Source organism: Shewanella corallii, from assembly GCF_023349125.1.
Classification (GTDB): Bacteria; Pseudomonadota; Gammaproteobacteria; order Enterobacterales; family Shewanellaceae; genus Shewanella; species Shewanella corallii.
On the sequence record NZ_JAKIKT010000002.1, the window covers coordinates 576,715 to 634,385 of the forward strand.

General features: G+C 51.1%; 46 protein-coding genes and 2 tRNA genes (2 of these 48 only partly in view). 10 read left to right on the forward strand and 38 right to left on the reverse strand.

All coding sequences use genetic code 11. The features are described from left to right. From prfC to L2725_RS07840, 3 genes are all read right to left on the reverse strand, one after another. On the reverse strand, positions 1-518 hold the 5' portion of the coding sequence (gene prfC / locus L2725_RS07830; RefSeq protein ID WP_248935308.1) for a peptide chain release factor 3. The gene continues 1,069 nt to the left of window position 1, outside the view; the window shows 518 of its 1,587 coding nt (coding positions 1-518); the start codon lies at positions 516-518; the stop codon falls past the left edge of the window. 212 nt (positions 519-730) lie between these two features. Then, positions 731-2,164, reverse strand: coding sequence for a sulfatase (locus L2725_RS07835; protein ID WP_249248426.1), 1,434 nt, complete (start codon positions 2,162-2,164; stop codon positions 731-733). 3 nt (positions 2,165-2,167) lie between these two features. Then, positions 2,168-3,667: a sulfatase-like hydrolase/transferase gene (locus L2725_RS07840; protein ID WP_249248427.1), complete on the reverse strand. Its 1,500-nt coding sequence runs from the start codon at positions 3,665-3,667 to the stop codon at positions 2,168-2,170. A 369-nt stretch (positions 3,668-4,036) separates the two neighbouring features. Here L2725_RS07840 and L2725_RS07845 point away from each other — a divergent pair, with 369 nt between their 5' ends. Further along, positions 4,037-6,211: a tetratricopeptide repeat protein gene (locus L2725_RS07845; protein WP_249248428.1), complete on the forward strand. Its 2,175-nt coding sequence runs from the start codon at positions 4,037-4,039 to the stop codon at positions 6,209-6,211. A 344-nt stretch (positions 6,212-6,555) separates the two neighbouring features. Here L2725_RS07845 and L2725_RS07850 read toward each other — a convergent pair whose 3' ends face one another. The 5 genes from L2725_RS07850 to L2725_RS07870 form a co-directional block, all read right to left on the reverse strand. Next, the gene (locus L2725_RS07850) at positions 6,556-7,980 is read right to left on the reverse strand and encodes a sulfatase (RefSeq protein ID WP_249248429.1); all 1,425 of its coding nucleotides are present in this window, start codon (positions 7,978-7,980) and stop codon (positions 6,556-6,558) included. After that, positions 7,977-9,569: a sulfatase family protein gene (locus tag L2725_RS07855; RefSeq protein WP_249248430.1), complete on the reverse strand. Its 1,593-nt coding sequence runs from the start codon at positions 9,567-9,569 to the stop codon at positions 7,977-7,979. Before L2725_RS07855 ends, L2725_RS07850 begins: the two co-directional genes overlap by 4 nt. Beyond that, entirely contained in the window at positions 9,569-11,404 is a 1,836-nt protein-coding gene (locus tag L2725_RS07860) for an alpha-1,3-galactosidase-related protein (protein ID WP_249248431.1), read from the reverse strand. Before L2725_RS07860 ends, L2725_RS07855 begins: the two co-directional genes overlap by 1 nt. A 10-nt stretch (positions 11,405-11,414) precedes the next feature. Beyond that, positions 11,415-12,890, reverse strand: coding sequence for a sulfatase family protein (locus L2725_RS07865; RefSeq protein WP_249248432.1), 1,476 nt, complete (start codon positions 12,888-12,890; stop codon positions 11,415-11,417). A gap of 227 nt (positions 12,891-13,117) precedes the next feature. Then, positions 13,118-15,802, reverse strand: a complete 2,685-nt coding sequence (locus tag L2725_RS07870) for a TonB-dependent receptor (RefSeq protein WP_249248433.1) — start codon at positions 15,800-15,802, stop codon at positions 13,118-13,120. A 285-nt stretch (positions 15,803-16,087) separates the two neighbouring features. Here L2725_RS07870 and L2725_RS07875 point away from each other — a divergent pair, with 285 nt between their 5' ends. Further along, complete coding sequence (locus L2725_RS07875; RefSeq protein ID WP_249248435.1) at positions 16,088-17,578, forward strand: sulfatase; 1,491 nt, start codon at positions 16,088-16,090, stop codon at positions 17,576-17,578. 4 nt (positions 17,579-17,582) lie between these two features. Further along, positions 17,583-19,139, forward strand: a complete 1,557-nt coding sequence (locus L2725_RS07880; RefSeq protein ID WP_249248436.1) for a sulfatase family protein — start codon at positions 17,583-17,585, stop codon at positions 19,137-19,139. A gap of 111 nt (positions 19,140-19,250) precedes the next feature. Here L2725_RS07880 and L2725_RS07885 read toward each other — a convergent pair whose 3' ends face one another. The 9 genes from L2725_RS07885 to L2725_RS07925 form a co-directional block, all read right to left on the reverse strand. Continuing rightward, a complete protein-coding gene (locus tag L2725_RS07885; RefSeq protein ID WP_249248437.1) occupies positions 19,251-20,741 on the reverse strand; it encodes an arylsulfatase in 1,491 nt (496 codons plus the stop codon). Between the two features lie 10 nt (positions 20,742-20,751). Continuing rightward, the gene (gene galK / locus L2725_RS07890) at positions 20,752-21,924 is read right to left on the reverse strand and encodes a galactokinase (protein ID WP_249248438.1); all 1,173 of its coding nucleotides are present in this window, start codon (positions 21,922-21,924) and stop codon (positions 20,752-20,754) included. Then, positions 21,921-22,964: a UDP-glucose--hexose-1-phosphate uridylyltransferase gene (locus L2725_RS07895; protein WP_249248439.1), complete on the reverse strand. Its 1,044-nt coding sequence runs from the start codon at positions 22,962-22,964 to the stop codon at positions 21,921-21,923. The genes galK and L2725_RS07895 overlap by 4 nt, the downstream gene beginning before the upstream one ends. Positions 22,965-22,972: 8 nt before the next feature. Next, entirely contained in the window at positions 22,973-23,980 is a 1,008-nt protein-coding gene (gene galE, locus L2725_RS07900) for a UDP-glucose 4-epimerase GalE (RefSeq protein ID WP_249248440.1), read from the reverse strand. Between the two features lie 89 nt (positions 23,981-24,069). Then, a complete protein-coding gene (locus L2725_RS07905) occupies positions 24,070-24,960 on the reverse strand; it encodes an aldose 1-epimerase (protein ID WP_248935323.1) in 891 nt (296 codons plus the stop codon). A 131-nt stretch (positions 24,961-25,091) separates the two neighbouring features. After that, positions 25,092-26,000, reverse strand: coding sequence for an SMP-30/gluconolactonase/LRE family protein (locus tag L2725_RS07910; RefSeq protein ID WP_249248441.1), 909 nt, complete (start codon positions 25,998-26,000; stop codon positions 25,092-25,094). Next, positions 25,984-27,549, reverse strand: a complete 1,566-nt coding sequence (locus tag L2725_RS07915) for a sodium/sugar symporter (RefSeq protein WP_249248442.1) — start codon at positions 27,547-27,549, stop codon at positions 25,984-25,986. The genes L2725_RS07910 and L2725_RS07915 overlap by 17 nt, the downstream gene beginning before the upstream one ends. A 66-nt stretch (positions 27,550-27,615) precedes the next feature. Continuing rightward, on the reverse strand, positions 27,616-28,557 hold the full coding sequence (locus L2725_RS07920; RefSeq protein WP_249248443.1) for a 2-dehydro-3-deoxygalactonokinase: 942 nt from the start codon (positions 28,555-28,557) through the stop codon (positions 27,616-27,618). Then, a complete protein-coding gene (locus tag L2725_RS07925; protein WP_249248444.1) occupies positions 28,558-29,310 on the reverse strand; it encodes an SDR family NAD(P)-dependent oxidoreductase in 753 nt (250 codons plus the stop codon). Between the two features lie 398 nt (positions 29,311-29,708). On the opposite strand from L2725_RS07925, the gene L2725_RS07930 reads away from it, so the two are divergent. Further along, positions 29,709-30,437 (forward strand): FadR/GntR family transcriptional regulator, encoded by a 729-nt coding sequence (locus L2725_RS07930; RefSeq protein WP_115136099.1) that lies wholly within the window; start codon positions 29,709-29,711, stop codon positions 30,435-30,437. Positions 30,438-30,489: 52 nt separating this feature from the next. On the opposite strand, the gene nlpI is transcribed toward L2725_RS07930, so the two are convergent. The 16 genes from nlpI to rlmE form a co-directional block, all read right to left on the reverse strand. Beyond that, positions 30,490-31,395, reverse strand: coding sequence for a lipoprotein NlpI (gene nlpI / locus L2725_RS07935; protein WP_248935328.1), 906 nt, complete (start codon positions 31,393-31,395; stop codon positions 30,490-30,492). 206 nt (positions 31,396-31,601) lie between these two features. Beyond that, positions 31,602-33,701: a polyribonucleotide nucleotidyltransferase gene (gene pnp, locus L2725_RS07940; protein ID WP_249248445.1), complete on the reverse strand. Its 2,100-nt coding sequence runs from the start codon at positions 33,699-33,701 to the stop codon at positions 31,602-31,604. A gap of 296 nt (positions 33,702-33,997) precedes the next feature. Then, positions 33,998-34,267 (reverse strand): 30S ribosomal protein S15, encoded by a 270-nt coding sequence (gene rpsO, locus L2725_RS07945; protein ID WP_115136102.1) that lies wholly within the window; start codon positions 34,265-34,267, stop codon positions 33,998-34,000. Between the two features lie 129 nt (positions 34,268-34,396). Continuing rightward, positions 34,397-35,347: a tRNA pseudouridine(55) synthase TruB gene (gene truB / locus L2725_RS07950; RefSeq protein WP_249248446.1), complete on the reverse strand. Its 951-nt coding sequence runs from the start codon at positions 35,345-35,347 to the stop codon at positions 34,397-34,399. Beyond that, on the reverse strand, positions 35,347-35,760 hold the full coding sequence (rbfA, locus tag L2725_RS07955) for a 30S ribosome-binding factor RbfA (protein WP_248935331.1): 414 nt from the start codon (positions 35,758-35,760) through the stop codon (positions 35,347-35,349). Before rbfA ends, truB begins: the two co-directional genes overlap by 1 nt. Positions 35,761-35,859: 99 nt before the next feature. Beyond that, complete coding sequence (gene infB / locus L2725_RS07960) at positions 35,860-38,511, reverse strand: translation initiation factor IF-2 (RefSeq protein ID WP_248935332.1); 2,652 nt, start codon at positions 38,509-38,511, stop codon at positions 35,860-35,862. A 25-nt stretch (positions 38,512-38,536) separates the two neighbouring features. Then, positions 38,537-40,036, reverse strand: coding sequence for a transcription termination factor NusA (gene nusA / locus L2725_RS07965; protein WP_115136319.1), 1,500 nt, complete (start codon positions 40,034-40,036; stop codon positions 38,537-38,539). 26 nt (positions 40,037-40,062) lie between these two features. Continuing rightward, on the reverse strand, positions 40,063-40,518 hold the full coding sequence (rimP, locus tag L2725_RS07970) for a ribosome maturation factor RimP (RefSeq protein WP_115136320.1): 456 nt from the start codon (positions 40,516-40,518) through the stop codon (positions 40,063-40,065). A 165-nt stretch (positions 40,519-40,683) separates the two neighbouring features. Next, positions 40,684-40,760: transfer RNA gene (locus L2725_RS07975), tRNA-Met, on the reverse strand. Between the two features lie 84 nt (positions 40,761-40,844). Continuing rightward, a tRNA-Leu gene (locus L2725_RS07980) sits at positions 40,845-40,931 on the reverse strand. Positions 40,932-40,941: 10 nt separating this feature from the next. Then, complete coding sequence (gene secG, locus L2725_RS07985; protein ID WP_248935333.1) at positions 40,942-41,274, reverse strand: preprotein translocase subunit SecG; 333 nt, start codon at positions 41,272-41,274, stop codon at positions 40,942-40,944. A 1-nt stretch (position 41,275) separates the two neighbouring features. Continuing rightward, positions 41,276-42,058, reverse strand: a complete 783-nt coding sequence (tpiA, locus tag L2725_RS07990; protein ID WP_248935334.1) for a triose-phosphate isomerase — start codon at positions 42,056-42,058, stop codon at positions 41,276-41,278. A gap of 186 nt (positions 42,059-42,244) precedes the next feature. Continuing rightward, complete coding sequence (gene glmM / locus L2725_RS07995) at positions 42,245-43,579, reverse strand: phosphoglucosamine mutase (protein WP_249248447.1); 1,335 nt, start codon at positions 43,577-43,579, stop codon at positions 42,245-42,247. A gap of 52 nt (positions 43,580-43,631) precedes the next feature. Then, positions 43,632-44,468, reverse strand: coding sequence for a dihydropteroate synthase (gene folP / locus L2725_RS08000; protein WP_249248448.1), 837 nt, complete (start codon positions 44,466-44,468; stop codon positions 43,632-43,634). A gap of 63 nt (positions 44,469-44,531) precedes the next feature. After that, positions 44,532-46,505 (reverse strand): ATP-dependent zinc metalloprotease FtsH, encoded by a 1,974-nt coding sequence (gene ftsH / locus L2725_RS08005; RefSeq protein WP_249248449.1) that lies wholly within the window; start codon positions 46,503-46,505, stop codon positions 44,532-44,534. A gap of 30 nt (positions 46,506-46,535) precedes the next feature. Beyond that, entirely contained in the window at positions 46,536-47,165 is a 630-nt protein-coding gene (gene rlmE / locus L2725_RS08010) for a 23S rRNA (uridine(2552)-2'-O)-methyltransferase RlmE (protein ID WP_248935338.1), read from the reverse strand. A gap of 91 nt (positions 47,166-47,256) precedes the next feature. Between rlmE and yhbY the strand changes: the two genes are divergently transcribed. Next, a complete protein-coding gene (yhbY, locus tag L2725_RS08015; protein WP_115136111.1) occupies positions 47,257-47,556 on the forward strand; it encodes a ribosome assembly RNA-binding protein YhbY in 300 nt (99 codons plus the stop codon). An 81-nt stretch (positions 47,557-47,637) separates the two neighbouring features. Here the strand turns inward: yhbY and greA are convergent, their stop codons facing one another. Further along, the gene (gene greA / locus L2725_RS08020) at positions 47,638-48,114 is read right to left on the reverse strand and encodes a transcription elongation factor GreA (RefSeq protein WP_248935339.1); all 477 of its coding nucleotides are present in this window, start codon (positions 48,112-48,114) and stop codon (positions 47,638-47,640) included. 292 nt (positions 48,115-48,406) lie between these two features. Between greA and L2725_RS08025 the strand changes: the two genes are divergently transcribed. After that, entirely contained in the window at positions 48,407-49,276 is an 870-nt protein-coding gene (locus L2725_RS08025; RefSeq protein ID WP_249248450.1) for a DMT family transporter, read from the forward strand. 96 nt (positions 49,277-49,372) lie between these two features. On the opposite strand, the gene L2725_RS08030 is transcribed toward L2725_RS08025, so the two are convergent. Then, a complete protein-coding gene (locus L2725_RS08030) occupies positions 49,373-50,218 on the reverse strand; it encodes a LysR family transcriptional regulator (RefSeq protein ID WP_249248451.1) in 846 nt (281 codons plus the stop codon). Positions 50,219-50,401: 183 nt separating this feature from the next. Between L2725_RS08030 and L2725_RS08035 the strand changes: the two genes are divergently transcribed. Together L2725_RS08035 and L2725_RS08040 are read left to right on the forward strand one after the other, a co-directional pair. Continuing rightward, positions 50,402-51,124, forward strand: a complete 723-nt coding sequence (locus tag L2725_RS08035; RefSeq protein WP_249248452.1) for an SDR family oxidoreductase — start codon at positions 50,402-50,404, stop codon at positions 51,122-51,124. Positions 51,125-51,347: 223 nt separating this feature from the next. Continuing rightward, on the forward strand, positions 51,348-52,646 hold the full coding sequence (locus tag L2725_RS08040) for a coproporphyrinogen III oxidase family protein (protein WP_249248454.1): 1,299 nt from the start codon (positions 51,348-51,350) through the stop codon (positions 52,644-52,646). A gap of 37 nt (positions 52,647-52,683) precedes the next feature. On the opposite strand, the gene L2725_RS08045 is transcribed toward L2725_RS08040, so the two are convergent. Next, entirely contained in the window at positions 52,684-53,031 is a 348-nt protein-coding gene (locus L2725_RS08045; protein ID WP_249248455.1) for a hypothetical protein, read from the reverse strand. 543 nt (positions 53,032-53,574) lie between these two features. On the opposite strand from L2725_RS08045, the gene L2725_RS08050 reads away from it, so the two are divergent. Further along, positions 53,575-54,546 (forward strand): nucleoside hydrolase, encoded by a 972-nt coding sequence (locus L2725_RS08050; protein ID WP_249248456.1) that lies wholly within the window; start codon positions 53,575-53,577, stop codon positions 54,544-54,546. A gap of 132 nt (positions 54,547-54,678) precedes the next feature. Next, on the forward strand, positions 54,679-54,987 hold the full coding sequence (locus L2725_RS08055; protein ID WP_249248457.1) for a hypothetical protein: 309 nt from the start codon (positions 54,679-54,681) through the stop codon (positions 54,985-54,987). A 104-nt stretch (positions 54,988-55,091) separates the two neighbouring features. On the opposite strand, the gene L2725_RS08060 is transcribed toward L2725_RS08055, so the two are convergent. Together L2725_RS08060 and carB are read right to left on the reverse strand one after the other, a co-directional pair. After that, on the reverse strand, positions 55,092-55,739 hold the full coding sequence (locus L2725_RS08060; protein ID WP_249248458.1) for a LysE family translocator: 648 nt from the start codon (positions 55,737-55,739) through the stop codon (positions 55,092-55,094). A 223-nt stretch (positions 55,740-55,962) separates the two neighbouring features. After that, positions 55,963-57,671: the 3' portion of a carbamoyl-phosphate synthase large subunit gene (gene carB / locus L2725_RS08065; RefSeq protein ID WP_249248459.1), read on the reverse strand. 1,516 nt of this gene lie beyond the right edge of the window; 1,709 of the gene's 3,225 nt are visible here — the last part of the coding sequence; its start codon lies beyond the right edge, outside the window; the stop codon is at positions 55,963-55,965.

Sequence of the window (57,671 nt, forward strand, 5' to 3'; positions counted from 1 at the left end):
CCGATAGGCCAGCTGATTGGCGCGCACATCATGTTTAGCTCAGTCTCGACCTCATCCAGAAGCTCCATCGGGTCGCGGATATCACGATCAAGCTTGTTCATAAAGGTCACGATTGGCGTATCGCGCAGCCGGGTAACTTCCATCAGCTTGCGGGTACGGTCTTCCACACCCTTGGCCGCATCGATCACCATCAGGCAGGAGTCAACAGCGGTCAGCGTACGGTAGGTATCTTCCGAGAAGTCTTCGTGACCCGGAGTATCCAGCAGGTTCACCAGACAATCGTTGTAAGGAAACTGCATAACAGAGGTAGTAACCGAAATACCACGCTCTTTCTCCATCTCCATCCAGTCAGACTTGGCATGCTGGTTGGAACCACGGCCCTTTACGGTACCCGCAGTCTGGATTTGACGACCGTGCAACAGCACCTTTTCAGTGATGGTGGTTTTACCGGCGTCCGGGTGCGAAATAATAGCGAAAGTTCGGCGTTTGCCGACTTCTTGCTGCAGTGAATTAGACATCTGTGAATATCTTCTATAAATCTGCCGGAGTATGCGTCTTGCTAAAGCATCCGGAGCGGTTTCCCGCTGGCTTGCATCGCGAAACCGGGAGGTGAATCGAATTTGGCGGGTATTTTCCCCGATCCGGGGCGGAGAAACAATCATAAGGGGAGATTTTATCCCTCAGGCAAAATCTCCCAATAGATTTAAAGACAGGCTGCGTTACTGAAAGCCTATTCAGCCAAAGGTTTCACCGGCTCAATCTCATTGTCCCGGTACCAGTTTCGCAAGCTTTGTCGCAGGCTGTCGCGCACCTCAGGGTTGGAAGATGCCTGGTTATTTTGCTCAGCAATGTCCCGGGCCAGGTTATACAGCTCAAACCTGCCGTCTTCATAAAACTCCAGCAGCTTCCAGTCACCACGTCGAATCGCGGCGCTGGGAGTGTTGCCACTGCCATGGTAGTGAGGGTGATGCCAAACCAGAGTTCTTTGTTGCGCCTGCCTAGCATCTTTGTCCAGAGTAAACAGATTGGTGCCGTCTACCCCCTCAGGTATCTGTGCACCGGCAAGGGAAGCCAGGGTTGGATAAAGATCCGTTGATGAAGTGACAGTATCAAATACCTGTTGCTCAGCTTGAGCAGGCATTCTTATCATTAATGGGATACGAATACCGCCCTCATAAACCCAGCCTTTACCCAGTCGCAACGGCAAATTTGCCGTGGCTGTGACTCTCGAGTCTCCTTGCTTGCGGGTGGAAAAACCACCATTGTCAGATGTCAGTACAATCACAGTGTTATCGGCCAGGCCCAGCTCATTCAGCTTATTCAGTAGCCGCCCCACAGAGCGGTCAACCGCCCAAATCATGGAAGCATATTTGGCATCCACCTGATTCATCTGAGTACGGCTTTGATTAAGTTCATCCAACAAATAGGCTTTACCATTACCCACTTTGCCGGACTTATCGAGAAAGTCCTGATATCGCTGTGGTCCGGGCTCCAAAGGCGTGTGCACCGCATAGTAGGAGAGCATAGCAAAGAAAGGCTTTTCTCTGGGCGCTTCAATGAAGGCCAGCGTCTCCTCGGTCAGGCGCTCAGTTAAATGCTGACCGGGTTTAAGGTTGGGCAGATTGGGATTTTTATAGGGGTCATAATATCCCCCTCTGGGAGAGCCCTTGTTAAAGCCACCTATATTGATATCGAACCCCTGGTCCGTCGGCAGTTTCCCCTCACCCCCAAGGTGCCACTTACCGGCAAAAAAGGTGTGATACCCCTGCTCCTTCAGGGATTCAGCCAGAGTAAACTCCTCGAGCGCAAGGTGATCCGTTTTCCAGGGCTCCTGCAGTCTTGGGCTTTCAGCCCTGTGTCCGGGAAAGTGGGTGGTGATTTTGAGTTTGCTGGGGTGCTTGCCCGTCACCAAAGCTGCCCGGGTTGGTGAACACACAGGTGACGACGCATATGCCTGGGTATAGAAACGACTTTGCTGTGCCAGTGCATCTATATTGGGCGTCTCATAATACTGACTGCCATAAACGCCAAGGTCCATCCACCCCAGGTCATCCACCAGCAGAAACAGAATATTGGGCGGGCGCTGCTCATCTGCCGACACGGACATCAACAGTGGCATGAGCAGTAGCAGGAACCCTAGCAGACATATGCGTACACAAATCATCCCCTACTCCTCTACCGCCAACTTTCGCCAATACTGCTGATCCCACCCTGCAGGTTTAGCCAAGGTATTGAACCAGGCAGCATAGTCCCGGGATAGTGACTTCACCACTCGCGGATGTTTGGCGGCCAGGTCCTTGCGCTCGGCATGGTCAGTACTCATATCAAACAGCTCGAGCTTGTCACTGTCGGCCCAGTACCTCAGCATCCAGTTATCACTGCGCACCGCCCAGGCTGGTTCTGCAGTGGCTTTATCATCAATCTTCTTGCCCTTCTTACCCCGGATGAATCCCCAGTGATGGGATACCTGACTGGCCCAATACAGGTTTCGCCCCTCAAGGTTACCCGCCTGCAGCCCCGGCAGCAGATTTTGTCCATCCAGATTATCAGGGAGTTGGCTGCCCGTTGCGGCCAGTCCGGTAGGCAGGAGATCCATAGAAGAGATAACCGCCTCTTCAACCCGACCTCCCTTTATTAAAGAGTCAGGTCCCCAAATCACAACCGGCACCCGTGTTCCTCCCTGCCATACCTGGCCTTTATAACCGGTAAAAGGCGCATTGGCAGGTAATGGGAAAGGCTTACCACCTGGGGCACCATTGTCACTGAGGAACATAATGATGGTGTTATCCAGCTGCCCCTTGTCCTCGAGGGTCTGCATCACCCGGGCAACGCCCTGATCCAGTGCATACAGATAGGCATAAAAGATATCCAGATGCTTGTCACCACTTTGAAACTGCTTCTGATACTGTTCTGGAGCGGGCTCTCTTAAAGGGCCATGGACAGCATTGTAGGCAAGATACAAAAAGAAGGGGTCATCATCGCTCTGGTTAATGAAACTGATGGCCTTGTCTGTGAGTTGATCTGTCAGATAGCCCTGAGCTTTGGCCGGAGTCCTGTTTTGCTCCAGAATCTCAGACCCATAATAGGGCGTACCGGAGCGGTCAAAACCAAAGAAGTAGTCAAAGCCGCGGTCCAATGGGTGTTGGGCCAACTGCTTTTTCGCCTTGCCCTCGCCCTTACTCAAGTGCCATTTACCAATAGCTCCAGTCCTGTACCCTGCATTGCGAAACTCTTTTGCCAACACGGTTTCAGACACAGGCAAACCCGCCGCCTTCACATCGGCATTGTTATAGATACCAAAACGGGCAGGATAGCGTCCTGTCATCAGTGCAGCCCGGCTTGGACCACAAAGAGGGCTGGGTACATAGGCATTGGTAAAACGCACCCCCTCGGCCGCCAACTGAGTCAAAGTGGGAGTGGCTTTTTGCGCGAAGGCTCTGGCCTGCTCAGGCGCATATCGGGCACTGTCACGCTTCAGGTTTTGGGGGTTGTAACTGGCCTCGCGCGCGAGATCCAGATTCATGGCCACATGACCAAACCCCATATCATCTGCCATCACCACCAAAACATTGGGTTTGTTATCGTCTGTTTTGGGGGGCTGAGCTGCAGCAGCGGTATTGACCAACAGGCCGAACATTATCCAGTGCAGAGTACCTGTTATTCTCATGGTTCCTCTCTCATTATCTTGGTTCTGGTGACAGTAGACATTCAGCTTGAATATCCTCTACACAGGAATTAAATATCATTTATATTATTTAATTGAGAAAATTTACCATCATTTACATTGTCATCACAAGCCATTAAATCCATGCTTCTACTATTCGAGCCACCAGTCAAAAGACTTTATAACCAGATAATTGAGCTGGATTTCAAGGCTACAAAGCGTTCTGAGCAACATCCCTCCACCAGCAGTGGTCAACAATAAGGACGGATTCGCCATATGGTGCTGCATAGCTAAAATATATATGATAATTACCAAACAATAGCATATTTGCAGCATCGCGCTTCCCTAGGCGGTGCCAAACGGAGTTGAGCCATGGCGTCGATATTCAGGCTGCTTGTTCTGATCCTCTTTATCCCGGTTCTGTGCAGGGCTCAGCCGCTGACTCCCACTGAAAAGCCTGTCGCCCACTCAAATCAAACCTGTATCAATTGTCATCAGACGCAGGCCGGACTATGGCAAAAATCGGATCATGCCAATGCCATGGCGACCGCAACCAAAGGCAGTGTGTTGGGTAATTTTTCAGGTGTCACGGCGACTCACTATGGCCAGCGAGCCCGCTTCTTCAGTGATGGCAATAAGCTCATGGCAGAGGTCAGCTATGGAGATAAATCAGAGACCTTCGAAGTGCTCTACAGTTTTGGCCATTACCCCCTGCAGCAATATTTGGTTGATACCGGCAAGGGAAAGCTTCAGGTACTGCCCTTTGCCTGGGACAGTCGCCCCACAGAGGAAGGCGGTCAGAACTGGTACCACAACTATGCAGAGGAGATCTCTCCTGACGATAGACTCCATTGGCGACAGCCGCTGCAAAACTGGAATGGTATGTGTGCAGACTGTCACTCTGATGGCCTCGTCAGGCAATATGACGTCAATCAGGATAACTTCAGGACCCAGTGGGACAATATCAATGTGGGGTGTATCTCCTGTCATGGTCAGATGCCCGCCCACGGCAAAACCTCCCCTGACGCTATAGCGGCGGAGAATATCTCTCCAAACCCAATGAGCTTAAAAAACTCAGGAATATGGCGAAGGCTGCCCGGACAAAAGATTGCATCCTGGCAGGGTGAGAAAAGGGATAACAGCTTTATGGATAGCTGCTTCGCCTGCCACTCACTGCGAACCCCACTGACCGATGGGTTCCAGCCAGGCAAACACTTCCTCGATCAGTTTTCCCCCCAACTAATCAATGCCCCCATGTACCATGCAGATGGTCAAATAAAGGAGGAGGTGTATGTTTACGGCTCCTTTATGCAGAGCAAAATGGCTCAGGCTAGAGTCAATTGCCTGGATTGCCATGACAGCCACACCATGAAGCTTAAGGCCGAAGGAAATGGCCTGTGTCTGCAATGCCACAGCCCGGAGCACTATAATCTCCAGACTCACCTGCAGCACCAACCCAATACACCCGGTAGCCATTGCGTCGACTGCCACATGCCGCAAACCCGTTATATGGGAGTCGATGACAGGCGGGATCACAGCTTTTCTGTTCCCCGTCCTTCCCATTCAGCCAATATCGGCGCGCCGGACGCCTGCACTGGATGCCACAAAGATAAAGATGAGGATTGGGCTACTAAGGCAGTAGTCAAACTCTATGGCCGGGAGATGCCACTCTCCGCCAGTGAAGGGAGGCTGCACCTGCTCAGGGCAGGGTTGCCATTGGCTGCCAACTCCCACAGAGAGATTATCGACGACACCAGGCTTCCCCTGTTATCAAGAGCAAGCGCGCTTGAGCTGCTGCCTTTAACCCATGAAAGCCTGCCATCGGAATGGCTGGGCGGTTATCTGGCTCACCCAGAGACGCTGCTGAGAACCGCTGCCGCAAACCTTGGCTATCTGTTAAGCCAGCAGCAAAAGGATAAACTGCTCACCCCATTGCTGGCAGACAAGGTAAAAGCGGTACGTATCGCCGCAGCCAGATCCCTGGGCATGGATATCAACACCAGTGCGGGAGTAGAGCTTTCCAGGGTAAACCAGATCAGCAGCTGGCGGGGTGAAGGCAGGTTGAATCAGGCGCTGCAGCTGCTGGCCAATGGTCGCTGGCAGCAAGCCATTCCTGAGTTGCAACGCAGTATCAGCACAGACCCATACTTTCCCCCGGCTTATATCAATCTGGCTGATATTTATCGGGCAACCCGGCAAGATGGCAAAGCTGCAGCAACCTTTTCCGGGGGGTTGCAACACAACCCAGACTCTGCAGAGCTTCACTATGGTTATGGTCTGCACCTGATCAGGCAAAAAGAGTACATCAAGGCCGAGACTCATTTACAGCAGGCTTACCAGCTTATCCCGGTTAACAGCCAGTACCTGTATGTCTATCTGATGGCACTGGACCATAACGGCAAAGTGGCTGACGCAGTCGGCTACCTGCAGGAGTATCTGGATAGGTATCCGGCTTCAGCAGAGCTTATTCAACTGGGCCGATCACTCGCCCGTAAGAGCGGCAATATCAAGCTTTACCAAAAGTTAAGACAACTGGGGCAGCAGTGACTGCCGGCAACAGCTAAAGACCGGGAAGTATCCGATAGCCCGGGGCGATCTTCATGGTCGCTGAGTAAGAGATTTCAGGTTTGGACTTGAGTCTCCGTCGACCATCTGAGCCTGTGACAGAAATCCACTAAGTGGTTCAGTGGTAAATATCCTGATCTGAGAAACCAGGATGGGAAGGCAAAAAAAACCGAAGTTCAATCGGAGCCGGACTGAACTTCGGGAATCACAAGGTTGGATCAACAATACACAAGGAACATCAATTGGTATGGCTCACTCTCTCAACAGCGCAGAGAGCAATATTCCCCTGCCCGGCAGCCATACCAACGCCAGACAGAAGAAACAACTCAGAGCAAATTGGGTCGTTTTAATTCAGGCGCAACACCCACATCTTTTTGCCAATCCAGCAAGGTCTGCTTCATGGCGGTTACCCGCCCGGGGTGTTTTGCTGCTATATCAGTGGACTCAGCCGGATCATTTTGCAGGTCATACAACTCTGCCTTGCCGGACACAAAGGCGATTAACTTCCAGCGTTCACCTATGACCGCGGCGTAGGCATCTTCGTAGTTGCGGTACAGAATCACCTCCTGACGGTCTGAGCTCTGCCCTTTAATCAGGGGCACCATGCTCTGGCCATCAAGGTTGTCAAAATCACCGGGTTCGCCGCCGCCGATATCCACAAATGTGGGCAGAATATCCGTGGACAACACCAGTTGCTCAGAGACAGCTCCCGCCTTAGTCACGCCGGGCCAACGCACCAACATAGGGACTCTGGCTCCGCCTTCATAAAGAGCCATACCACCAATCTTGCCTCCCCTCAGAGGAGCATTGGTAAAGTAACCACCCTGATCTGAATAGAATATGACAATGGTGTTGTCGGCCTGTCCTGACTCCTCAAGTGCCGCCAGGATGCGTCCGACAGACGTGTCCAGGGCTTCAACCATGGCGCCAAAGTTGGCATAACGCTTATCCAGCCCGCGCTCCATATATTTTTTCACCCCGGCAGCAGGCCCACGATGTGGGGTGTGCACTGTGTAATAAAAGTTGGTGAGCATAAAAGGTTGCTGTTTGTCATAACCTTTGATAAAGGCCACCACATCATCAGTGAGCCGCTCTGTCAGATATTTGCCCTTTGGAGCATCCGGATAGGGATTACGGTAAGGCTCCCAGAAAGGGGCTGTATAGCTTTTAGGATGGCCCGCAGTGGATACCCCAAACTGCTCATCAAACCCCTGTTTAACCGGAAAGTACTCTTCTGAGCCAAGATGCCATTTGCCTGAAAAAGCAGTGTAATAGCCCAGAGGCTTTACCGCCTCGGCGATAGAGGTCAGCTCCAGTGGCAGATAATTTCGTGAAGGCTCCTGAGCCGGGTCCGTCGGCAACCGGTGAAACTCTGTGGTCGCCCTGTGGAATTTATCAAAGCCCAACTCCTGCTTGCCGTCAGGTATATGTCTGGGCATCTTCAGTCTGGCCGGGTGCTGACCCGTAATCACAGATGCCCTGCTTGGGCTGCAGGTTGGCGAAGCGACATAGGCCCGGGTGAACTCCAGACTCTGCTGTTTCAATGCATCTATATTGGGTGTATCCCAGCGACCGCTGCGGTACCCAAGATCTGTCCAGCCCAGATCATCGGCGAACAGCAGCAGGATATTGGGCTGATTTTTCTCTGCGACCTCAGGTACATCAGAGGTTTGAGCACAGGCCACTGGTAACGTCAGGGCCAGCAATGCAACCACAGGTTTAAGAAATGAAACAGGGGCAAGTTTTATCATTGTTTTTCTCCTGCCTCAGGTGCCTTTTCACAGAGGTTGTTAAAGCACTTTGGGTGTTTAGCCATCATGGCCTTGATAGATTTACTGTGCGCCTGGCGCAGCGCCTCGCTGTTAAACAGATGGTCCGGAGCCGCCAGCCCGGAGACTTGAATTGGCGCAGGTTTATCCTCCTGCCAGGCCACAACAGCAGCACGCATCTGCGCCACTTTTTGCTGGTATTCAGGCTTATTGGCCAGGTTGTTATGCTCACCGGGATCGGCACTCAGATCGTACAACTCCAACTCCCCACGTCCGGGTTTGCCGGGCACAATCAGTTTGAAGTGGTCCTGCCGGAACATGTAATCGGTACGCTGGGAGAAAGCATGGTTCTTCCAGCTGTCAGTCTTGCCGGAGGTTAACGGCAGCAAAGACTGCCCCTGCATCCCGGATGGCAGTTCTATCGCCATCATCTCCAGCAGAGTCGGCATGACATCTATACTTTCCACCACCTGCTCAACCACCTTGCCCTGGTTCATTACCCTGGCATAGCGGGTGCTCTTACCAGCCCGAATAATCAAAGGCACCCGGCTGGAGCCTTCATACATCACCCCTTTGAACCATTTACCGTGATCGCCCAGCATATTGCCGTGGTCAGCACTGAACACCACTATGGTGTTATCTGCCAGACCTGAGCTGTCCAGATAGCTCAGAACCCGTCCCAGGTTGTCATCGACATTGGTGATATGACCAAAATACTGAGCTGTAAGCTCCCGCATCATCTGCTCATCATCAATCAGGTGCCGGGACTTACCCTTAACTCCTTTGGCAATCGCCTGTTGACGCTCGGCCCTGACTCCCTCAGGTAACTCAGGAACATCCAGCTTGTCCGGGTCATACATGGATGCGTAGGGCTGAGTGGCCCGGTAAGGGCTGTGGGGCTCATTAAAGCTCAGGAACAGGAAAAAGGGCTTCTCTTCGCTTCTGCCATCAAGGAATTCAAGGGCTCGGTCAGTCAGCCAAAAGGTCTCAAAGTCCTCTTTTGCAAACTGGTACTCGCCCAGGTCATGGCCCAGAGGGTCATCGGGGAAGAGTACACTCCCCGGCTTGGGGGCGAAGGCATCGGCACCGTATTTAGCCTGCATATACTGGCGATAATTCTGCAACTTGTTGGGCCCTTCACTGCTGCGGGACCAGAAGTGATCGAAACTCCAGTCATGCCACTCGGGGTAAAAGTGTAACTTCCCGGAAATCGCTGTCTCATAGCCCTGATATTTAAGCAAAGTGGGCAGGTCAACTTCGCCGTCATTGGCCAGCGCCCGCTTACTGTTATCCGTTACCCCATGAACATGTGGATAGCGGGAAGTAAAGAATGAGCGTCGTGATGGCGAGCAGATAGGGGCCACAGTATAGGCGGTCTGGTAGTAGGTGCCTTCGGCTGCCAGACGATCCAGATTGGGTGTTTTCACCACAGGATGACCGGCCACACCCATCACATCCCACTTCATCTCGTCTGTCATCACAAACAGCAGATTGTCCTTCCGGGCTGGCTCAGCAACAGCCTGGGATATTGTCAGCAGGCCAAATATTGAGGTCAGTAACAAGCTTTTCATCAGGCTTCCACCTCAACACCGTTCTTGCCGGTTTTGCGCTGTATCCTGACTTCATTGACAGACACCAGCTTCTTGTTGCGATCAAAACCAACAAACTCATTGCCGCTGTATACAAACTGGGTGGACCTGTCGATCTGCAGGGGCGCCAGTTTAGTCGCCTCCATGGGATAAGCCTCAGTCTTCTGGATCTTATTGTTGACGAAAAGTACGCCATGGGTGCGACTGGCGGTCAGCACTCTCTCGTTAAACACCCTGAACTCATTGTCATGAATTCGGACATTCTGGTGGAAAGCGCTGTCAACATCTGACTTGCGTCCGGGCACAATATCTATGGCTGAAGAGGCTTTGGCATAGTTACAGTTATCAAACAGGTTATTGCTGATCTGCACAGATTGAACAGGACCGGACTCATACCACTTAACACCACCTGAACCTATCTTGATGGCAATTCCAGGTGTATGGAAATAGTTGTTTTCAATGATGATGTTACCTTTCGCCGAGATCAGCCCTCCCCGGGCGCGGTTTTTGGCAAAGCGGGTGCCGGTAATCAGCACCTGCTCCGGCTGCCAGCTCATATTGTCCATCACATCATCAACGGCAAGGGACTCCGGCAACGCCTCCTTAAATGTGACAGTCCAGTATTTGGCATCATTGCGTTGGGTCTCCACTATTTGATTGTGGTGGAAAATCCGCAGCGCCTTGTCACTGAAGTTCACCTGACTGCCGGGTTTGAAGATATCGATACCCAATTGCTGGTAATGCACCAGCTCAAAGGTGACCCTGTGTTTGTCATGGATCTCCGCCACCCGGCCATACATGCCGTGAATATTGGTTCCGTCGTCAATCTGTCCCTGAAACAGGCAATCTTTCAGTACGATATGACCACGACAATTGACAAAGTGGGTCGCGTCGACCGTGGTAGACACAATACGGCCGCTGTGCCTGGCTGGCACGACCTGCACCCTGTCCAGATGGATTCCATCGGCAAGCTGACCTATGACTCCCATAGCCCCTGAGTGGTGAATATTGATCTGCTCAAGCCAGGTATTACTGGTTTCCTGTACCGCTATGGCAGGCCAGTCCCGACGCTCCTGCATCACTAACAGGGTATTGCCGACTTTTGGCCAGGAAGCAAATTTGGTTTGCAGTCGCAACACACCGGGACGGATCTCAGTGGTCACTGGCTGGATTTCCCGCTGAAAATTATCTCTGGCCATATAAGCCTGTTCAGCCAGCTCAGTATCAAACTCCAACAGGTTTTTGATTACCGGGTTTTCAAATCCCTCACCAACAAAAATAAAGCGATTGTTTTCAACCTTGTAACTGAAGCCATCCTTGATACGAATATCGACGTAACTTTCGTCTTGGTTAACTGCCTCGATGATGCCTTCGCAATGAAACGGCACATCCCAGTCGATGGAAAAGTTCTTAAGCGTGATTCCCTTCGACTGGCGCACAATTGCAGGCACCATACCGCCATGGAACACAAACCGGGAGCCCTGGCCATCTATGGTGGTATTGCTGAACCCAACCAGCGGAAACGCCACTGGCTTGATACCGTCATCATTATTGGAAATGTAATAGAAATCCCTGTCGGCCAGGGTATTCCAGAAGTCGTATCGTCCATATGGGAACACCAGAGTCGTACCAGGATGCTGTTTGCAATAGGCCAGTGCTTTTTTCAACGCAGGAACGGCATCATCCCTGGAGTTGGGTTTCAGGCCGAAGTCGGCAATGGATATCCGCTTGTCTGCAGCCAGCACGCTGGCGGCTGGGCTGACGGACGCGGTCGCCAGCGCTCCTGAGATGGACTTGATGAAAGTTCTTCTTTTCATTGTAATTTCCTCAGTCGTTTTGCACTTGCTGATGACGCTTCAGATAGTCCAGGCACTCAGGACTCTGGCATTTGTTATAGAACTCCAGTACTTCGCGGATGCCTGCATCACTTTCCGGATACTGCCCCTGGTCATCGGTATCCCGCATCCAGCCGTCCAATATTTCACGCAGCTCTGCCATCTTCGTCTGATACTCAGGGTCAAATGCCAGGTTATTGAGTTCATCAGGATCACACTTCAGGTCATATAGCTCCTCAACCGGTTTGGTTGCCGCCATAAACTGTGCCTGTTGTGGGGTAAAATGGCCGTCCGCGTATGCCTGACGGTACTCTCTGGTCATGGGCCAGCGGTCACGATACTGGGGCTGCATGTAGGGGCGCTCTGCCCTGAAATTACGAATATATTTAAACTCCGCCGTACGAACTGAGCGCATACGATCAAACGTATAGTCCAGTCGGTCTCTGGCTGAGATGATCCAAGGCCTGGGCTGATAACCGGCAGCAAAGAAATTTTCCGTGGTCATATAATCCGGAATAGGGATACCCGCCAGTCCCAGGCTTGCGCCACCTATATCCAATCCACGGATAGGCTCGCTGCGCACCGCCCCATTGTGTCGAAGTGTGCTCTGCCCCGCAGGCCAACTGACCACCAGAGGAACATGCAGGCCACCATCGTATAGAAACTGCTTATGACGCAGACTGCCATTGCCATGGTCAGTAAAGAAAAACACAGCGGTATTTTCCAGCAAGCCATTGTCAGCAAGATCAGCGAGAATTGCGCCAACATCCAGATCGGTCACATGCACTGCCTCATACTGTTTAGCCCAATACTCACGGGTTAACGGCAGATCTGCATAGTAAGCAGGAAGCTCTACTGACTCAGGGGAGACAGCAACTGGAGAATTCTTGCCCTTGTACTTGCCGCCCCTCAGCTGTATCTGTCCAAAGAAAGGCTTGCCCGATCCTGCCAATCTTGCTGCCCAATCAAACTCTGCTCCTTCAAGCTGTCTCTGATGTCCAACCACAGGGCCTGGTTCAAGGGAGTAAAGACGGGTTCTGTCGTAATGGAAGTTATAGTCATCTTTGCCGATATTGAAGGTTTCATACCCCTGCTCACGAAACAGCTCAGGCACAGTCTTGTGCCCCTGAGGCAAGGTGATGGGATTGAACTCAAACCTGGCACTTCTGTGGTTATGCAGTCCCAGAGTGGTCTGCATATCCCCTGTGATAATGGCAGAGCGAACCGCAGAGCATACAGGCGCAGGCATAATCACCTGATCAAAGCGAACTCCTTCGCTGGCCAGTTTATCGATATTGGGGGTGGGCACGGTATCGTCGCCGAAGGCTCCCATCCAGTCGTTCATATCTTCCACATAGATCCACAGAATATTGGGCCTTGCTGCTTCCGTCTCTGCAGGCTTACCTTGCTGTGACTTATCACACCCTGACAACATAATCAGAGCGGTTATCAAAAGTATCAGTCGCATCCTTCTCTCCGGGCCTTGGCCACATCTGTGTGTAGCTGGTCTCTGTCAATTGTTTGCCTACAATTGATACTATTTATAATACAAATTAATTACAACTCATTTTTCAACATTTACGTAACTTTGCATCTTTGACGGCAGACTGTTGAAACAACCCCTGACTCCCCAACAAGATGACGCTTTAACAATAAAAAAGGCCCCTGCTGGGGCCTTTATCAATTCACCTGATATTAGAAACTATAGCTCAGCCCCAGATGGTAGCGGCGGCCATAGATATAGTTTTCATACAGACGTTCTTCAAATTCGGCATACTGACGCTGCTCAGCATCAGTGAGGTTGATAGCATTAAAGCTGACTGTCAGTTGCTTGGTAATGTCATAGCTGGCTGAGAAATCCAGCTGGCCATAGTCATCCCCAAACACGACATCTTCCTGTCGACCCGAAGGTTCAATCAGATACTTGCTTCGATAGTTGTATGCCAGTCGTGAGCTGAACGCATCTTTCTCATAAAACACCACTGCATTGTAGCTATCACGTGACAATCCTGGCATACCGAAGCTGTTATCAACGCCTTCGCGATTGAAGTCGGCATCACTGGTTTGGTAGGTGTAGTTCAGGTTAACCCCAAAGCCATTAAGGAATCCCGGCAGGTAATCAAATGCATGCTGAAAGGCAACCTCGGCCCCTTTCACAGAAGCACCGGCACCGTTGGTCGGTTCAATAATCTCCACATCATTACCATCCAGATCGACAGTCGCATGACGCAAATCGAAGATAAATGAATCAACATCCTTATAGAAACCCGCCACCGACAGTACAGAGGCCTCATCAAAATACCACTCCAGCGACAGGTCATAGGCAATGGCACGATAAGGGTCCAGATCCACATTTCCCTGACGGATAACAATTAAACCATCACCATTGTCATTCACAGATCTGTGAGCGGACAGATCACTCAAGGACGGACGGGACATCACTTTGGCAACAGCACCGCGCAACAGCAAATCCTCCGTCAGCCCCAGAGCCAGGTTGAATGACGGCAAAACGTCCGAGTAGTCATTATCCAGCGTACGATCAACTATGCTGCCATCCAGCTCTTCGCTGGCACCTTTTGATTCAACGTCAGTGTTGACATAACGTACCCCCAGATTACCCCGCAGCGGCATATTACCGAATACATCGGTATCGTAATCGGCACGCACATATACCGCCTGAGTATCTTCGGTCACGTCATAGTTAAACTCAGGTACAGGTTCTGGAGTCAGGTCAAATCCGTCCGCCAGTGCGGTTTCACGCATCTTAAACAGATCCGTACGGCGCCAGCTTAAGCTGGACACTGCAGCATCAGATCCCTCATACAGGCCGGTCACTTGTTCTCCGGGGAATTCACTTAGGTTATGCCCCTCAAATTTCTTGATAAACGCCTCATTTTTAATGCGAGTCTTGTTCTGATGTTTGGCCATGGCTCCAAACTTGATTGCGCTGAACAAGTCGCCATCCAGAGTGCCGGTCACATCGAATTTAACAGTGGCTTTGGTATCTTCGATATTAAACAACTGCACCCTGAGGTTAGGGGCTTTGGTAGTATAAAAATCAGGATCGCCCGGATTCAGCAGCTCGTGGTCAGCACCTATTACCCCTTTGGCGTCTTTGTAGTAATCGATAACCGGAAAGCGACCGTCCAGGTGATAGTCCAGATCCACGGGTTTATCACCCTGAGCAAAGGAACGGATATTGTCATCGGTGTTGCGCTCAATATGGGAGTAACCTACTTCAGCAGAGAGTTCCCAGGTGTTGCTCAACAGGTAATCACCACCCAGAGTTGAAGTGACAGTTTTAGTGGTTTCCTCATTGTGCCAGGCACTGTTAAACAGCTGTGCGCCGTCAATCTGAGCGGCCACAAGAGTTCCGTTTTGGTTAATCACTGCCGAGTCTGAACCATCCAGAATCACTTTCTTCCCTGTCTTGTTATTACCCGCAGGAAAACGGGTCTCAAGGTAGGTCTCATCACGGATCTGTTTCAGTTGGCTGTAAAGTACATCCCAGTAAAGCTCTAGTTCATCACTGGGCAACCATTGAAACGAAACCGTGCCACCCGTGCGGGTGCGCTCCTTGGTGCCGGTTTGATACCTCAGGCGATTAAGGTAAGAGTATTCATCACCGACTTCACCACCTTCCACAGCACCATCTTTCTCTTCAACACTGTATTCACGCCAGCCCCAGCCGCGCAAAGCATCTTCCTGCAGAGTGCGAACTGAATGGTTGGCTGACAGCAAAAAGCCAAATGTCTGATCTTCGTTCTGACGACTTATCATCGCCGACAGTCTGGGCTCTGTCTTCTCTGTCAGCTCTGAATAGTCGGCAAAGGCAGATACCTTGGTTTTATCATCTTTAAAATCCAGCGCACGTCGGGTCACCACGTTAACCGTCGCACCAATGCCACCCTCCTCCATATCTGCGGTGGGACTCTTAATCACCTGCAGCGCAGACACATGCTCAGATGCGATAGCGTCGAAGGAAAATTCACGTCCCTCACCTGCGGCACTGGCCTGGCTTTGACCGTTAATCGTCACATTGCTAAGCCCGGGAGCTACCCCGCGCACGCTGATAGTAGAACCTTCACCCGAATCCCGGTTAATCGTTACCCCGGTAACGCGCTGCAGCGCATCCGCGACATTCTCATCGGGCAATTTGCCTATATCCTCAGCGGAGATCATATCGGCGACCTGATCTGAATAACGCTTGTCATTCAGTGCCTTTTTGAGGCTGGATTTAATTCCACGAACCTCAATAATCTCCATTTCGGGCTTTTTGTCCTTTTTGTTGTCACCCTCAGCCGCCACAGTCTGGCCCGAGATAACTGACATTGCACTGAGACAAGCCAGAGATATCGCGCTTTTACGAAACCACGCCATAAACCCTCCAATCGTTACTTATTTGTTATAGCAGTAAAACCTTATGCTGACGGGTCTATGAACCAACTGCGTGCCAGATAACGCTTCTCGTTTTTTATGATTTATAGTATTAATATTTTAAAACGATCAAAAAAGCAACAGGCGTAGTACCTAAGGCTTACACCTTAACAACATAAAAAGTGGGGTTTAACACCTTGATGGAGTGAATACGACTGGATGAACAGAATAAAAAAGCACTTGATAAACAACATGGAACTCCTACTGCCCAGGTGGGGATTGCATTCCATGCAGAATAAAACGGCAGCAGTAAATCGAATCTGGATTATTACTCTGCTGATCCTGATTCCCGGTCTTACCTCTGCATCCAACCACACTAAGCAGCCGGTATTGGATAAGGTCAGGCCCAATGTGTTGCTGATCCTGGCTGACGATCTGGGCATTATGGACACAGGCCTAAATGGAGCAACCCAGTACCCTACTCCTAATATCGACCGTCTGGCAGCCTCAGGGGTCAGCTTCACCCAGGCTTACACCAATGCAGCTAACTGCGCTCCCAGCAGAGCCAGTTTGATGACAGGCCTGACGCCGGCAGAGCACGGCATACTCACGGTTGCCAATTCTGCCAGAGGCAAAAGCCAGCTGAGAAAACTGATCCCACCAGTCAATAAGACTGAACTGGAACCCGGGCTGACAACAATCGCAGATCTCTTTAAATCTGCCGGTTACCAAACCGCAGTAATAGGCAAATGGCACCTGGGCAAAACCGCCCCCACTGAATATGGTTTCCAATACGTCAACGCAGCCTCCCATCTGGGGCATCCACCGAGCTACTTCTATCCCTACAGTAAGAACAAACGTCAACTTGAAGGATTGAAAGGCGATGGCATACAGGGAGAGCATCTGACCGATCGCATTACCAGAGAGGCAATCCGTTATATCCACTCCCGACAAGACCCCTTCCTGCTGTACCTGCCCTATTATGCTGTGCACACGCCGATAGAAGCGTATCCCGGGGAGATAGCCAAACATAAGGGCAGACAGGTTAAGGGGGAGATTAAAAATGCCGCCTACGCTGCCATGATAGCCAGACTGGACGCCAACATAGGCAAGTTACTGACCGCTTTGCAGCAGTCAGGTAAAAGGGACAATACCCTTGTGGTGTTTGCCTCAGATAATGGTGGCTATGAGCCTGTGACCTCATCACTGCCCTACCGCGGAGCCAAGAGCACACTGTATGAAGGAGGAATTCGAACGCCTTTGGTTTTATCCTGGCCAGCCGCCATTCCCAAAGACACTGCCAATGCCACACCGGTACAACTGTCTGATCTGTTCAATGCCTTTAAAAGCTTACTGCACCGCTTTCCTGCTCCCGATAACCTGCTGAGCTTGGCGTTACAACAAAAGCAGGCCTCGGACAGAACCCTGTTTTGGCATGCTCCTGTGTATATGCAGCAGTACGCTCCTTTTCGGGGACTCCCCCACTACAGCTACTGGAAACACACCCCGGCTTCAGCTGTCCGCAAAGGAAAGTACAAGCTGATCCATAACAAGGAAACCGGTGCCAACCTGCTGTTTGACCTGAGTGTTGACCCGGGGGAACAGCATGACCTTGCACAGCTTAAACCTGCGATTACCTCTCAACTTTTCCAAATTCTGACGCAATGGCTTACAGATACTCATGCCCCCCTGGCTGACCAACCAAATCCGGATTACAGCCCGGGGCCTGCGCCGCCAATCCAGATCTATCAACCCATGACAATTCAAATAAGAGACTGAACAAATGAAAGATTATCGACCCTGGCTTGTGAACCTGCTGGTGCTGACGCTCAGCGCCTGTCAGGAAGCCCCCGAAAAGCAGCAGAATATGGAGATTAGGCCTGTCGCCCAACAACCTAAGCCCAATCTGGTGATCATCTATGCTGACGACCTGGGTTATGGCGATGTTGGCAGTTATGGTGCCACAGGAGTGGCAACCCCCAATATTGATGCCATTGCCTCCAAAGGCCTCAAACTGACAGATGCTCATGCCTCAGCCGCCACCTGTACTCCTTCCCGTTATTCATTGCTTACCGGTGAGCACGGTTTTCGCAGTAAAGCCGCCATTCTTCCAGGGGATGCTCCCTTACTGATCAGCCCGGAGCAACCTACTTTGCCCAAGTTACTGAAAAAAGCCGGTTACGCTTCGGCAGTGATAGGTAAATGGCATCTGGGGCTGGGCTATGGTGAGGTGGACTGGAATCAGGCGGTCAAACCCGGTCCTTTGGAAATTGGTTTTGACTATAGCTTTCTGTTGCCTGCGACCGGTGACAGAGTCCCCACCGTCTATCTGGAAAATCATCATGTGGTCAATCTGGAGCTGGATGATCCACTGGAGGTTAACTACCAGCAAAATATCGGCAACCGACCCACAGGACACTCCCACCCAGAGTTACTCAGAGTTAAAGCTGATCCGCAACACAGCAATACCATAGTCAATGGTGTCAGCCGCATCGGCAGCATGACAGGAGGAGAGTCGGCCTATTGGGTTGACGAGGAGTTCCCGGATATCTTTACCGCCAAAGCCGTCGACTTTATGCGGAAGCACAAAGACCAGCCATTTTTCCTGTTCCACTCCATGCATGACATTCATGTACCAAGAATGCCAAACCCACGCTTCAAGAATGCGTCTACCATGGGACCAAGAGGAGATGCCATTGCGCAGCTGGACTGGATGACGGGACAGATAGTCGAGGAGCTGGAGAAGCTGGGTATCGCTGACAACACCATATTGATATTTACCAGCGACAACGGCCCGGTACTGGATGATGGTTATCAGGATATGGCGGTGGAACTCCTTGGCGAACACAAACCCGCCGGACCTTTACGGGGTGGCAAATACAGCGCCTATGAAGCGGGAACCCGTGTCCCAACCATAGTTTACTGGCCGGGTACCATAGCGCCCGCAGAGAGTGATGCTCTGGTATCTCAGTTGGATATTTACGCCACCATGGCAGATATCATCGGCTTACCTCTGGCAGACACAGAAGCGATCGACAGTGAGGTGCAAACCCCCGCCTGGCTGGGAAAATCGGATAAGGGCAGAGACTGGCTGGCACTGGAGTCGGTGGGCACTGTCTCCCTGAGACACGGAAAATGGAAATACATCAGACCCCTGCAAAATGAGTCCCTCCCTGCCTGGCTGCACAATAAGGATATTGAAACCGGATTGCAGGGCACTCAGCAGGTGTTCAACCTTGAGACTGATATTGGTGAGCAACGAAATCTGGCGGCAACAGAGCCGGAAAGAGTCGTGATTATGCAGCAAAAGCTGGGAGAAATTATCAGCAGCGGTTACTGAGGAGGCCCACGCCTCCGGGTGATTGTCGGATTTACCCGCCTGAAGCAGGGCGGGTAACGGCTTACCTGCTAACTCCGCCTGAAAGCGTTATTTCTTAATAACACCCACGCGTTAATTAAAGTTCCACTCATCCCGTGGAGACACCTGCCTCTGAGCCATCAACTGCTCAGCCTGCTGTACCAGCTCAGGGTGGAGGGAAGCCAGGTTATTGGTTTCAGCGGGATCTCTCGCCAGGTTGTACAATGCAATCGGTCCTGCAGAGAGTGCGCGACCTCGCCCTTCAGTTTTGTGATAGTGCCGAATTGCCTTCCAGTCACCCATGATGACAGCCTGCGAGGGGTTCTTACTGTGGAACTCCCAATATAAGGCGTCGTGGATCTGAGTCTGATCCTGCTCCAGCATAGAGGACAGGACAGATTTCCCCTGAATATCAGCGGGAACTGTCTTTCCCAGTAGCTCAGCAAAGGTGGGCAAGATATCCCAGAAAGCGGAAACCACCCCACTGTGTGAACCCGGCTCAACCTGTCCGGGCCAACGGGCTATCAAAGGCGCACGAATTCCGCCTTCATAGAGGGTCGCTTTCTCCCCCCTGAGGCCATTGGTGCTGTTAAAGAATTCAATATCAGATCCGCCTGCAGTTGCTGCGCCATTGTCACTGGAAAACAGCACCAGAGTATTGCTGTCCAGCTCCAGCTCTTGCAGCAGTGCCATGACCTCTCCCACATCCCTGTCCATCCGGGAAATCATGGCTGCCCGCGCAGCTCTGGGCCTTGGATGGGGAGTATAGTCACTTCTATCAGTGACCATGTGGGGCGTTTCATCAAAGTCATAGCCTTCAAGCTCGGTATCAGGGATCTGCAAAGCCGCATGGGGAACAACAAAGGGCAGGTAAAGGAAGAAGGCTTCATCTTTATGCTTGCGGATAAACTCTTTGGCACGGGCAACAATAAGATATGGCGCATAGTCTGGCCCCATATATTCCTGGTAATCGCCAGCACTGTCTGTTCTTGGGTGCACATTGATAGGGGGATTTTGCAAACTGTCCATGCGGCGGTTGTGCCACAGAAATCCGGGGAAATAGTTGTGGGCGTTACGCTGGTCCAGGTAGCCGTAGAATTCATCAAATCCCATCGCCTGAGGATTACCGCTGCTTTGCAGTGACCCCAGTCCCCATTTACCAAATGCCCCGGTTTGATAACCGGCATCCTGAAACAGATGAGCCAGGGTGAAACTCCCCTGAGGTAAAGGGTATTGCCCCTGGAAATCCGGGGTTGCCGGGACTTTTTTTTGCTGATAGTTGCCTCTGACCGCCGCATGCCCCATATCCATGCCGGTCATCAGACTGGCTCTGGATGGCGCACACACAGCACTGCCGGAGTAATGACGGGAAAAGCGCATTCCCTCAGCAGCCAATCTGTCTATGTTGGGAGTTCGGATTTTTTGCTGACCATAGGCGCCGATATCTCCAATTCCCAAATCATCTGCAAGAATGTAGATGACATTGGGCCTGGAGGTCTTATCCAAGGCCGAAGGGCTTTCCGGCGGGGCGCAGCCAGCCAATCCCAAACTGACAGCCCCAACCAGTAAAAGCACTCTTTGCACTGGCCTCTCCCTATATTTTGCTGACTTCAGCTTCAGCACAAAGGGCTGTTTGCAGGCCCTCACCGGCACTGGCGATATAGATGGTTTCCTTCAGGCCAAAACGCTTTCGGTAAAGCATCGGGATCGCCTCAACCAATCTGGGCACATCCTCCTGCGAACACATACAGATAACCGCCCCACCGAACCCTCCACCTGTCATGCGCGTCGCGCAGTTGTCTCCCAGGGTTCTGCGACAAATCTCTACCAGGCCATCTGTCGCGGGCACAGTGACCTCGAAGTCATCCCGCAAGGAGCTGTGAGAGGCTGCCATCAGCTCACTTAGCTTTTCCAAATCATTGTTTTGCAACGCCTCAGTTGCCTCAATCACTCTTTGATTTTCACTGATAACATGACGGGCACGTTTAAACTCATTCTGGGTCATCATATGACCGCAGGCTTCCAGCTTTGCCAAATTCGCTTCACGCAAACTGGCCACTCCCATCTTGGCTGCCGCATTCATGCAATCGGCACGACGCTGGTTATATTCACTTTCCACCAGCTTGCGGGGGAAGTTGGAGTTGATTACCACCAGCGCCAACTCATCAGGAATGGGATAACTTTCAATGGCGAGGTTTTGGCAGTCTATCTTTAGTGCCTGGTTTTTAAGGGCTTTGGCTGACACCAGCTGATCCATAATGCCGCACTGACACCCCATAAAATCATTTTCAGCCTGCTGACCCAATAACGCGATTTGCTCAGCAGACAGACCCAGCTCAAAAGCCTGGTTCAGCGCGCCACCCAGAGCCACTTCAAGAGCGGCTGATGAGGACAAGCCTGCCCCCTGAGGGACATTGGAGCTGATCAGCAGATCAAGGCCACCCAATTTATAGCCATTCTTCATATAGATAGCGGCGACTGCCCGCACATAATTCCCCCAATGACTTAACCCCTGGGTAAGCTCATGGGTTAATTCAAAAGCCTCACTCTCACCGGGATAATTGGTGGAATAAACCATTATCAAATTGTCGCTTCGATGCCGATAGGCAACACTGGTGCGAAACTGCAAAGCACAGGGTAAAACAAAGCCATCGTTATAATCGGTAAACTCGCCAATCAGATTGACCCGCCCCGGCGCACTGCTTATCCCCTCGGCGGAAGCAGTAAAGCATGTCTCGAATTGTTGTAATAATTTTTGGGCATTCACCGCTGTGCCTCCTTTGAATAATGTACCCCGCTCACCTCTCTGAGGAGGTGGGCTGCTCTTTCCGGCGTCAAATCACGTTGGCTCTCTGCCAACATCTCATACCCCACCATAAATTTCTTCACCGTCGCAGAACGCAGCAACGGCGGATAAAAGTGGGCATGCAGCCGCCAGTGACTCTTATCCTCCATATCACCCGGCGCGTTGTGCCATCCCATGGAGTAAGGAAAACGACAGCGAAACAGATTGTCGTAACGGATGGTCAACTCAGACAATATAGCTGCCAGTGCTTCAACCTGTTGTTCATCAAGCTGACCCATATCAGTCAATCCTGACTTGGTGAGCAGCAAGGTTTCAAAGGGCCATTTTGCCCAGTAAGGAACGACGACGATCCAGTGGTTATTTTCCGCAACGGTTCTACTGCCATCTGCGAGTTCCATCTGCAGATAATCATCCAGCAGACAGCTCGCTTTCTCACTGAAGTACGCCGCCTGACAAGCATTTTCCTTCTCAATTTCTGAAGACCTGTGTTGATGAGCCCAGATTTGGCCGTGAGGATGAGGCTGAGAGCACCCCATGGCAGTCCCTTTATTCTCAAAAATATGGATACAGGGATAATCATTGGAAAGTTCCAGATAATGCTGTCTCCAGGTATAAACAACCCGGGTAATATCATCAATCGCCATATCAGCCAGTGTCTTACTGTGATCAGGCGAGAAACAGACAACCCGACAAACCCCGTCAACCGGCTCAAACCGCGCTAATGGATGGCTAAACTCCACTGTGGACGGAACCGGTCCGGGCTTAATCGCGCCGAAATCATTGGTAAATACGAAGGTGTGCTGGTAGTCAGCATTGAGTTCGCCATTGGCCCGCTCATTCCCCGGACACAAGGGGCAGTCAGACTCATAAACAGGAAGTTCTTCCCCGGCCACAGCCTCCACCGCACCTTGCCAGGGGCGATTATTTCTGTGTGGTGAAACCAGAACCCATTCGTCCAACAAAGGGTTGTAACGGCGATGAGGTGATTCAAATACGCTCATAACAACTCCTATATTCCGGCTGGATAATTTGTCTGCCAGCGCCAGATATCGGCTGCCATACTTGTCAGATCACGTTGGCTCTGCCAATTCAGGATACGTCTGGCCAAACCGGGATCGGCGAAAGAGCTCGAGATATCGCCGGGACGCCGGGATTTTATTTCACAGGGGATCTGTACGCCGGAAACCGCTGTAAATGCTGCGACCATCTGCAGCACTGAGTATCCTGTGCCTGTGCCCAGATTACAGGCGAAAAAGCCGCTCTGATGATTATCATTGTCCAGCGCTTTGACGTGCCCGGCCGCCAGATCCATCACATGGATATAATCCCTGACTCCGGTGCCATCGACTGTTGGGTAATCAGCACCGAATATCTCGAGTTTTGCCCGTCTTCCCACGGCGACCTGCGCAATATACGGCATAAGGTTATTGGGTACACCGAGTGGGTTATCCCCCAACTCACCAGACTCATGGGCACCTATGGGATTAAAATAACGCAGAGAGGTTGCCTGCCAACGTGGGTCTGACCCACACAGATCTGACAGTTGCTGCTCAACCATCACCTTACTCCAGCCATAGGGATTGGTTGCCCGCACAGGATGTGCTTCATCAATAGGGATATAGTCAGGGTCCCCGTATACCGTCGCTGAAGAGCTGAACACAATCCGGCGCACAGCGGCCCGGTCCATTGCCCGTAACAAAGACAGGCTGCCGGCGACATTGTTGTCATAGTAGCGCAGGGGGTGCTCAGTGGACTCACCTACCGCTTTCAGTGCCGCAAAGTGGATCACTGCATCACACTGATAGCCAGTCAGGACCTGATACAGCTTATCTGTATTCCTGATATCCCCCTCAATAAAAGCAGGTTTGACACCACTGATTTTTGCTATTTGCTCCAATACAAGCGCACTGGAGTTGGACAGATTGTCAAAAATAACCGGCTCGTGTCCTGCCTCCAGCAACGCCAGGCAGGTGTGACTGCCGATATACCCCATTCCACCGGTGACTAAAACTTTCACCTGCTCCCCCTGTCTGTTAAAAAATACTTAACATTTAATTTATATTATAAATACGACTAAAGACAAGAGATATGTGCAGATAACTGGTTTTATCCCGCCAGCGTGCCGGGAAACAGCTCCATCCAAATCGACAAGGACTTGCCGGGCGCAAGCACTGTCACGCCAGCATCGCTCATGCCGGATTGATAACGATTGAATCCATCCACTGCGATACTCTGGGGCTCAACACAAAAGAAGTCCTGGTCATCCGGAACATAAAGCTGAAGAAAATCGCAGGTTTCGGAGGTACGCATCGCTAAACTTAATCCAGCCCCGGGCCAGATGATCCTGCAGTGCCCCCCAAACCCGGTGAACATGTTATCCAGCCCTGTCCCCGCCAACTTCAGCCCTGGAGCTGACATAAGCTCCTCGGGGGCGGGCTGCCTCACGGATAACATCATGTCGTTATCCGTTAGCCATTTACCTTTGCACGGGGCGATTAGTCTGGTGTCTTGCGTCAACGGAAAGTAAGGATGAAAACCCAGCCCGGCAGGCATGTATTGCTTTCCATAGTTGCAGATCGTCATTTCGACCCTGATACTGCGACGGCTTAATGAGAAGCGTTGGCAACAGAAGTAGTTGAATGGCCAACGGCGACCATCTTCATAATGGCTGATAATCAGCTGATTTCTGGACTCATGTTCAACCAACCACTTCTGCTGCCACCCAAACCCATGAATAGCATGGGGCTCAGGAGGATGATTCGCTGCCAGCTCTATCAGCCGGCCCTGCCAATTGAACACTCCCTGATTAATACGATTACAAAAAGGCACCATGGGAAAGCTGGCGGTGGACAACACATGATTGGTTTTGTCCCAGGGTCTGAGAAAGGATTGCCACTTGCCATCCACAAAGGCATCCAGACGGGTAATGCTCCCCCCGAGGGCAGGAGATACAGTCAACCTTAGAAAATCATTGGAAAGATACGCCAGCTCATCCATGCATCACCTCATTGTAGTATTTATATTATAATTAATATGAAATAATCAAGCTGAGGGTAAGTGTCAATCTTTCTTTTGATGAGAATCGGCGCGGACGCTGCCAGTTAATAGCGAAAAGTCAGGTACAACAACTAGATATTATATTTATTGGCCGGTGTCCCTGTGACACCGGAAATTTGATAAACCAGCAGGTTTCCGGCTTCTGGTTGCCGGGAGACTTGCTCAGCAGACAGGTCGGTACTGGCTGTTGTAACAAACAGGAGGTTCATATCCGGTCCACCAAATGAGACGCAGCTTGGTTGGCTTACGGGCAGGTGAAGCACAAAGTCAATCTGCCCTTCAGGGGTGTATCTGACAACCCGGCTGCCATTCCACTGCGCATTCCACAAGCCTCCACCGGCATCCACCGCGGAGCCATCGGGGAATACAGTGTCAGGTGTTCGGACAAATATTTCGGCCGGCCCCAGGCTGCCATCTTCAGGCTCCCAGGGATGACGGTATATCAGGTGTTTAGCTGAGTCGGCGCAGTATAACCACGCCTTATCCTGACTCCATGCCAGTCCATTGAATATCTCAAAGCCACCGCAGTGACTCCTGCACTCTCCCCTATCCAGGCTATACAAGCTTCCCTGTTCGCCGACACCAGCATTCCCTTCCACCATGGAGCCGCACCAAAACCTTCCAGCGCTGTCCACCCGGCCATCATTCAGCCTGGTGGGTCCTGGTGCAGTTTCAGGGCGGGCCAGCCATTCAAGCTCTCCACTATCAAGCTGATAGAGTCCAAAACCTGTATCAAATGCTGCCAGGATGGTTCCGGGATTGTCAGTCAGCGCAAAGCTGCAAAGCCTTCGGGGAAGTTTGTACTGAGTCAAATCGCGGGATGAAGGCGCAAAGCAATACAGTAGGCATGCTTCAATATCTGTCCACCAAACCTGTTGCTGCCCGGCGTCCCATATCACCCCCTCCCCCAAAATATTGGCGACGGGTACTGAATACAGAAACCGGGCAGAAACCATTACGCCATCACCACCAGGCTGCATACTCGGCGATCAAAATCAGAGTAACGGCGACTCCGGCCAGGTTATAGCCTTTGGATGTTGAGAAGTTCACATCAGCCAGTTCAATGCCTTTGGGCTGAGCCTTGTTCTGCTCAGCCAGAGAAACGATAACCGCAAGGGCAGCGCAGAGCAGGAATACCAATCCAACTCTGTCCATAAAGGGCAACTCAGGCCAGAACAACTTGAAGGCAAATGACAGCACGGCAGATCCCAGCGCCGCCGCCAGCCCAGCGTTGGCGGTGGTCTTTTTCCAGAACATACCAAACAGGAAAAGCACCACTATGCCAGGGGTGAAGAAGCCAGTGAACTCTTGAATATACTGAAAAGCCTGATCGAAATTGCCAAGTAAGGGTTTGGCGGTAAAGAGTGCAATAATCATGGCCAGCAGGCTGACAGTTCGTCCGACTCTGACCAGGTGGCCGGGCTGATGCTCTTTACTGCCCAGTTTACTGTAAACATCCATGGTGAAAATGGTGGCAATACTATTGGTCATGGAAGCTACAGAGGAAACTATCGCGGCAATCACAGCAGCAAAGATCAATCCCCTTAACCCTTCCGGCATCATCAACATTAATTCAGGATAAGCTCTGTCGGGACGGTCCAGTTCAGGCAGCAGCAGGTAAGCAGCAATCCCCGGCAGCACCACTATGATAGGCATGAGTAACTTCAGAAATGCAGCAAAGGCGATGCCTTTCTGCCCCTCTCGCAGGCTCTTTGCCGCCAGGGTGCGCTGAATAATGTACTGATTGAATCCCCAGTAAGAGAGATTCATCACCCACATACCGCCAATCAATACAGACAACCCGGGCAGATCTATATAGTGGGGGTGGTCCTTGGCAAGGATCATGTCAAACTTCTCAGGCGCCTGGGCAAAAATATTATCCAAACCTGCCAACAGGCCCTGCCCCTGACCCAGCATTTCCAGTGTCGTCACCGTCAGGAACAGGCCGCCGAATACCAGAAGTACCACCTGAATAATGTCAGTGAAGGCAACAGCCTTAAGGCCGCCATAGAGTGAATAGGCAACAGAGAACAAACACAGGAACAGCATGCCGTAGAACATATCCACACCGGCTATGGTATTAATCGCCAGAGCTCCCAGCCACAATACAGAGGTAAGGTTGACGAAGATATAGACGCCAAGCCAGAAGATAGCCATGATCAGCCTGACACGACCATCAAACCTCTGTTCAAGGAACTGAGGCATGGTGTAGATTTTCTTTTTCAGGAAGATGGGCAGAAAGTACTTACCCACAATGATCAGAGTAATCGCTGCCATCCATTCGTAGGAGGCGATGGCCAGGCCAATTTTATAACCGGAGCCGGACATACCAATGATCTGCTCGGCGGAAATATTGGCGGCTATCAGCGATGCCCCAATCGCCCACCAGGGAAGAGAGTTACCGGCCAGAAAGTAATCATTGGCATTTTTTTCATGTCCGGCCTTTTCTCGGGAAACCCAGAACGCAATGCTGGTCAGAGCCACCACATACAGGGCGACCACAGATAAATCGAGTGTGGTTAGTTCCATATACTCCCCCAATGAGCATATTTGTTATTGTCATTTTGTCGCAGACCTGAGTCCCGACACCAGTTACTACTCCTTCAAAACTGCCCGGTAGATGGCGGAAAATCCGCTTAAGCAGGTTTGCTTGTCATCGACACAACCGGGAGTTAATTGCTTCATTTTCATTGTTGTTTCAAACAGCCCACACAATGGAGGACTGCCAATAAGGGTGATAGACGCCAATTCATCAAGACGCCACTCTTGGGCCATCAGGGCCGCCCTGATGTCACTGCCTATCAGTAACCCCGACAGGTAGGAGCTGGCCTCTTCTGGCTTCAAGCGCCCCAGAACCTGCAAGGTTCTGACACTGAACAGGCCATGGACAAACTGCCCATTCTCACTCTCCAGCGTCAGTTTCGCGCCCCGTTGAAAAGCGCACATATCCATCTGCTCTGCGGCTTGCTGGATCAGGACGCTCTGATGGCACAAGAGGTCGTAAAGCTCTCCTGTAATGGCCGTTTTGACCATAGAGATAACACCATCTTTCACCAGTACCCACTTGGTGTGTGTACCGGGTAAACATAAAAGATGTGTACCCTGTTCATGGCGGGAGTCCAGTTTGAGCCATCCCAGCACATGTATCTCTTCACCACGCATAACATCCATATGCTGATCATTGTCTGCACAGCTGACCCCGGGAATCACATAGACTTTGTGGATACCTGCCATAAAACTCACCGCATGCAACGCAACATCCACGGGAGATACAGGACAAAACACATAGGGAGCCTCATGCCAGCCAAGGTTAGAACCAATATGTCCGGACATAAGAACCGGGAGACCACCATAGCTGGCACTCCAGGAAGAGATCACCGAAGTGAGCACAGCCTCGAAGTCATTACCTGCTTTGGTCACCCCGGGGCCGGAGACACTGTCCAGAACAGTCAGCTCTTTACCGACAGCAAGGCACAGGTAAGCCCTGAGGCAACTCGCCCCCCAATCAACCACTATTACCTTATCCGGGGCTGTCACTTATACCCTGCCTCCATCTATCACCATGCACTGCCCAGTGATAAACCCACTGTCATCAGACGCCAAAAACAGGGCGAGCCTGGAGATATCTTCTGGTGTAATACGTTTTGGAATTGCCACCATTTCCATCAGTTGCTGTTCATGCTGCGGCGAGAGCCACTGTTGCAATTGCCGCTCAGTGGCCACCCAACCCGGCACGATGGCATTTACCCGGATGTCGTCAGCCCCAAAGTCTCTGGCCAGTGCCTTGGTCATTCCGGCTATGCCGGCTTTGGCCGTCACATACGCAGCCATATTACGCTCCCCAAGATAAGCCATGTTGGAGCAAAAATTGAGGATCACGCCACCCTGAACCTTAAGCAGAGGGACGGCAGCCTGAGATGCAAAAAACGCTGGATGCAGGTTGATACTCATGCACTCAAGCCACTGAGATTCAGAGATTGACTCTGAGTCATATCTGGCGTCGTTGCCAACGTTGTTAATCAATACATCCAGTTTCCCAAGCCCGGCGATGCTCGCCTGCAAGGCTTTGGTATCGGTAACATCCAACTGAGCAAACTCGAGCTTCTGTCCGGAGGTTAACTGCAGGCCCTTTATCAGCGCCTCCCCTGCATTCTTGTTAATGTCGACAAAGGTGACATCAGCCTCCTGCTCCACAAAAGCAGTAACCAGCGCAGCACCAATTCCTGTTGCTCCACCAGTGATAAAAACATGCCGCCCGCCCAGCTGATAATTCAGCTGTGAAATGGTCATATATCTACTCCTTTTTAATAGCCCCAAAAGAAAAGCTGTAACAGCATGCTGACTTTTGCAACTATTTCAGCCAATTATTCTTGACTGATTAGACCATCACCTTCCGTTTTCCGGCTTGGGGCATCTGTCTTTCGAGATACTGTCAGGTACTTCCCCTTGTCATAACAGCTCTACCCCAGAACCCTCCCTTGTATTATTTATAATATTTATTAACATTAGTTAAACACAAAATATTTCGCCCGGCAATACCGGCGACCTCGCCTGTTTATGAAGGGAAAGTGTATTTACTGGTTTTCCAGTAGCTTAAAACTGAGGTAGGATGAGTTATCCCGCCAGCAACCTGTGCGCTCCTGACAGTGGGAAGCCAGTTATTATTTACGTGATTAATAAGAAATATTATGGATCTACGCGAGAAGCATAACCTTACCCATCAGCTGACCCACAATCTCGGAATGGAGATTGTTAAAGGCAACTACGCAGTGGGCAGCGGTCTTCCCTCAGAAGCTGATATCTGCTCCATATACAGTGTCAGTCGCAGCGCGACCCGGGAGGCAGTAAAAATGCTCTCGGCCAAAGGCCTGATAACCTCCAGACCCAAGCAAGGCATCAGAGTGATGCCGGAACATAACTGGAATCTGTTCGACACAGATGTACTGAGCTGGATCCTCAGCTCCAAGCCCTCTATCCAGTTGCTGCATGAATTCACCCAGATGCGGGTTGCCATCGAACCCCAGGCCTGCGCATTGGCAGCACTTCAGGCCAATGCTGAGCAGCTGAGAAATATAGAACAGGCACTGAATCGCATGCGAGATGCGGATAATGGTCTGGATGACCCGCTGGAGGCTGATATCGCTTTCCATACGGCAATCCTGGAAGCCAGCTGTAATCGTTTCTTCTACCAGCTGACCAATTTTATCGCCACTGCGCTGCGGGTAAGTATCCGCTATACCAATAGAATCAAAGGGGTTCCCGGAGCTGATGTATTGAAGCACCAGCACATCCTGGACACTATTAAATCCAGAGATGCAGATGCTGCCTACAAGGCCTCGAAGGAGATTCTGGATGAAGCCATAGAACTGATTGAGTCACAGTTTGTAGAGCGCACCACGGCAATGCCAACAATCTGATTTTTTTGAATACAAAAAAGCCGGCAATCACTGCCGGCTTTTTCATTTCAACTCAGTTTTCTTCTGTGGGTGCAGGCGCATCCAGAATGCTGCGAATCTTCTGCAGCTCCTGTCTGGCGTATCTGTGCTCAACAAAATCATAGATATTGGTGGCCAGTGCCAGCTTAAGGTAGTTGGTCGCCTCCTGATAATTCCCCAGTGTCATCTCACGCTTGGCCAGGTAGAAGTATGCTTCGCACAGGCGCTCAATGTACTCAGTAGGGTCTGTCAGATCCGCCTTGGCCAGGTCAAACAGTTGCTCCTTGGTCAGTCGTCCCAGATAGAAATCAACCAAAGCGCTGGACCAGGCACCGTCAGGCAGAGTACCTCTGTGTTCAGCAAGGTTGGCGAGTGCTGATTCCGGGTCAGTCTCGCTGTCTACGATATAGAGCCATAGCGCCCGATAACCATCCTGGGGCTGCAGCTGATAAAAGGTTTGCAGATCGCCGACCGCCAGCTCATTGCGATCACCATAGTAAAGGGCGATACCTCGATTCAGGAAGGCATAGTCATAGTCAGGTGCCAGCTCAAGCACACCATCGAACGCCTCATAGGCACTCTCATATTCCCCTTCCTGGGTGTAGTAGATCCCCAGGAAATTGTAGGCGTCGGCTAACTGAGGCTCAATTTTCAGGGCCTGATGAAAGTCTATACGGGCCAGCAGCCGCAGACCGACGCTGTCGTATACTACACCGCGCTCATAGAGGAAGCGGGCTCGCTGCTCAGGAGACAACTCCATGGTACCCAGAATCTCATTGAGCTTGGCCAGAGTAACCTCTTTCTTGTACTCAGGCATAGGTGGCACTACCACCATCTTGCCTTCCAGATCGGTACGCTCAGGTGTACTGCTGCAGCCAGTGGTCAACAGGCTTAATCCCAGTGTTACAGCCAGTAACGTGTCGGGAAATCTCAATTTCATCCTTTATCACCTTCAATATTTGATCCGGCGGCTTTGCCTTTACTGCAGACATTCAGCCAAACTCGATAGCTCCATAATAGCAACCCGCTCATCATGGCGCCATCGACAAAAGTCACTGTTTTCATTTAGGAAGCTACGATGGATAAACCACAGACAACAAAAAAGGAGACCCTAAGGTCTCCTTTTAACTCATTCACTTAAGTGAATTATTCAGCTGCTGGCTCTTTAGCCTTGGCTTCTTTGATAGACAGACGTACACGGCCCTGACGGTCCACTTCCATCACTTTAACGTCTACTTCCTGGTTCAGCTGCAGGTGGTCAGATACGTTGGTCACACGCTCTTCAGCAATCTGAGAGATGTGAACCAGACCATCTTTGCCTGGCAGGATGTTAACGAAGGCACCGAAGTCGACGATACGGATAACTTTACCCTTGTAGATACGACCTACTTCTACTTCAGAAGTGATCTCTTCGATACGACGGATAGCTTCACGGGTAGCATCGCCATTGGTAGAGGCGATCTTAACTGTACCGTCATCTTCCAGTTCAATGGTAGTACCGGTTTCTTCGGTCAGAGCACGGATAGTCGCGCCGCCCTTACCAATTACATCACGGATCTTCTCTGGGTTGATCTTGATGGTGGTAATGCGTGGAGCGTGATCAGAGATATCATCACGTGGCGCTTCAATCGCCTGGTCCATCACGTTCAGAATGTGAACACGGGCACCGTATGCTTGCTGCAGAGCGATTTCCATGATCTCTTTGGTGATACCTTCGATCTTGATGTCCATCTGCAGAGCAGTAATACCGTCGCGGGTACCGGCTACTTTGAAGTCCATGTCGCCCAGGTGGTCTTCGTCACCCAGGATGTCAGACAGAACCACGAAGTTGTCACCTTCTTTCACCAGACCCATAGCAATACCAGCTACAGAAGTCTTGATAGGTACACCGGCATCCATCAGAGCCAGAGAAGTACCACATACAGAAGCCATGGAAGAAGAACCATTGGATTCGGTGATTTCAGATACTACACGTACTGAATATGGGAACTCGTCAGAAGTTGGCATTACTGCGTTGATACCACGCCATGCCAGCTTACCATGACCAATTTCACGACGCTTAGGTGAACCAACCATACCGGTTTCACCTACAGAGTATGGAGGGAAGTTATAGTGCAGCATGAAGCGGTTAGTGCGCTCGCCCATGATAGAGTCGATCTTCTGTGCGTCACGCTCGGTACCCAGAGTACAGGTAACCAGTGCCTGAGTTTCACCACGGGTGAACAGAGCACTACCGTGGGTACGTGGCAATACACCGGCCATTACGCTCAGGGCACGAACCATATCTGGCTCACGGCCATCGATACGTGGCATACCGGCGATGATACGGCTACGTACTACCTGCTTCTCCAGGCTACCCAGCAGATCGCTGGCTTCACGTACGTCCAGCTCAGGATTGGCTTCCTGCAGCTTCTCGATGGTGGCTTTCTTGATCGCGCCAACAGCTTCGTAACGCTCTTGCTTGGCAGTGATCTGGTAAGCGTTGGTCAGGCTTTCTTCAGCCAGTTCTTTGATCTGCTCAACCAGAGTCTGGTCTTTTTCCGGAGCAGTCCAGTCCCAACGTGGCTTAGCGGCTTCGGCCGCAAACTCGTTGATGGCGTTGATAACAGCCTGCTGCTGATCGTGACCATATACTACTGCGCCCAGCATTACTTCTTCTGGCAGAGCTTTAGCTTCAGACTCAACCATCAGTACTGCGCCTTGAGTACCGGCAACAACCAGATCCAGCTCAGAGTTCAAACGCTCTTCAGCACCTGGGTTCAGAGTATATTCGCCATTTACATAACCAACACGGGCTGCACCCAGTGGGCCATTAAATGGAATACCAGAGATAGCCAGAGCAGCAGATGTACCGATCATGGAAACAATGTCCGGCTCAATCTGTGGGTCAACGGAAACAACGGTGATGATCACCTGAACTTCATTGGTGAAACCGTCAGGGAACAGTGGGCGGATTGGACGGTCGATCAGACGTGCAATCAGAGTCTCGTCTTCAGATGGACGGCCTTCACGCTTGAAGAAACCACCAGGGATCTTACCGGCTGCGTAAGTCTTTTCCTGATAGTTTACAGTCAGAGGGAAGAAGTCACGGCCCGGATCGGCTTGCTTCTTGCCGACAACAGTTACCAGAACAGTGGTATCGCCCATGCTGGCCAGAACGGCTGCATCAGCTTGACGTGCAATTACGCCTGTTTCCAGGGTGACAGTATGCTGACCATACTCAAAACTTTTTACGATAGGATTCACTTGACCCATTCCTTAATTTAATGACCTTAAATACGCGCGTAAGTATACTGCAAGTACTTGTGACAGATAAAGTGCTGCCTGTACCCGCAAGCCGCTTATTTTGCGGTATCCCGCCCGCTGCCGACTGCGCCTCGATATCCTGCTACACAGGCCTTCCGCCTCGCTTTTGTTCGCTTACGCTGCAGTTACCAACCCCATGATTGTCATTAAAAAGTCATAAAAAAAGCCACCTATCGGTGGCTTTGAAACAACAAAAAAGGAGGCAGGAGCCTCCTTTCTTTGAGCGAGACGCGAAATTAGCGACGCAGACCCAGCTTCTGGATCAGAGCTACGTAACGGTCGTTTTCAGTGCGCTTCAGGTAAGCCAGCAGCTTACGACGAGCGCTAACCATGCGCAGCAGACCACGACGAGAGTGGTGATCGTGGATGTGCTCTTTGAAGTGGCCTTGCAGGTGGTTGATCTGCGCAGTCAGCAGAGCTACCTGAACTTCAGTAGAACCAGTGTCGTTTTCACCGCGGCCGAATTCGGCAACGATTTGTGCTTTCGCTTCAGTACTTAGTGACATGTGTCTCTCCAAGATATCAATGTTAATCTTCAGCCGATCACTAACTCAGCCGAAGGGAGCGGTATTTTAGCCAGATTCGTCAGCAGGCGCAAGCGCCCGGGCTGAACCAGGACCAATTAATAACCAAGATCAATCCTGACCTGGTTGCTGCAGCACAATCAAACGCTTGGGCGCCAGCAGACCATCATCGTTCATCTGACCTATACCCACAAACTGGCGTGCTTCACCCAGAGTGATGCGTACCAGGGTATCTGACGGCAAACCTGCGACCTGAACCGGGTTACCATTCATCAGATAACCAGCAGCCGACTCATGCACATTGGCTTCAGGCAGATCAGCCACGGCAGTGTCCATCGGCAACAGAATAGGATCCAGCAGCTCTTTGGGCGCAATTTCCTGTTCACGTGCTTGCTCCAGCAAGGCTTCCAACTGCTCCAGAGTTACCATTTTTTCATAAGGGTAACCGGCAACAGCAGTGCGACGCAGCATAATGACATGAGCACCACAGCCCAGCATTTCACCCAAATCGTCGATGATAGTGCGGATATAGGTGCCTTTGGAGCAGTGAATATCCAGCGTCAGTTCATCGTTTTCCAGCTTGATAAAGTTCAGCTCGAATACTGTGATTGGGCGGGCTTCGCGGGGGACTTCCTTGCCTTCGCGGGCATACTTGTACAGAGGCTGCCCCTGATACTTGAGCGCAGAGTACATGGAAGGCACCTGCATGGTGTCGCCACGGAAGTGTTCCAGTGCATTCAGCAGCTGCTGTTCGCTGAAAGCCACTTCACGGGTTTGCACCACTTCGCCATCACTGTCGCTGGTATCAGTTCGCTCACCCAGCTTGGCTGTCACCAGATAACGCTTATCCGCATCCAGCAGGTGAGAAGAGAACTTGGTCGCTTCTCCCAGACAGATAGGCAGCATGCCTGTAGCCAGAGGGTCCAGCGCGCCTGTATGACCGGCTTTGGCCGCATTATAGATACGCTTCACCCTTTGCAGCACATGGTTGGAGCTTTCACCGGTTGGCTTGTCCAGCAGCACTATGCCGTCAATGAAACGGCCTTTGGGGCGGCGGGCCATCAGGCTTCCTCTCCGTTGTCCTTGTCATCTTCAGCGCCGAACTTCTCGGCTTTGGCCTGATCAGACTTGATAACCTGACTCACCAGATTGGACATGCGCATACCTTCAACCAGAGAAGCATCGTAAACGAACTTTAGCTCTGGCATCACACGAAGCTTCATGCGACCTGCCACCAGAGTGCGGATGTAAGGCGCCGCTGCAGCCAGTGCTGCCAGCTTGTCCTCAACCGCCTCTGGATTGTCTTCAAAGAAGGTCACAAATACACGGGCAAAGCTCAGGTCACGGGATACTTCAACATCATTTACCGTCACCATGCCAACCCGAGGGTCTTTAATTTCCCGCATCAGTACCATGGCCAGCTCCTGTTGCAGCTGCTGACCGATACGACGGGTACGACTGAATTCTTTTGCCATATTAATCACCAAAGGGCGGCCATATTCGCACCGGCAACCTCAGAACAAATCTGATGTCACCGGCGCGGATATCGGCCGCCCTTGTCAAATACTACTTATTTACAGGGTACGTGCGACTTCAACGGTCTCGAATACTTCGATCTGATCGCCTACGCGAACGTCGTTGTAGTTCTTAACGCCGATACCACATTCCATACCGTTGCGGACTTCGTTAACGTCATCCTTGAAGCGACGCAGAGACTCCAGTTCGCCTTCATAGATAACCACGTTTTCACGCAGTACACGGATTGGCGCGCTGCGCTTCACGATACCTTCAGTCACCATACAACCTGCGATAGCACCCAGTTTAGGCGACTTGAACACGTCACGTACTTCAGCCAGACCGATAATCTGCTGCTTGAACTCAGGAGCCAGCATACCGCTCATTGCGCTGCGAACTTCATCGATCAGGTCATAGATTACACTGTAGTAGCGCAGATCTACGGCTTCAGCTTCAATGGTCTTACGTGCCTGAGCATCCGCACGAACGTTAAAGCCAACCATAATCGCGTTGGACGCTGCAGCCAGAGTCGCATCGGTTTCGGTCAGTGCACCAACGCCACGGGCGATGATGTTCACTTTCACTTCGTCGGTAGACAGTTTGGCCAGAGAGTCTGCAATCGCTTCCAGAGAACCCTGTACGTCAGCTTTCAGTACGATGTTCAGCTCCTGAACTTCGCCTTCGGTCATGTTGGCAAACATGTTCTCCAGCTTGGCCTTCTGCTGACGTGCCAGTTTCACTTCGCGGAACTTACCCTGACGGTACAGAGCAACTTCACGAGCTTTACGCTCATCACGAACAACTGTGGCTTCATCACCGGCAGACGGTACACCGGACAGACCCAGGATCTCTACCGGGATAGATGGACCTGCTTCAGTGATGGACTTACCGTTCTCATCCTTCATCGCACGGATTTTACCGTACTCCAGACCACACAGAACGATATCACCCTGACGCAGAGTACCTTCCTGAACCAAAACAGTCGCTACAGGACCACGGCCCTTGTCCAGTTTGGATTCAATCACAACACCGGCAGCCATACCTTCACGACGTGCAGTCAGTTCCAGTACTTCAGCTTGCAGCAGGATAGCTTCCAGCAGCTCGTCTACACCGGTACCAGCTTTTGCTGACACGTGTACGAACATGTTGTCGCCGCCCCAATCTTCAGACATCACGTTGTGCTGAGCCAGCTCAGTCTTAACGCGGTCCGGATCGGCTTCTGGCTTATCCATCTTGTTCACAGCAACAATCAGAGGCACGTTACCGGCCTTGGCGTGCTGAATCGCTTCGATGGTCTGAGGCATAACACCGTCATCGGCTGCCACAACCAGAATTACGATATCGGTCGCTTTAGCACCACGGGCACGCATTGCGGTAAACGCAGCGTGACCAGGAGTATCCAGGAAGGTCACCATGCCGTTGTCGGTTTCTACATGGTAGGCACCGATATGCTGGGTAATACCACCTGCTTCGCCAGCCGCAACTTTAGCGCGACGGATATAATCCAGCAGAGAGGTCTTACCGTGGTCAACGTGACCCATGATGGTCACAACCGGTGCACGAGGCTCCATTTGCTCATCGTCGTCACGGTCAGCCAGTACCTGATGCTCCAGCTCGTTTTCACGCAGCAGAACTACCTTGTGGCCCATCTCCTCAGCAACCAGCTGAGCAGTTTCCTGGTCCAGTACCTGGTTAATAGTTACCATGGAGCCCATCTTCATCATCTGCTTGATGATTTCAGTAGCTTTCACTGCCATTTTCTGAGCCAGCTCAGCAACAGTGACAGTTTCGCCTACACGAACTTCACGGTTAACGGCAGCAACTGGCTTGTTAAAGCCATGAGCCATAGACTTAGGTGCTGCTTTGCCTCTCATGTGGCGCTCACGGCCATCACGGGCATCTTTACCGCCACGCTTTTTGCCCTGAGTTTTGTTACGGCTGCGACGGCCGCGCTTCTCTTCGTCCATATCACTGCGATCTTCAGCAGCCTGAGCTACTTTAGAAGTGGTCACGTGATGGTCCTGGCTGCGCTCGGCTTCCAGGCGACGTTTCTCTTCTTCTTCCCAACGCTTGGCATTCTCTTCTGCCAAACGACGGGCTTCTTCAGCAGCCTTGGCTGCTTCTTCGTCTTGCTTACGTTTCAGAGCTTCCTCCTGAGCACTCTTGATGCGCTCAGCTTCTAGGCGCGCTTCGCGGGCCTCTTCGGTTTCGGGCTCAGCACTCTTTTCGGCGTCAGCTTTCGCTTTGGCTGCAGCTGCTTCAGCTTTCGCCTTGGCGTCTGCCTCAGCTTTTACCTTAGCTTCTGCTTCTGCTTTAGCGCGGGCTTCTGCTTCTGCCTGGGCAGCGGCCTCAGCAGCTGCTTGCGCTTCTGCTTCTGCACGTGCCTGCTCTTCAGCTTCCGCCTTCAATGCTGCCGGGTCACGCTTGACGAAAGTACGCTTCTTACGTACTTCCACTTTTACGTCTTTGGACTGACCACCGCCGGCAGATACGCTCAGGGTAGATACAGTCTTACGCTGCAGGGTCATCTTGGTGGGTTGACCGTCAGCGCCGTGCTGCTTTTTCAAAAACTCAATCAGAGTTTGTTTTTCCGCTTCGGAGACAACGTCGTTACGGGACTTGCTAATACCCGCCTGAGAAAACTGCTCAATCAGTCGCTCAACGTCTTTGCCTACTTCCGAAGCCAGTTTTTCTACTGTGTTTTCTGTCATCAGTTAACTCCCCCTGTTGATCGACTTATGCTTCTTCGCCAAACCAACAGATGTTGCGGGCAGCCATGATGAGCTCACCAGCTTTCTCTTCTGTCAATTCTTCAATTTCGATCAAATCATCAATGCCTTGTTCGGCCAAATCTTCCAGTGTGATTACGCCTTTGCTTGCCATAATGTAAGCCAGGTGACGTTCCAAACCTTCCAGAGCCAGCAGGTCAGCGCTTGGTTCAACACCATCCAGCGCCTCTTCCTGTGCCAGTGCACGGGTAGAGATTGCAGCCTTGGCGCGCTCACGCAGCGCTTCAACGATATCTTCGTCCAGGCCGTCAATTTCCAGCAGCTCAGCTACCGGCACATAAGCGATCTCTTCCAGTGAAGTGAAACCTTCATCAGCCAACAGCTGAGCAAAGTCGTCATCGATATCCAGAGAACCGGTGAACAGGTCAACAATCTTGGCGCTTTCGGCCTGATGTTTGGCGTTCATATCTTCCACAGTCATCACGTTCAGAGTCCAGCCGGTCAGCTGGGTCGCCAAACGGATGTTCTGACCGTTACGGCCAATCGCCTGAGCCAGAGAGTCGGCTTCAACAGCGATATCCATGGAGTGGTTATCTTCGTCAACTATGATAGAGGCCACATCAGCCGGTGCCATGGCATTGATCACGAATTGTGCTGGATTATCATCCCACAGCACGATATCAACACGCTCACCACCCAACTCGTTGGAAACGGCCTGAACACGAGCACCGCGCATGCCTACGCAAGCACCGATAGGATCGATACGCTTGTCGTTGGATTTAACGGCGATCTTAGCGCGGCTGCCTGGGTCACGGGCTGCGCCCATAACGTTAATCATTTCGTCTGCAATTTCCGGTACTTCTACACGGAACAGCTCGATCAGCATTTCTGGCTTGGTACGGGTCAGGAACAGCTGAGCACCACGAGCTTCGGGACGTACTGAATACAGCAGTGCGCGAACACGATCACCAGGACGGAAGCTTTCACGGCTGATCAGGTCTTCTTTGTACAAGACGCCGTCAGCATTGTTGCCCAGGTCAACCACTACGCTGTCACGGTTGCTCTTTTTCACCACACCGGTGATCAGCTCGCCTTCTTTATCTTCGAACTGTTCAACAACCTGAGCGCGCTCGGCTTCACGTACTTTCTGTACGATAACCTGCTTGGCAGTCTGGGTAGTGATACGGTCAAAAACCACTGACTCGATTTCATCTTCGATGAATTCACCCAGTTGAATTTCCGGCTCTTCATAACGAGCAGCTTCCAGTGTGATCTCGCGGAATGGGTTTTCCAGCGGCTCACCTGTGTCTTCAACTACCTGCCAACGACGGAAAGTGTCGTAGTGACCTGTCTTGCGATCGATAGCGACACGTACGTCGATATCACCTTCGTACTTCTTCTTGGTAGCGGTTGCCAGCGCATATTCCAACGCTTCAAAAATCTTCTCGCGCGGTACGGCTTTCTCGTTGGATACCGCTTCAGCAACCAGCAGAATCTCTTTGTTCATCGTCTTGCCTCGTTCACCTTTATCCATCAAAATTTCGCAATCACGTTTGCTTTGCGAATGTTATCGATGGCTACGACTTTCTCTTTACCATCCACGGTCAAAGTCAGCATCTGTCCTTCGACTTTGGTGATGGTGCCTCTCATGTTGCGACTACCATCAACCGGCATAGTCAGTTGTACTTTGGCCTCTTCACCCAGGTAGCCTGCGTACTGCTGCGAATTGAACAGCGGACGGTCTACACCGGGAGAAGAAACTTCCAGCGTGTATTCATGGGAGATAGGGTCTTCAACATCGAGTACAGCACTGACCTGACGGCTGGCTTCGGCGCAATCCTCAATATTGATCCCATTCTCACTGTCGATATAGATTCGCAGCGTCGAATGCTTACCTGCCTGCAGGTATTCGATACCCCACAGCTGGTAGCCGAGCGACTCCACAGGCCCTCTAAGCATGTCTGCCAGTCTGTTTTCCAATGTTGCCAAAATAGACCCCCAAAAAAACAAAAAAGGGCTATATAGCCCCAGTACTTTGCCGCTCGTTTTGCGGCCAATGTCAAAGTCCAAATAACAAAAAACCCCGTAATCACGAGGTCATTGCTTAAGAACCTGTATTCAGTAACTAATCTATCAAGACAAGTAACTGGGAGCTGGTTGCGGGGGCCGGATTTGAACCGACGACCTTCGGGTTATGAGCCCGACGAGCTACCAAGCTGCTCCACCCCGCGTCAACTGGGTGCAAGTATATGGTCTTTCACCTTAACTTGCAATCACTGAGGACCTTCTAAACGAATCATCACACAGTGTTAATTTGGTGCCGAGAGCGGGACTTGAACCCGCACGACCGTTAGGTCACAGCCACCTCAAGGCTGCGCGTCTACCAATTCCACCACCTCGGCAAAATCGTTATCAGTCAGGAATCTTGTCCTGAGTCTGATCGGCTGGCTGAGGAGCTTGTTCAACTTGCTCTGCAGCTGTGCCTAAATCGTTCCACGAATCGACTTCTTTGGCATGGTTTGCACTCAGGTTACCGATAACCAGACTCAGTACAAAGAATGCCACAGCCAGAATCGCTGTGCTCCGTGTCAGGAAGTTACCTGAACCACTGGAACCAAACAGGGTACCGGAAGCACCGGCACCGAAGGATGCGCCCATATCGGCACCCTTACCTTGCTGGATCAGAATCAAGCCGACCAGGGCGATTGCGACCAACAAGTAAACAACAATCAGTACATTGTACATATTACGCGCTCATTGCTATGGAACATAAACTTAAAAACTCGCTCGAGTTTAAGCTAGCTCCGCCAATCAGTCCACCATCAACATCAGGTTGGGCGAACAGGTCAGCAGCATTACCCGGGGTTACACTGCCACCATAAAGAATTCTGATATTTTCCCCAATGAATGGAGACACTTCAGAGAGACGCTTGCGTATAAACGCGTGTACTTCCTGTGCCTGCTCTGGGGTTGCGCTCTTACCGGTTCCTACTGCCCATAGCGGTTCGTAGGCGATAATTGCGTTATCAAAAGCCATGGTACCGTTTTTCTCGATAACCACATCCAACTCTTCTGCAATCACCTCAAAGGTGCGTCTTGCTTCTCGAGCCGGACCAGACTCACCAACACAAAGGATTGGAGTCAAACCGTGCTTTTGTGCTGCAGCAAATTTTTCTGCAACTATGTCACTGGTTTCGCCATACATACGACGGCGTTCAGAATGACCGATAATGACATATCGGCAACCGGCATCTTTTAACATTTTGCCGGACACTTCGCCTGTATAAGCACCGAAATCGTGCTGACTCAGGTTTTGAGCGCCCATTCTTACCAGGCAACCATTCAAGGCTTCTTTATTCGCTTCCATCAACTGCCTGACACTTTCCAGGTAGATTGAAGGTGGACAAAGTACCACTTCTGCTGAATCATCTTGGAGCTTGGCAGCGAATTTCTTGAAAAGCTCCTGCGCCAACTGCGCATCGCCGTTCATTTTCCAGTTGCCAGCAACCATTGGACGTCTGAGTGCCATCTCTGTCTCCTCTGAAAGCGGCGTGAATAATAGCGAACCGCCCTTTAACTTACAATACCCAAGGCCGTTATTTTTGTTATAACAGGCGAGAATGATTACTTTTTATTCTTAAAGCTAATTCTTTGCTCAGGGATAAAACAAAGGCGATGCAGTTTTCACCACATCGCCTTGTGACTGCCTATCCGATCAGGCGCGTACACGCTTTACTGTGTCGGCGATCATATTGGCCAGAGAGGTCACTTCAGCCTCATCTGCACCTTCTACCATCACCCGCAACAGAGGTTCTGTACCTGATTTTCTCAGCAGTACCCGGCCGGTTTCACCCAACTGAGCCTCCGCTTTTTCTTTGGCAGCAATTACCTCTGCATGCAGCAGAGGATCGTCCTGGCCTTCAAAGCGAACATTGACCAATACCTGAGGGAACATGGTTAAGCCATCCAGCATGGCTTCAAAAGGCTTACCCTGACGCTGCATAGCGGCCAGCACCAGAATACCGGCCACAATGCCGTCACCAGTGGTACCATGGTCAAGATCCAGGATATGGCCGGAGTTTTCACCGCCGATACGCCAGCCCTTCTCTTTCAGCAACTCCATCACATAGCGATCACCGACTTTAGAGCGGGCAAACGGAACACTGCGCTCTTTCAGCGCCAGCTCCAGGCCCAGATTGGACATCTGAGTACCCACTACACCACCTGTCAGTGCACCTCGAGCCTGAGCTTCACATGCCAGGATATATAGAATTTGGTCACCATCAACCACATTACCGTGGCGGTCGACCATCATGATACGGTCGCCATCGCCATCCAGAGCAATACCCAAATCGGCCTGATGCTCCAACACGGCTTCACAAATAGCGCCCATAGAGGTAGCACCGACTTTGTCGTTAATATTGATACCGTTCGGCTTTACACCAATAGCGATAACGTCTGCACCCAGCTCTTTAAATACGCTTGGCGCTATGTGGTATGTCGCCCCATGGGCACAGTCCACCACTATCTTCAGCCCTTCAAGTGTCTGATCAGCAGGGAAGTTACCCTTGCAGTACTCGATATAGCGACCGGCAGCATCATCAATACGTGACACTTTTCCCAGCAGGTGCGACTCTACGCACTCCATAGGTTTTTCCAGCTCAGCTTCGATAGCCAATTCGATTTCATCGTCCAGCTTGCTGCCATCGGTAGAGAAGAACTTGATGCCGTTATCATAGTAAGGATTATGAGAAGCGCTGATCACCACACCGGCTTCTGCGCGAAACGTGCGGGTCAGATAGGCGACGGCGGGTGTTGGCATAGGGCCCATCAGCATGACATTCAGACCTGCAGCAGACAGTCCGGCTTCCAAAGCAGACTCAAACAGGTAACCGGAAATACGGGTGTCTTTACCGATAATCACTTTCTTGGTGCCACTCCGGCTTAACACTCGACCTGCAGCCCAACCCAGCTTTAACGCCAGTTCCGGGGTCATCTTGCCGCTGCCAACTTTGCCGCGGATCCCATCAGTCCCAAAAAACTTTCTCATTATTGTTCCTTACTTACCACACTCAAATATCAAATCCGTCTGACTCTGGCGCCTAACGTCTCAGTTGGCGACAGATATTAAATATTTTAACAGTGTCCACGGTCTGTTCCACATCGTGTACACGAACAATATGTGCCCCAAGCTGCAGTGATTGCAGAGCACCGGCCAAACTTCCGGCCAATCTGTCTTTGGGTTCACGTCCCAATAAGCCGCCTATCATACTCTTTCTGGACAAACCAATCAGCAGGGGCAGCTGAAATTCATGAAACTCATCCAGATTTGCCAGCAGCTGATAGTTATGTTCGAGGGTTTTTCCGAACCCAAAGCCAACATCCAGCATAATACGCTCTCTTGGGATTCCAGCGGCTTGGCAGGCCTGAATTCGTTCCCTGAAAAATGCTTTCACATCTGAGACGACATCTTCATATTGAGGCGCTTGCTGCATAGTTCTCGGTTGTCCCTGCATATGCATAAGACAAACCGGAACGTCGGAAGTTGCAGCCGCCTCAAGTGCCCCTGGCTCCTGCAGTGCTCTGACATCATTAATGATATGAGCACCGGCCTTGACGGCCTGACGCATCAGTTCAGCCTTACTGGTATCAACAGAGATCCACACATCATGGTACCTGGCAACGTACTCAACCAGAGGAATGACCCGTTTGAGCTCCTCCTCAAGCGCAACGTCTGCGGCACCCGGACGGGTTGACTCGCCACCAATATCGATAATTCCAGCTCCCTGAGCCACCATCTCATCCGCATGACGACAGGCAGACTCATAGGCTGCAAATTCACCACCATCGGAAAATGAGTCGGGTGTCACATTCAAAATCCCCATTACCACGGGGGCATCCAACTCCAGAGTTTTGCCATGGGCTTCCAGCTTGAACAATCCTATTCTCCTTAAAACAAGAAAACCCCTCGCGGGGTTTTCTTAAAAACAATATCTACTGCATTACTTGGCTGGTGACTCGCCCGGCTCCTGGATGTCGGTATCAACGACTTCCTGCGCCTCTGGCTCAGCAGGCTTAACTTCCTGACCACCCTGAGGGGTAGAACCATTACCACCGTTACCATTGTCATCCTGCCAATCAGCAGGTGGACGTACATCGCGACGGGCCATCAGATCATCAATCTGAGGAGAATCGATGGTTTCATACTTCATCAGAGCGTCTTTCATGGAGTGCAGAATATCCATGTTCTCTTCCAGGATCTGCTTGGCACGCTGATAGTTACGGTCAATTATCACCTTGATTTCACTATCAATAATGGCTGCTGTGTCATCTGACATATGCTTGGATTTAGCCATTGAGCGACCCAGGAAAACTTCACCTTCCTCTTCCGCATACAACAAAGGACCCAGCTTGTCAGAGAAGCCCCATTGAGTCACCATGTTGCGGGCGATAGAGGTCGCGTACTTAATGTCCTGAGATGCACCGGTAGAAACCGCTTCATCACCAAAGATCAACTCTTCAGCCAGACGACCACCGTACGCTACGGAGATTTGACACTCCAGCTTACGACGGCTCTGACTCACAGCATCGGCTTCCGGCAGGAAGAAGGTCACACCCAGAGCACGACCACGAGGGATAATGGTCACCTTGTGCAGCGGGTCATGCTCAGGCATCAGATAGCCCACAATCGCGTGACCGGCTTCATGGTATGCCGTCATCTCTTTATCCTGCTCAGACATCACCATAGAACGGCGCTCAGCACCCATCATGATCTTGTCTTTAGCACGTTCAAACTCTTCCATGCCAACCAGCTTACGATTACCACGGGCAGCAAACAGCGCAGCTTCGTTTACCAGGTTGGCCAGATCCGCGCCTGAGAAGCCAGGGGTACCGCGGGCAATCACACTGGCTTTCACATCGTCACCGATAGGCACTTTGCGCATATGCACTTTCAGGATCTGCTCACGGCCACGAACATCTGGCAAGCCAACAACTACCTGACGGTCGAAACGGCCTGGACGCAACAGTGCAGCATCCAGTACATCAGGACGGTTGGTCGCAGCGATAACAATAATACCTTCGTTACCTTCGAAGCCATCCATCTCAACCAGCATCTGGTTCAGGGTCTGCTCACGCTCATCGTGACCACCGCCCAAGCCGGCACCACGCTGACGGCCTACCGCGTCGATCTCGTCGATGAAGATGATACAAGGAGCAGACTTTTTAGCCTGTTCAAACATGTCACGAACACGGGATGCACCCACACCCACAAACATTTCAACGAAGTCAGAACCTGAGATGGTAAAGAAAGGCACCTTGGCTTCACCGGCAATCGCCTTGGCCAGCAGTGTCTTACCTGTACCTGGAGGGCCTACCATCAATACGCCGGTAGGAATACGGCCGCCCAGACGCTGGAACTTGGTTGGGTCACGCAGATAATCCACCAGTTCTTTCACTTCTTCTTTGGCTTCATCACAACCAGCCACATCGACGAAAGTGGTCTTGATCTGATCTTCGCTCATCAGTTTGGCTTTGCTCTTGCCGAAGGACATAGCGCCCTTACCGCCGCCGCCCTGCATCTGGCGCATAAAGAAGATCCAAACACCAATCAACAGCAGCATTGGGAACCAAGAGATAAAGATCTGGGTCAGGAAACCGGACTCTTCAGCCTCCTGGCCTTTAACTTTCACCCCTTTTTTCAACAGGTCGTTGATCAGGTCACGGTCATAAATAGGCATGATGGTAGTGAACTTATCACCACTACGCATAGTGCCAACTATGGTGCGCTGGTCAGCTTTAAATTCGGCAGTGGCAACACGGTTGTTTTCCACGTCCTGAACGAAGGTTGAATAATCCATCTTCGACGCTGAGGACGAAGTAGGGGAAATACCCTGGAATACCGACATCAGCACTACCGCGATGACGACCCAGAGAATCAGGTTTTTTGCCATGTCACTCAAGTTCTTAGACCTCATTAAAGTCCTGCGATGATTGTCGCTAGGTTACTACAACTTATACCCGGTCGCCACCAGATACACTTCCCTTGAACGGGGGCGCGAGGAATCCGGCTTACGGGTCTTGACAGTTTTGAAAGCCGCTCTCACCGCCTTCATATACTCGTCAAAGCCCTCTCCCTGAAATACCTTAACTGCGAAGCTGCCATTTGGCGCCAGTACCTGATGACACATATCCAATGCTAGTTCAACAAGATACATTGCGCGCGGTTGATCAACACCATCACTGCCGCTCATGTTTGGCGCCATGTCTGACAATACGACGTCAACTTTGGCATCGCCCACTCGATTTAACAGAGCGTCCAGCACTTTATCTTCGCGGAAATCGCCCTGCAGGAAATCGACACCAACGATTGGGTCCATCGGCAAAATATCACAGGCGATAACTTTGCCCTTTTCACCCACCAGCTTCACGGCAATTTGAGACCAACCACCGGGAGCAGCCCCCAAATCCACCACTGTCATACCAGGTTTGATCAGTTGATCTTTCTGCTGCAACTCTTCCAGCTTGAAGGCGGCGCGAGAACGCAAACCACGCTTTTGAGAGAGTTTTACATAGTGATCATCAAAGTGTTCCTGCATCCAACGGGTGGAGCTGGCTGAACGTTTTTTTGCTGACATCGAATTCCCGAAACAAAATCAGAGTTACACCTAAGCTATATGAGGGTAGAATACCCGTTTTTCAATGGTAACTCAGCAAAAGTTGGTATAAATGAACCTGACAACCAAACAAAAACAGTACCTCAAAGGACTGGCGCACAATTTAAAGCCAGTGGTACTGCTCGGGGCCAACGGCCTGACTGAGGGCGTGCTGGCAGAAATCGACAACGCACTGCAACACCACGAGCTGATCAAGGTCAAAGTGCCTACTACTGATCGCGAAGTGAAACTTGCTATCGTCGACGCCATCGTCCGCGAAACCGGCGCAGTGAACGTTCAATTGATCGGTCACAATGCCGTACTGTATCGTCAGTCCGAAGAGATGAAGATCGCTATTCCTAAAGCGCGCTAATCATCACCGGATCGAAAAAGCCGCTCGACTATCCCACGATAGCGAGCGGCTTTTTTGTACCTTGCCGAGCTGAAATATAAATTAAATATATTCCACGCTGACAATTTCAAAGTCAGTAATGCCACCAGGTGTTTGAATACTCACCTCATCACCCTCGTTTTTACCGATCAGGCCACGAGCGATAGGAGAATTCACTGACAGCAGATTTTCTTTAATATTGGCTTCGTCATCCCCTACGATGCGGTAAGTCACTTCATCTTCAGTGTCCAAATTCATGATGGTCACAGTTACGCCGAAAATCACCTTGCCGGTATTTTCCATCTTGGTGACATCGATAATCTGAGCATTGGACAGCTTGCCTTCGATATCACGGATACGCGCTTCGCACAGGCCCTGCTCTTCGCGGGCGGCGTGGTATTCAGCGTTTTCCTTCAGATCCCCCAGTTCACGGGCAGTGGCAATAGCCTCGGAGATGTGTGGACGACGTTCAAACTTCAGCATATCCAGCTCTTGCTGCAAACGCTCGGCACCAACTACCGTCATAGGAACCTTATTCATAATTCTCTTTCGTCTCCTGTAAAACAAAAGCAGCCCGTGCAGGCCAGTAGCCCGCACAGTTGATAATTTTGATGAGATTGCGCCAACTCGCGCACTGGACACCAGTTTATGGTAATGGATACAGCTTACCTAAGCGGACGCAGTTAGGCCATACAATCAGTTGAAAATAATTACCCAGCTCAGATTTTCAAACAGTTAGCTTCAACTTCAAGGGTTAATCCGGTTCAGACCTTGTCCATAAACGCCACAGGCCGTATAAGTGATTACTCGCTTTGACGTTCAGGTATTGCCTATGACACCTGTTAAACGTGGCATTTCGCTCGCACTGGCCGGCATTCTTATTCTGAGCTTTGACAGTCTGTTGGTTCGCCTCACAGATACCTCTCCCTGGAATCTGTTGTTTTGGCGAGGCACTATGCAGGCCACAAGCTTTTTGCTGATCCTGATTCTTTTTAACCACACTGAGCTCAAACAAAAATTGCTGCCACCCTCATTCGGCACACTTGCCGTGGGCGCGCTTTTCTGTGCATCTACCGTCTGCTTTGTGCTGTCGCTGGCTCACACCCAGGTAGCCAGCACTCTGGTTATTGTAAACACTGCGCCTCTCTTCACAGCCATCATCGCTTTTGTGGTGCTTAAAGACAAATTACCTTTGCATACCCTGCTGGCCATAGGAGCCGCAGTGGGTGGCGTCTGGTTTATCTTTGCCTATGCCCCTGAGCCCGGCCAGATAGTGGGAGATCTGTATGCATTGGTCACTGCCGTATCCACAGCTATTTACCTCACCATTATGCGTTCAACCCAGGGGAAAAATGCCGCCAGCTTTTTGGTGTGCGCCGGGATTATGATCGCAGCCTTTGCTCTGTATAAAGGTGCCAGACCATTGTCTGTCCCCGGTGACCACTTGGTTTATGCTCTGGTGTTGGGCGGAGTAGTGGTACCAGGCGCGTACTTATGCATCTCCAAAGCACCGGCTTATATTCCGGCGGCTCAGACCAGTTTGATACTGCTGCTGGAGATTCTGCTCGGCCCGCTGTTTGTCTATCTGGTGTTGGGGGACAAGCCTTCAGATAATGATTTGATTGGTGGCGGCCTGGTGTTGATAACCTTGATACTGCATACCCTGTGGGAGCTTAGACTAAATCAACAAAAGCAGGTTTAAATATTGAAAGATAAAAACTGCTTTAAACTGTGAATTGAAAATCGATTGCTGGCGGGCTTCACACCTATAGTCTGCTGGCAATCCCCCCCTTCCTGTTCAGCTGACTTCCTGTCCCAGAGACAATCCTCTGATCAACTGGCTGATAACCGGGTTCAATGTTTGATGAGAGGGGTAACATAAGCCGATACGACGGTACATTCGCGGCCCATTAAAACGCACCAACTCCAATCTGGGTTCATCCTCCACCAGACCATCCGGCAGGAAACTGATCCCAAAGCCAGCCAGTACCAGAGACATCACCTGTGACTTATGCTCTGCCTTAGCGACTAAATTAAGCGACATATCTGCACAGGCCAGCAAACCTATGGTCTGTTGGTGAGCCTCACAGGGAGGACACTCAATAAAGTCATAGCCGTTGAGATCTTCAGGTTCAACAAGCTCTTTTTGTGCAAGATGATGACCTTTGGGCACGCACAATACATAGTCCTCACTCCACAGCGGCATAAAGACCTCGTCTTCCCGCTTGAGGGCATCCAGCGTCAGACGGCAATCGGCTGCAGAGTGATAATCAACCAGCTCAATATCCAGCCTTTCCACCACCTGATTAATACGGGTCAGTAAACCCGCCAGCCTGCGTTGACTCAGATCAGGCATCACCGCCACTTTCAGCTTCTGTCTGGCCGCCTTTTGCTTGAACAAACCCGGTAATTCACTGGCTTCTTTCACCAGTTTAACCGCCAGTGGATAGAGATAGTGGGCACTATCCAACGCCACTACACCTTTTTTGCTGCGTTCAAACAAAGGGCCTCCCAGTTCCTCCTCCAGTTGCTTAAGACCAGAGGAGAGTGAAGGCTGACTGACATGGCAGCGCTGGGCTGCTGAGGTGATATTACGCTCTTCAAAAATTGCGATGAAAAATCTGAGCAGTCTTAAATCGATCACTTGGACTCACTTATAACCAAAAATTTAGCCATCTACAGGCATTCATAGGCGCAGCCTATCATAACCAGTCAAAATAAGTATTTTTCCCTTTCCTCGACACTTCCTATACTGCGCTCATTCCCTGCCCGGCCGGCATACTAGTTTTCCGCTCTGACCCAGAGCATTGGATTGAGGACAATCACTATGAGTAAAGAGTTAGTTGTTATTACCGGTGCATCATCAGGTATCGGCGCTGCTATGGCCAAAGCGTTCAGCAATGCTGGTCACCCTCTGTTACTGTTGGCCCGTCGTATTGAGCCAATGCAGGCGCTTAATCTGCCAAACGCACTGTGCATCAGTCTGGATGTAACCGATGGCGAAGCCTTTAACAAGGCGATTGCAGAAGGTGAAGCGCAGTTTGGCAAAGTGGGCTGTCTGGTTAATAACGCCGGCGTTATGCTGCTGGGGCTGGCCCACGAACAGGACCCAACTGAATGGACCCGCATGTTGAACATCAATGTGATGGGTGTGCTTAACGGCGTTCATGCTGTACTGGCTGATATGAAAGCCCGTAACACTGGTACCATTATCAATGTCAGCTCTATTGCGGGTCGCAAGACCTTCCCTAACCATGCCGCATACTGCGCTACCAAATTTGCTGTGCATGCGCTGACAGAAAACATTCGCGAAGAAGTGGCCATGGACAATGTTCGTGTTATCACCATCGCACCTGGTGCAGTGGAAACTGAACTGCTGAGCCACACCACCAGTGATGCAATCAAAGCGGGCTATGAAGATTGGAAAACTGAGATGGGCGGCGTGATCATGCCGGAAACCATCGCTGAAGCGACACTGTTCGCCTGGCAGCAACCACAAAATGTGTGCGTACGTGAAATCGTACTGGCTGCAACCAAGCAGCAGCCATAAGCCAGCTATATAGCCCAGCTTAAAATCCATCTAATAAAAACCGCCTGCCATGGCGGTTTTTATTTCTCCGCTCATAGTGATTTGTGGGCAACCCGACAATTTATACAAATAAAACAGTTGATTGATAAAAGTATGCCGCTGTCGACAGTTCAAAAATAGCCTATCTCTTAGGCTGGTATCTGTAGGTTTTACCGCCACTCAGTATCGAAGCCAGGAGGGATTCATGGATTTCAAACCGTTAAGTGGGTTTTCATCAATGTCGATCAGTGCCATGGATAAGATGATGCAATGGCAGATACAGAATTCGCTCTCCCTGTCGGATGCCAAAGCGCCGAATTCAATGATCATTGCCCCAGAGCAGCCCATTGAAACCCTATATCTGCACATCCCCTTCTGCCATACATTATGCCGATATTGCTCATTTCATAAGGTTAAGTTTAATGAGGTGTTGGCCAGGGATTACTTTAAAGCACTGAGGCAGGAAATCAGCTCTGTAATCAATCTTGGCTTTAGATTTAACCGTGTGTATGTGGGCGGCGGCACTACTACGATTCTTGAAGATGAACTGATAGCCACCATAGAACTTATTCTGAGTAAAACCCGGATACGGGAAGTCTCCTGTGAAAGCGATCCAATCTACTTCCATGAAGGCCAACCGCAGAGGCTTACCGGGTTAGTTGACCGTATGTCGATTGGTGTCCAGAGCTTTGAAGACCGAATACTCAAAGCCACAGGAAGATATGAGAAATTCGGCTCGGGCCAGGAGCAGTATGAGTACATTCATAAAGCCGTATCCCTGTTTCCAACCGTTAATATGGACATGATGTATGGGTTTACCGGTCAAACCCCAGACTCCATTGCCATTGATCTCGAAAAAGCCATGAGTCTACAACCGGAACAGATCACCACCTACCCCCTGACCCCGGGCATTGGCAAAAACCGAAAAAAATGCGCATCAATTTCCGGTATGGAGAGTGAGCTTTGGGGCCAGTTCGTCACCGCCAGGTCTTGCCTGACAACAGCCTATGATATGGAGTTCCCCTGGACTTACAGCCAGCGTAAACAGCGGCCTGTTGAACACAAATATGTTCTTGACGGTGAAGATTGCTTTGGTGTCGGTTCAGGAGCATTTGGCCGTTTTGGAAACAGGTTCCTGATCTCCAGCTTTGATATTCAGGACTATATAGATTCAAGAAAAGCCGCCCCCGCCAGGTCTGGAATTCAATTTGAAAAGCAGATAAGTGATCAGGCCCTGATGCAACATCATCTAATGATAATGATGGGCCATGGAATTGTGCGACACAAAGAGTTTGAGTTGCATACAGGGCAAAGCCTGTGGCGGGCTTTGCCACTGGAAATGAGCTTCCTGCTGGCCACAGGCGCCATTAAAAGTCACAGCGACGGCTATCAGGTCACTGAAATGGGCCAATTTGTGGCGCTGAAAATGTTCTCCGGCTTCCTGTCAGGAATGGACTATCTACGTGAGCAGGCCCGGGAACTGGTGCAACTACAAGCCTGCTGATTTAGATAAGTCTGAACAGAGTGTAAGGGTTAGGACACTACTTAGTCAGCGTAAACTCATTACTGACCCAGACAGGGATCAACTTGGTGTTATATGCCGAAGGGGTATATTGATATTGAGCCAGCATTTCCCGGACCACCTCTCCCCACTGAGGGTCAGTCATAGAGGTAAAAGTGACCCTGTGAACCCTTCCTTCGGAATCGATCAAATACTTGGCCTCAACATAGCCTTTGGCAGGCAGACTTTCATCAATCTCAAATTGGTAGGAGTCGGATACAGGTAACCAATAGCGGGACAGCTCACTGGCGTTAATCTTCATCGCAGGCTGCTTTAACACGGGCGTCGCTCCACAACCGGCCAGAAGTACTGCAAAAAGGGTTATCATTATTTTTTTCATAAGGTTACCAGTTATCGACCAGACGTAGCTAGATTCTCAACAGGGCAAATTTTTTGTGCAATCACCCTAAAGTCTGATTTCCAACCAGAAAGTTACCCTCCCCCACTCTCGTCAACCAATTCGAACTATCTTAACTGAGCGGATGATGACTGCAGAAAGCAGCAAGAAGCCCGTTCTTCCTATATTTCCCGACATAACTCCTGCTCTACGGACAAGCGTCTGTGATGAGCATAACCAGCAGAAAGATTTGCAGGAGACAGTAAACAAGTGACAACTGAAGGAAAAAAATGGCATACCTGAGGTATGCCCAAATCGTTGGTCTCGCCGCCAGCAGACCAACGGGTGTCCGTTTAAGCTTAGTTCAATACCTCTTCGGTTCCAGTAAGTTACGAAAAATAAAGCATATTGCTTACTTCCACAGCAATCGTACGAGGCTTAATTAGTGGTTTGCGAACTGTCACAACAGTAGCAGGATTTATCAGATACACTGCGCCATCTCCCATCCAAAGGGACCCTACAACAGGAATAACAATGACTCATAAAATTATTCTGGATACAGACCCGGGTATCGACGATGCAATGGCGATTTTGTTTGCCGAGGCCCACCAAGATATCGAACTGATGGCGCTGACCACAGTATTTGGTAATGCCACCATCGAAAATGGAACCCGTAATGCCCTCTTCCTGAAAGAGAAGTTCAATTGCAGCTATGACGTTGCCCAGGGTGCAAGTCAGCCACTGGAGCGTCCACCAGTTGGCCCAACTGTGATTGTTCACGGAGAAACCGGTTTTGGCCATCTGCATGCCTCTGAACCGCAAACCGCAAAGGCAGATCCTCGTCCGGCACATCAGTACATTATCGACCAGCTAAAAGCTCACCCCGGCGAAATCACCCTGGTCGCCGTTGGCCCTTTGACCAACCTGGCATTGGCACTACAGGCTGATCCTGCAATCACCAAACTGGTTAAACAGGTGGTCATTATGGGTGGTGCCTTTGGTGAACACGGACACAGAGGCAATGTGACGCCATTTGCCGAAGCTAATATTCATGACGACCCGCACGCTGCTGATCTGGTATTCACCGCTGATTGGCCTGTGGTCATAGTTGGCCTTGATGTCACTGAAGAGAGCTTCTTCAGCAGCGAGTATCTGGATCAGCTGCGTGATGACGCAGGAGAGGTGGGCCAGTTTATTCACGATGTCAGTCGCTACTATCTGGAGTTCTATTCAGAGAAAATCGGGCTTTCAGGCTGTCATGTGCATGACCCTTCTGCCATCGCCTATGTGATCAACCCAGAACTGTTCACCCTGCGTCAGGGCCCGGTTCGGGTAGTGCTGGATGGTTGCGCCGAAGGCATGACTCTGCAGAAATTCACGGATCGCCGTCACGGTTACGATGAGTGGGAAGGCAAGCCAAAGCAATCTGTCGCGGTTGATGTGGATGACGCCTCACTGCTGAAGCTGTATCGCGATACTATTATTGAATACAGCGCCAGACAGTAGCGACTTAAGCCTAATCAAAAATATCGCTGTAAATTTCACCAAAAGCAGTGAAATCCTCCATATTGAGCGGCTATACTGGCTGCTCAATATTTACCTGCCACACCTTATTCGGTGTTGGCTGCGGAGGTTGATATGCCAAAGCTTAAAAAACTCGCGTTAGCACTTCCCCTCACTCTGCTCATCCCTTTTTTCACGGCGGCTGCAAATGCAGATGCCAGCACTCAATCAAGTGACGACTTAAGGACTCATGTCGTTTCTGATGCCACCAAACGCAAAGGTGAACAGCAACATCTTAAAGAGTTAGCTGAAGCTAAAGGGCAGAAGAAAGAAGATGTTCTGGCTCATGACGAACACAGACGTAAAGGCGAACAGCAGCACCTGAGAGAACTGCACGAGTCCAGGAAGGGCGCCAAAATCAAACCGCCCAAAAAAGACGAGTGACAAATCTGCCTGCGCTGGCAAATAGACAGCAGTAAAACAGTAAAAAGGCGCTCTATGCACATCAAGCAAAGGGCGCCTTTTCGACTTTCTGGAGGATTGTTGAACTAAGCGACCTGAGCCGTAACCTGAGATGTCAGCAGCCAAACTGACAACAAAATAAATACGGCGCCCATCACCTTGTTCTGCCAAACCCGGAAACCGGGATGGCTGAGCAACGCCTGCCCCAAAGACCCCACCGCAGCGACGAGCAAGAGGTTAAAGGTGAGACCGGCGACATTAAGCAGCAAACCAAGCGCCAACATCTGCTCACAGGATGATGCGCTAATATTGGATGACACAAACTGAGGTAGAAACAGCACAAAGAACATCAGTGCCTTGGGGTTAAGCAGGTTGCTAATCACAGCCTGACGATATAACTGCTTGCCCAGGTTTTTTTGCGCTTCCGGTGTTTTGGCTTCGCCGCCGTCTTTGGTTCTGAGGCAACCCCATCCCATCCATGCCAGATAAGCTGCGCCAATATACTTAAGCGCTTCCAGTGCCAGTGGGCTCATGGCTACCAGAGCAGACACCCCCATCGCCGCCAACAAGGTCAGAATAATGCCGGAAGTCGCGTTGCCAATACTGGCCCAAACACCCACACGACGACCATAACTGAGGCTGGCTGAAGTGATCAGCAGCATATCAGGGCCAGGGATCAGCAAAAGTGCCAAAATAGCAGTCAGGTAAAGGGGTAATACAGATAGGTCGATCATTTACAGCACAACATGAGCAAAATTCAGGTGGCGGATTGTAGAGATAATTCAGCAACAACTCCACGCCACATTGAACTTTTGTGAGCTGACAAATGGACACAGGAGTTGCCAGCAACAACACCTGATGCAGACCGAAGCCCATGCACTTATAAAAAGGTTGCAGGAAAACAAAAGAAGAAGGCCGCTAATGCGGCCTTCTTAGTTATTGGTTAATTCCTTTGAATTAGCCCTTGGCTATACGCTCATGCAGTTCCTGAACTGAGTTCACCTTGCTACGGTCATCATTGGTTGATGCCATACAGGTTGCGAACGCCGCGTTCAGAGTGGTGGTGTACTGCACCTTGTAGCGCAGTGCGCCGCCACGCAGCTGACGGGAGTCCTCAATAGCCTGACGACCTTCAGTGGTGTTGACGATATAGGTGTACTCACCATTCTTGATGCGGTCCAGAATGTGTGGACGACCTTCATGTACCTTGTTCACCAGACGCGGGTTGATACCGGCTTCACCCAGTACCACTGCGGTACCATGGGTGGCATCCAGCTCATAGCCCAGCTCGGCCAGCTTGGCAGCCAGGTCAGCTACACGGCCCTTGTCACTGTCACGTACAGACAGCAGGGCGCGGCCCTTCTTAGGAATGTCCTTAACAGAACCCAGCAGCGCCTTGGCATAAGCTTCAGCAAAGGTGTCACCTACACCCATAACCTCACCGGTAGAGCGCATTTCAGGACCAAGCAGCGGGTCAACGCCCGGGAACTTGTTGAATGGCAGTACCACTTCTTTCACTGAGTAGTATGGTGGGATAACTTCTTCGGTGAACTGCTGTTCAATCAGAGATTTACCAACCATCACACGGGCAGCAATCTTGGCCAGTGGCACACCGGTCGCCTTGGACACAAATGGCACGGTACGGGCAGCACGTGGGTTAACTTCAATCATATAGATTTCGTTATTCTTCACCGCGAACTGTACGTTCATCAGACCCACAACACCCAGCTCGAAGGCCAACTTGCGAACCTGCTCGCGCATCTCATCCTGGATCTGCTTGCTCAGGGTGTATGGAGGCAAAGAACAACCAGAGTCACCTGAGTGAACCCCCGCCTGCTCAATGTGCTCCATGATGGCGCCAACCACCACAGTCTTGCCATCACATACTGCATCGATATCCACCTCAGTGGCATCGTCCAGGAAGCGGTCCAGCAGTACCGGAGACGCGTTGGACACGCTTACCGCTTCGTTGAAGTAGCGGCGCAGATCCTGCTCGTCATACACGATTTCCATGGCGCGGCCACCCAGTACATAGGATGGACGAACAACCAGTGGGTAACCGATACGTTCAGCGGACAGCACCGCACCTTCAACTGTGGTTACGGTATCGTTCTCAGGCTGCTTCAGACCCAGACGCTGCACTGCGTGCTGGAAACGCTCACGGTCTTCAGCGCGGTCAATGGCATCAGGGCTGGTACCGATAACCGGTACGCCAGCGGCTTCCAGAGCGCGGGCCAGTTTCAGTGGCGTTTGACCACCGTACTGCACGATAACGCCCTTTGGCTGCTCAACGCGTACGATTTCAAGTACGTCTTCCAGAGTTACCGGCTCGAAGTACAGACGGTCGGAAGTGTCATAGTCGGTGGATACTGTCTCTGGGTTACAGTTAACCATAATGGTTTCGTAACCATCTTCGCGCAGTGCTAGGGCAGCGTGAACACAGCAGTAATCGAACTCAATACCCTGACCAATACGGTTTGGACCGCCACCCAGTACCATGATCTTGTCACGGGTAGATGGGTTGGCCTCACACTCTTCCTCATAGGTAGAGTACATGTAAGCGGTATCGGTAGAGAACTCAGCAGCACAGGTGTCTACACGCTTGTAAACCGGGAAGATTTCATAGCGATGGCGGGCCTTGCGCAGTTCGTTTTCGCTGATACCCA

Coding starts and splice junctions, on each gene's coding strand:
- L2725_RS07910 (WP_249248441.1), bottom strand. CDS start 26,000: ATGCAGCCTGGTGGTGATGGCGTAATGGTTTCTGCCCGGTTTCTGTAT.
- ftsH (WP_249248449.1), bottom strand. CDS start 46,505: ATGAGGTCTAAGAACTTGAGTGACATGGCAAAAAACCTGATTCTCTGG.
- L2725_RS08045 (WP_249248455.1), bottom strand. CDS start 53,031: ATGATAACCCTTTTTGCAGTACTTCTGGCCGGTTGTGGAGCGACGCCC.
- nlpI (WP_248935328.1), bottom strand. CDS start 31,395: ATGAAATTGAGATTTCCCGACACGTTACTGGCTGTAACACTGGGATTA.
- L2725_RS08040 (WP_249248454.1), top strand. CDS start 51,348: ATGGATTTCAAACCGTTAAGTGGGTTTTCATCAATGTCGATCAGTGCC.
- tpiA (WP_248935334.1), bottom strand. CDS start 42,058: ATGGCACTCAGACGTCCAATGGTTGCTGGCAACTGGAAAATGAACGGC.
- L2725_RS07835 (WP_249248426.1), bottom strand. CDS start 2,164: ATGATTTGTGTACGCATATGTCTGCTAGGGTTCCTGCTACTGCTCATG.
- L2725_RS07850 (WP_249248429.1), bottom strand. CDS start 7,980: ATGATAAAACTTGCCCCTGTTTCATTTCTTAAACCTGTGGTTGCATTG.
- L2725_RS08060 (WP_249248458.1), bottom strand. CDS start 55,739: ATGATCGACCTATCTGTATTACCCCTTTACCTGACTGCTATTTTGGCA.
- rpsO (WP_115136102.1), bottom strand. CDS start 34,267: ATGTCACTAAGTACTGAAGCGAAAGCACAAATCGTTGCCGAATTCGGC.
- L2725_RS07905 (WP_248935323.1), bottom strand. CDS start 24,960: ATGGATGAGCTGGCGTATCTTTCCAATGATTTTCTAAGGTTGACTGTA.
- rbfA (WP_248935331.1), bottom strand. CDS start 35,760: ATGGCAAAAGAATTCAGTCGTACCCGTCGTATCGGTCAGCAGCTGCAA.
- L2725_RS07880 (WP_249248436.1), top strand. CDS start 17,583: ATGAAAGATTATCGACCCTGGCTTGTGAACCTGCTGGTGCTGACGCTC.
- L2725_RS07915 (WP_249248442.1), bottom strand. CDS start 27,549: ATGGAACTAACCACACTCGATTTATCTGTGGTCGCCCTGTATGTGGTG.
- rlmE (WP_248935338.1), bottom strand. CDS start 47,165: ATGTCAGCAAAAAAACGTTCAGCCAGCTCCACCCGTTGGATGCAGGAA.
- L2725_RS07870 (WP_249248433.1), bottom strand. CDS start 15,802: ATGGCGTGGTTTCGTAAAAGCGCGATATCTCTGGCTTGTCTCAGTGCA.
- L2725_RS07925 (WP_249248444.1), bottom strand. CDS start 29,310: ATGACCATTTCACAGCTGAATTATCAGCTGGGCGGGCGGCATGTTTTT.
- L2725_RS07930 (WP_115136099.1), top strand. CDS start 29,709: ATGGATCTACGCGAGAAGCATAACCTTACCCATCAGCTGACCCACAAT.
- nusA (WP_115136319.1), bottom strand. CDS start 40,036: ATGAACAAAGAGATTCTGCTGGTTGCTGAAGCGGTATCCAACGAGAAA.
- L2725_RS07865 (WP_249248432.1), bottom strand. CDS start 12,890: ATGCGACTGATACTTTTGATAACCGCTCTGATTATGTTGTCAGGGTGT.
- L2725_RS08055 (WP_249248457.1), top strand. CDS start 54,679: ATGCCAAAGCTTAAAAAACTCGCGTTAGCACTTCCCCTCACTCTGCTC.
- L2725_RS08050 (WP_249248456.1), top strand. CDS start 53,575: ATGACTCATAAAATTATTCTGGATACAGACCCGGGTATCGACGATGCA.
- L2725_RS08035 (WP_249248452.1), top strand. CDS start 50,402: ATGAGTAAAGAGTTAGTTGTTATTACCGGTGCATCATCAGGTATCGGC.
- yhbY (WP_115136111.1), top strand. CDS start 47,257: ATGAACCTGACAACCAAACAAAAACAGTACCTCAAAGGACTGGCGCAC.
- truB (WP_249248446.1), bottom strand. CDS start 35,347: ATGGCCCGCCGCCCCAAAGGCCGTTTCATTGACGGCATAGTGCTGCTG.
- L2725_RS07855 (WP_249248430.1), bottom strand. CDS start 9,569: ATGAAAAGCTTGTTACTGACCTCAATATTTGGCCTGCTGACAATATCC.
- L2725_RS07860 (WP_249248431.1), bottom strand. CDS start 11,404: ATGAAAAGAAGAACTTTCATCAAGTCCATCTCAGGAGCGCTGGCGACC.
- infB (WP_248935332.1), bottom strand. CDS start 38,511: ATGACAGAAAACACAGTAGAAAAACTGGCTTCGGAAGTAGGCAAAGAC.
- L2725_RS07895 (WP_249248439.1), bottom strand. CDS start 22,964: ATGAGCGTATTTGAATCACCTCATCGCCGTTACAACCCTTTGTTGGAC.
- greA (WP_248935339.1), bottom strand. CDS start 48,114: ATGAATAAGGTTCCTATGACGGTAGTTGGTGCCGAGCGTTTGCAGCAA.
- secG (WP_248935333.1), bottom strand. CDS start 41,274: ATGTACAATGTACTGATTGTTGTTTACTTGTTGGTCGCAATCGCCCTG.
- L2725_RS07840 (WP_249248427.1), bottom strand. CDS start 3,667: ATGAGAATAACAGGTACTCTGCACTGGATAATGTTCGGCCTGTTGGTC.
- glmM (WP_249248447.1), bottom strand. CDS start 43,579: ATGAGAAAGTTTTTTGGGACTGATGGGATCCGCGGCAAAGTTGGCAGC.
- L2725_RS08025 (WP_249248450.1), top strand. CDS start 48,407: ATGACACCTGTTAAACGTGGCATTTCGCTCGCACTGGCCGGCATTCTT.
- L2725_RS07875 (WP_249248435.1), top strand. CDS start 16,088: ATGCAGAATAAAACGGCAGCAGTAAATCGAATCTGGATTATTACTCTG.
- L2725_RS07845 (WP_249248428.1), top strand. CDS start 4,037: ATGGCGTCGATATTCAGGCTGCTTGTTCTGATCCTCTTTATCCCGGTT.